Origin of the sequence: Kerstersia gyiorum, assembly GCF_048595715.1 — a bacterium.
Taxonomy (GTDB): Bacteria; Pseudomonadota; Gammaproteobacteria; order Burkholderiales; family Burkholderiaceae_B; genus Kerstersia; species Kerstersia gyiorum.
In genome coordinates this window covers 1,092,220-1,148,719 of record NZ_CP169556.1, presented here as the reverse complement: position 1 = coordinate 1,148,719, position 56,500 = coordinate 1,092,220, and the positions used below count along the sequence as shown (strand labels likewise).

The following is a 56,500-nucleotide window of genomic DNA, read 5'->3' as shown; positions in this document are numbered from 1 at the left end:
ACCGCTGCCGCGCATCGGCCTGCTGGGCGGCAGTTTCGACCCCATCCACCTGGCCCACATTGCCCTGGCGCAGGCGGCCTTGTCGCACCTGCAGCTGACCGGCGTACAGTTCATTCCGGCGGCGCAGCCCTGGCAGCGCCGGCCGCTCCAGGCCAGCGCCGACCAGCGGCTGGACATGCTGCGGCTGGCCCTGGCAGGCCAGGAACGGCTCTCCATCAATACCGCCGAGCTGGATCGCGGCGGCCCGACCTACACCATAGATACCGTGCGGCAGTTGCCGCAGGACAGCCGCTACGTGTGGCTGTTGGGCACCGATCAGCTTGCCAACTTCTGCACCTGGCACGACTGGCAGGAGATCGTCGCCCGCGTCGATCTTGCCGTAGCCCAGCGCCCCGGCTCCAGCCTCCAGGCACCGCCAGCGTTGGCCGAATGGCTGACCGCACATGGCCGCCAGCTGGAAGAAATCCCCTTCGAACCCCGCCAGGTATCGGCTTCCGATATCCGGGCACGCCAGGCACACGGCGACTCGCTGCACGGTCTGGTCGCACCTGCCGTGGCGAGCTACATCGACGCCCACGGGCTGTACCGGGACGCCGGTTCCGCCTGAAGCGCCGGCGCTCCGCACGCAGGCAGGCGCAGCTTCCCGGCATAATTCCCGTAAAACGCCTCTTTCCCGCAGCCACGCTGCATCTGATCGCGCTATATTTCCCGCATGGATATACAAAAACTGCAACGCGCCGTGCTTGACGCGCTGGAAGACGTCAAGGCACAGGACATCAAGGTATTCAATACCACCCACCTGACCGGCCTGTTCGACCGTGTCATCATCACCTCCGCCTCCTCCAACCGCCAAACCCGTGCGCTGGCCAAGAGCGTCGGCGACTGCGCCCGGGAACTCGGCATTCCCGTCCTGGCCGAAGAAGGCCTGGAAACGGGCGAATGGGTGCTGGTGGACCTGGGCGACATCGTCGTCCACATCATGCAACCCGCAATCCGCCAGTACTACAACCTGGAAGAAATCTGGGGCGACAAGCCGGTGCAGGTCAAACTGCTGCCGGAATCCACGCGTCCGGTACCCATCGCTCCCATCCAGCAGCGCCCGGGCCTGGACCAGGACGCCTGAGCCCTTCCCTGCCACCAGCGCCGTTCCGGGATAATCCGCGAATGGCGCCCCTCTTTTCGCGCAGCGCCCGCGCCGCTGCGACGCCATCGCCGTGAAACTACACATCCTCGCCGTAGGCCAGCGCATGCCGGACTGGATAGAAACCGGCTGGAACGAATATGCCAAGCGCATGCCGGCGGACTTTCCGCTGGTGCTGCGGGAAATCAAGCCTGAGCCGCGCAGCGGCGGCAAGACGCCGGCACAAATGATGGAAGCAGAAGCGCGCCGCATCGAGGCCGCCCTGCCGCCGCAATGCACACTGGTCATCCTGGATGAGCACGGCCGCGACTACACCACGATGAAGCTGTCCCAGGCCATGCAGGACTGGCGCCAGGAAGGCCGTGACGTCGCCTTCATCATCGGCGGGCCGGATGGCCTGGATGCCAGCCTCAAGCAGCGCGGCCACCTGGCCCTGAGACTGTCGTCGCTGACCTTGCCGCATCCATTCGTGCGGGTCATGCTGGCCGAACAGCTCTACCGTGCCTGGACCATCCTGCAGAACCACCCCTATCACCGCAGCTGAAATCCAGCTCCAGGCCATCGCCATGACCGCCACACCCTCAGCCTCCCGCCTGCCACTCTACCTGGCCTCCGCCAGCCCCAGGCGCGCCGAACTGCTGGGCCAGATCGGCCTGGCCCACAGCGTGCTGCGCGTGCCGTCGCCACCTGGCGAAGACGAACCCCGGCTCGCCAATGAAAGCGCGCGCGAGTACGCCCGGCGTACCACGCTGGAAAAAACCCGGCGTGCGGTGGACTGGGTGCAGCAGCAAAGCCTGCCCCCAGGCCTGATCCTGTGCGCCGACACGTCTGTCGCGCTGGGTGAAGAGATACTCGGCAAGCCAGCCGACGCCGACGATGCCGCACGCATCCTGCACCGCCTGTCCGGCACGCGCCATGAGGTGCGTACCTGGGTGGCGCTGTACGACCCAGCCAACGGCCAGACACATGAACGCGAATCCGTATCGCTGGTCTGGATGAAGTCCCTGAGCGATACCGAAATCCAGGCCTATTGCCGCAGCGGCGAACCACAAGGCAAGGCGGGTGCCTATGGCATCCAGGGCCTGGCATCGGTTTTCATCGAACGGCTGGACGGCAGCTACAGCGGCGTCATGGGTCTGCCGCTGCATGAGACGGCGGAACTGCTGCGTCTCACAGGCCACCCGGTGCTGGGCTGAACGCCCCCGGCCATGTTCGAATTCATCACCCTGCCGCCGGAAGTCACGCACGCCTTTGCCATCGTGCTCGTCATCGCCAGTTTTTTCACTTCGGCGCTGACTTCCGCCATGGGACTGGGCGGTGGCGTGGCAATGCTGGCCATCATGGCCGCAGGCCTGCCCGTCAGCAGCGTACTGCCGGCACACGGCATCGTCCAGATGGGCTCCAACCTGGGCCGCACAGTCATCCAGCGCCAGTACGTTATCTGGCCGCTGGTGCTCTGGTTTTCGATCGGCAGTGTCATCGGCATCGCGTTGGGCAGCCCTGTCGCTGCGTATATTCCTGAACGCGGCGCCAAGCTGCTGCTGGCCGTGTTCATCCTGTGGGCCGTGTTCGGCAAGAAACCGCCGCCCAGCCCGCCCGGCAAGCCCTATCTGATCGCTGGCGGGGCCCTGACGAGCTTCGCCACCATGATCGTCGGCGCCACCGGGCCGCTAGTCGCCGCGCTCCTGGCCGCAATCGGCTTGACCAAGCAACGCCTGGTTGCCACCCATGCCACCTGCCTGAGCATCCAGCACGGACTGAAAATCCTGGCGTTCGGCGTCCTCGGCTTCGCCTATGCCCAGTGGGCCTTCCTGCTGGCCTGCATGATTGCCAGCGGGGTGCTGGGAACCTATGCCGGCACGCGCCTGCTCGACAACATGCCGGAGCGCTATTTCCGGCTGGGCTTTCGCATCACCATGGCCTTGCTGTGCGCGCAGATGCTCTGGCAAGCCCTGGCGCCCTGAGACACTCAAGCTCTGCTGCCCCTTTAGTCCCTGACGCAGCGCCCAGATACCCATCCCACCAGAAGGCCTGCGCCGCTCATGCCACCACGCTGCGTTCATCGACACTGCCGGGCAACACGATGCTGCCATCGCGCAGCGCACGGATCAGCGAATACGGCGTCGCGCAGATATGGGCTTCCAGCGCCAACGCGGCTCGCGCGTCCTCGCCGGCCATTGCCAGTTCGAAAATCCCCTTGTGTTCCAGGTGCACGTCGCGCGTCATGCCCGGCAATTGCATGGCAAAGCAGCGATAGCGCTCGCCATGGCGCGTCAGCAGGCGCAACACGCGGCGCGTCCAGGGAGACTCATGGCCGGCCAGCAAGGCATCGTGAAAGCGCGCATTCAGCACTTCCCACTGGCGTCGGCGCGCCATGGTCAGGGGTTGCTCGAATTCCGACATGGCCTCGAAACTGGCTTCCAGCGCCTTGCGCCAGGCCATATCGCCGTGACGGATGGCCAGCCGCAAGGCATGGGTTTCGATATGAACACGCAAGCGGGTCAGATCTTCCAGGTCTTCCAGCGCGATGGGCGACACGCGAAAGCCGCGCTGCCCTTCCGCCGTCACCAGCGCATCGCTGACCAGGCGAGTCAGGGCTTCGCGCAGCGTGCCGGCGCTGACGCCATACTGGCCGCGCAGGTGGTCAATGCGCAGCTTGCTGCCCGGCTGCAGGTGCCCTTCGATGATATCGGCGCGCAGCCTGGCATAGGTCTGTTCCGTCAGGGTGCGCAGCTCATCGTCCCCTTCACCGCATTCCAGCGCAGCGGACAGTTGCGCCATGAACGATCGCTTCGACATGGCTATTCCTCTCCCTTGCCGCGAATGCGGGACAGACGGTAGCTGAGCTGCGGCCGCGTCATTTTCAGCGCCCGCGCCGCAGCTGCCATATTGCCGCCTGCCTGCGCCAATGCCTCCTGCAGCAGCAGGCTTTCCAGATCATCCAGGCCCAGGCCCTGCTTCTGCAACAGGTAGTACACGCCGCTGGCGCTCTGCAGGCTGCCCGGCTGCGACAGCGTCGCAGCGTCACCCTCGCTGGTTTCATCGTCGGCCGAAGCCAGTTGGCCCGACGCCGCCAAATGATCCGTCAGCGGCATATCTAGCGACGGGAACAGCGTACCGGCGTCGATAGGCTGTTCCGGCGGCGTCAGGATGACGCCGCGCTCTATCAGGTTGGACAGCTCCCGCACATTGCCTGGCCAGTCGTGGTTGCACAGGGCCGCCATGGCTGGGCCGGTAAAGCCCGCCACGCGCTTGCCGTGCAAGGTACAGTACTGCTCCAGCATATGCCGCGCCAGCAGGGGAATGTCGTCCAGGCGTTCGCACAGCGAAGGTATCTGTATCGGGTAGATATTCAGGCGATACAGCAGATCCCGGCGGAATGTGCCAGTCTCCACCGCCTTTTCCAGGTCCACGTTGGTGGCCGCAACCACGCGCACGTTGACCTTGCGCACTTCCGTGCCTCCCAGTTTCTCGATTTCACCCTGCTGCAACACGCGCAGCAGCTTGGCCTGGGCCGCCAGGGGCAGTTCCCCGAGTTCATCCAGGAACAAGGTGCCGCCATCGGCCCGCTCGAAACGCCCGAGCCGGGTCTGCACGGCGCCGGTATAGGCCCCCTTTTCAACACCGAACAGTTCGCTTTCGATCAGATCGGCAGGCAAGGCGGCGCAATTGATGGCCACGAATGGCTGCTCGGCACGGTCGCTCATGGCGTGCAGCGCGCGGGCAAACTGTTCCTTGCCCACGCCTGTCGGCCCGGTCAGCAGCACCGTCACCTGGGTCGGCGCAGCCCGTTGCAGCAACATGAAAGCGCGCTCGAACGCCGGCGACTGGCCGACCAGCTGGCTGCGATGGCGGTTCTGGTCCAGCTGACCCCGCAAGGCCTCGACCTCCTGGCGCAGGGCCGTCACGGTTTCCTGAACCGATACCGGCCCGGCATCGGGTTCGTCGCGCTGCGCTGCTGGCCATTCATGCAGGAAACGGCCTTCGATCTGGCAATGCGCATGCCCGCAGGCCGTACATCGAACCTCCTTGAACAGCACGGGCTGCTGGAAAAACGCCGTCGAGTATCCCGAGGCATACCCCAGTTGCATCCAACAGGCCGGGTCATCTTGCTGCCCATATTCCTGCATGTGCGCTTCAGCTTCCCAGCTGTACGACCAATTGAACACAGCATGGAAATGGCGCCGCACCGGATCGGCATGCGGTTGGTAATCGAATACCAGGGGTTCGACCTGCACCGCACCTTCCAGCATGTGCAATTGCGGGCCGATGGCAAAGGCCTCGAACACGCTCTGGTCGGGGCGCACCTGGCGGGCGAGCAAGCCGTCCTGCTCGCCCGCCGAATACCCGGCGCGCGTCAACAGGGTCCTGGCCTGCTCCAGCCCGAAACTCTGGATGATTTCCTTGCGCATCGCACGCAGGGTATTCACATGCATCAACAGCATGCGCTGGCCGGCCAGCCAGATCCGGCCATCCATGCGGGAAAAGCGCAGCAACCTGCGCAGGTCCCGGTCGGATGGGAAAACAGGGGTGTTGGATTCGGGCATGTCTCGTTTTTTATCGATATTTATGCGCCTGATTATCGGGTTTTGATGATCCCGTGCATCCTGCTGTTTTCCCTGATGCGGAATTCGTTCATTGCCGCCGGATGAATTCATCATCTCATCATGATGCAGTGCAATGAGCCGAAAATCAGCGACGATCAAATAAATATGATTCTCTTTACGCCCCCTGAAAACAGGGGGTCGGCTCTGTTTTTTTAAGGGCTTTCCCTGGTTTTATCGATATTCCTGCGAGCTGGCACGCTTATTGCAAGTAGGCCTGTACAGACAGCCGAAAAGGAAAAATCGCCATGAGTGCCCTGACGACAGACGACACCTCCATCCCGTTGCCCGCCGTTGACCTGAGCAAACGCTATGTCAGGGTCACTGGCCAGCGTGACAACGGGTTCATCGAATTCGAATTTTCCGTGGGCTGGCAGGAACTGGTCGTCGAACTGATCCTGATGCCCCCCGACTTCAAGGCCTTCTGCGAAGCCAACCACGTGGAGATGCTGCCGCCGCACGAAGAAGGGCACGAGGACGGACACGAAGACTGAAGCATCCATGCAGCCATACCGACAACAACAGGAGACTAGGCATGAACATTGATTTACAGGCACGGGAAATACAGCCCCTGCGCCAGACCTTCGACCGCGTGCAAGCCTATACCGGCGACAAGCCCGCGTCGCGTTACCTGGAAGCCATCCTGAGCACGCAGCCCACGGAGAACTTCCACTACCGCGCCACCTGGGAGCCCGAGTACGAACTGTTCGACCAGCGCCGCACGGCGATCCGCATGGCGGACTGGAATTCGCTGCGCGACCCCCGGCAGTTCTACTACGCCACCTGGACCATGGCGCGCGCCCGCCAGCAGGAAGCCATGGATGCCAACTACCAGTTCGTGGAATCGCGCGAGCTGCTCGACATGATGCCTGATGCCCTGCGCGCCAACGTGGCCGCCACGCTGATGCCGCTGCGCCACGTCGCCTGGGGCGGCAACATGAACAATTGCAGCATCTGTAGCCGCAGCTATGGCACAGCGTTTTCCGCGCCGGTGCTGATGCACGCCATGGACCACCTGGGCGCCGCGCAATACCTGACGCGCCTGGGCCTGCTGATGGGTGCGGAAACGACGCTGCTGGACGCAGGCAAGGCCGACTGGCTGGATGCCCCGGCCTGGCAGCCGCTGCGCCGCTTCCTGGAGGATTCCTTCGTCGTCATGGACCCGGTCGAGCTGTTCGTACTGCAGAACGTCGTCCTCGACGGCCTGCTCTACCCGCTCATCTACGGCCAGTACATCGACGGCTATGTGTCCCAGCGCGGCGGTACGCCGCTGGCCATGCTGACGGTCTTCATGCCCGAATGGCACAAGGAATCGGCCCGCTGGACCGACGCCCTGCTCAAGGTCATGGCGGCGGAATCCCCCGAAAACAAGGCACAGCTGCAGGAATGGCTGGCCCGCCACGGTGCCCGTGCCCAGGAAGTCCTGGCGCCGGTTGCCCAGCTTGCCATGCAGGACGATGGAGCCGCCGCCTTGCGCGCCGCCAGTGAAGAACTGCATACCCGCATGGCCAAGATCGGCCTCGCCCTGAACTGACCCGGGATCACCGCCATGACCAGCACGACCTCCAATGTATTCATCGCCTTCCAGGCCAATGAAGAATCCCGCCCGGTGGTGGATGCCATCCTGCAGGACAACCCCCAAGCCAGTGCCGTCTACTCGCCCGGCCTGGTGAAGATCGACGCCCCGGGCCGCCTGAGCATCCAGCGCGCCACGATCGAAGAGCATACGGGCCAGCCGTACGACCTGCAGCAGCTGCACGTCAACCTCGTCACCCTGTCGGGCAACATCGACGAGGACGACGACCAATTGACCCTGAGCTGGGGCGCCTGAGCCTCCCTGCCAAGAACAGACAGAAACGGAGACAAGATATGGATACCAGAGTCACACGCAAGAAGCTCGGCCTGAAAGAGCGCTACGCCACCATGACCCGCGGCCTGGGCTGGGAAACCAGCTACCAGCCCATGGACAAGGTGTTTCCCTATGACAAGTTCGAAGGCATCAAGATCCACGACTGGGACAAATGGGAAGACCCCTTCCGCCTGACCATGGACGCCTACTGGAAATACCAGGGCGAAAAGGAAAAGAAGCTCTATGCCGTGATCGAGGCCTTTGCCCAGAACAACGGCCAGCTGAGCGTCTCTGACGCCCGCTACATCAATGCGCTCAAGCTGTTCATCCAGGGCGTGACGCCGCTGGAGTACTACGCTTATCGCGGCTTTGCCCACCTGGGCCGCCACTTCACCGGCGAAGGCGCGCGCGTGGCCACGCAGATGCAGGCCATTGACGAACTGCGCCACTTCCAGACCGAAACGCACGCGCTGTCGCACTACAACAAGTACTTCAACGGCATGCACAACTCGAACCAGTGGTTCGACCGTGTCTGGTACCTGTCCGTGCCCAAGTCTTTCTTCGAGGATGCGCTGACTTCCGGCCCCTTCGAGTTCCTGACCGCCATCAGCTTCTCGTTCGAGTATGTGCTGACCAATCTGCTGTTCGTGCCCTTCATGTCCGGCGCGGCGCACAACGGCGACCTGTCCACCGTGACCTTCGGCTTCTCGGCGCAATCGGATGAATCCCGCCACATGACGCTGGGCATCGAGTGCATCAAGTTCATGCTGGAGCAGGACCCGGCCAACGTGCCCATCGTGCAGGGCTGGATCGACAAATGGTTCTGGCGCGGCTACCGCGTGCTGACGCTGGTCGCCATGATGCAGGACTACATGCTGCCCAAGCGCGTCATGAGCTGGAAGGAAGCCTGGGAAATGTACGGCGAAGCCAACGGCGGCGCGCTGTTCCGCGACCTGGCGCGCTATGGCATCCGCGAACCGCTGGGCTGGAAGCAGGCCATGGAGGAGAAGGACCACCTGAGCCACCAGGCATGGAATATCTTCTACAACTACTGCGGCGCCGCAGCCATGCACACCTGGGTGCCCGAAGACGAGGAACTGGACTGGCTGTCGCAGAAGTACCCCGATACTTTCGACAAGCTCTACCGTCCGCGCCTGCTGCATTACCGCAAGCTGCAACAGGAAGGCAAGCGCTTCTACAACAACGCGCTGCCCATGCTGTGCAATACCTGCCAGATTCCGATGGCCTTCACCGAACCCGGCGACCCGACGGCAATCTGCTATCGCGAAAGCACCTATCTGGGCCAGAAGTTCCACTTCTGCAGCGACGGCTGCAAGCAGGTCTTCGACCACGAACCGCAGAAATTCATCCAGTCCTGGCTGCCGGTGCACCAGATCTACCAGGGCAATTGCTTCAAGCCCGATGTCGATCCAACCGCCGAAGGCTTCGATCCGCTGGCCGCCGTGCTGGATTGGTACGGCATCCAGCCGGGCGTGGACAACATGGAATTCGACGGTTCGCCCGACCAGAAGAACTTTGCCAGCTGGACTGGCCGCAGCGTTTGAACAGGAGACACGCCATGACTTTGCGCACGCTCGCCCCGTATGACTTCCCGGCACGAGACACGGAGGACCGCTTCCCGGCGCCACTGCTGTACATCGGCTGGGATGGCCACCTGTCCTTCTGCTCGCCGGTCTGCCTGCCGGTGCCGCCCGACACGCCGTTCGCGGCGCTGCGCGACAGCATTCTGCCAACCATTTACAGCCAGCACCCGGACTTCGCCCTGATCGACTGGGACAAGGTCGAGTGGCTGAAATCCGGCCAGCCCTGGCAGCCGGACGCCGCGCGCAGCCTGGCCGACAACGGCATCGGCCACAAGGATGTGATCCGCTTTCGCACACCTGGGCTGACGGGGATCGCCGGCAGCCACAGCTAAGCGACGCGCAGACAGTACAGGAGAAGCAAACATGAGCTATCAGCTGACGATAGAACCCCTGGGCGCCACCATCGACGTGGAGGAAGGCCAGACCTTGCTGGATGCCGCTTTACGCCAGGGCATCTACATCCCGCATGCGTGCGGACACGGTCTGTGCGGAACCTGCAAGGTCGAAGTCGCCGAAGGGGACATAGATCATGGCAACGCCAACCCGTTCGCACTGATGGACTTCGAGCGCGACGAAGGCAAAACCCTGGCCTGCTGCGCGACCCTGGAATCCGACGCCGTGATCGAGGCGGACATCGACGAAGACCCGGACGCGCGCATCATCCCGGTACGCGACTTCGCCGGCACGGTGACCCGCATCGAAACCCTCACGCCCACCATCAAGGCCATTCACCTGAAACTCGATACACCGATCGAGTTCCAGGCTGGCCAGTATGTCCAGGTTCACATCCCCGGCATCGAGGGCACCCGCGCCTTCTCGATCGCCAATCCGCCCGGCGCCGATGGCCAGGCCACGGAAATCGAGCTCAACGTGCGTCGTATTCCCGGCGGCGCCGGCACCACCTGGCTGCACGAAAGCCTGGAGGAAGGCCAGCAGCTCGATGTCAGCGGCCCCTACGGACGTTTCTTCGTGCGCCGCTCGGCCGCCATGCCGATGCTGTTCATGGCGGGCGGATCCGGCCTGTCCAGCCCGCGCTCCATGATTCTGGAGTTGCTGGAAAGCGGCTGCGACCATCCCATCACCCTGGTCTATGGCCAGCGCAACCGGGCCGAGCTGTACTACGACCAGGAATTCCGGGAACTGGCGCAGCGCTATCCCAACTTCGAATATGTGGCCGCGCTGTCCGACGAACCGGAGGACTCCGGCTGGGACGGCCCGCGCGGCTTCGTGCACGACGTTGCGCAGCATCACCTGGCCGGTGATTTTTCCGGACGCAAGGCCTATCTGTGCGGCCCGCCGCCCATGATAGAAGCCTGTATCGGCACCCTGATGAAAGGCCGGCTGTTCGAACGCGACATCTATACCGAGAAATTCCTCTCGGCGGCGGACGCCAACAACGTCCGCAGCGCGCTGTTCAAACGCATCTAGGCCGATATCGAATCTTGGGATGCATGGAAACGCGGAACATACCGCGCCATGCAGCAACGGAAGGAGACACGCATATGTTGCCGCTGACACCCTGCCAGAAAGTGCCGGTCCGCGTCGTGCAATCGGACGAGACCTACCAATGCTCGCTGGAAGAAAGCCTGCTCAAGGGCATGCTGAAGCTCGGCCGCAAGGGCATTCCGGTGGGCTGCGTCAGCGGCGGCTGCGGCGTCTGCAAGGTCAGGATCATAGAAGGCAGCGTGCGGGCACTGGGCCCGGTCAGCCGGGCGCATGTCAGCCAGGAAGAAGAAGCCCAGGGCTACACGCTGGCCTGCCGCGTGGCGCCGCTGGAAGCCGTGGTGCTGGAAGTCAGCCCGCTGCTGCGCAAGCCCTTCTGCCGCCCGCCATGCCAGACGCCGGGAACGTGCCCCCCTGCGGACGGCGGTCCCGCTCCCACGACGCCCGCCACGGCCGGCCAGCCCCAGGTGACAGCTCCCCCCGTTATTGAATCGCAGGACCGCGCCGCTTTGGCGTTGTCCTGACATGGCCGTGAACGGCCAGACCAGGCAGTGAACCGGGGCCCGGCCCCGGACCCAACCAGAAAGACAAGGAGACAGACTATGAGCAGCCCCGTATTACGCATCGGCCACGCCAGCCTGAAAGTCATGGATATGCAGGCGGCCATCCACCACTACCAGGACGTACTGGGCCTGCAAGTGGTGCACCAGGACGACGCCGGCCACGTGTACCTGAAATGCTGGGACGAGTGGGACAAGTTCTCGCTGATCCTCACCCAGGCGGACCAGGGCGGCCTCAACCACCTGGCCTACAAAGTCCGCAATGACGCCGTACTCGACGAACTGCAGGCCCGCATCGAGAACTGGGGCCTGAGCACGACCATGATTCCGGCAGGCGCCTTGCCCTTCACCGGCCGCCAGCTGCAATTCCACCTGCCCAGCGGCCACGACCTGCGCCTGTACGCCGACAAGGAATTCGCCGGCACGGGCGTAGGCTCGCTGAACCCCGACCCCTGGCCCGATGGCCTGAAGGGCTGCGGCGTGCACTGGCTGGACCACTGTTTGCTGATGTGCGAGCTGAACCCGGAGGCAGGCATCAACACGGTGGAAGCCAATACGCGCTTCATGCAGGAAGTCCTGGGCTTCTTCACGACCGAACAGGTACTGGCCGGCCCGGACAACAGCATCCAGGCCGCGACCTGGATGGCCTGCACCACGACGCCGCACGACATCGCCTTCGTGGGCGGCCCGACCAGCGGCCTGCACCATATCGCCTACTTCCTGGATTCCTGGCATGACGTGCTGAAGTCGGCCGACATCATGGCCAAGAACAAGGTGCGTATCGACGTGGCGCCCACGCGTCATGGCATCACGCGCGGCGAGACGATCTATTTCTTCGACCCCAGCGGCAACCGCAATGAAACCTTTGCGGGCCTGGGCTACCTGGCCCAGCCAGATCGTCCGGTGACCACCTGGACCGAAGACATGCTCGGCAGCGGGATTTTCTACCACACCGGCGACCTCGTGCCTTCGTTCACCGACGTCTATACCTGATCTGCCGGGCCGTATCCCGCCCCCGGCCACACGCCTGGCTGCGGGACGCTGCCCGTAGCCAGGCAGCTTTTCCTACCGCCTGCCGCTGTACGGCAGGCTGATTGACACCCCAGCAAGGAGACTGGCATGAGCACGCCCCCCATTGCGGGCCTCGCAACTGAAGCCGCCGCCCGCGCCGGCCTCACCGTGGCGCGCACCGCGCTGAGCGCCCGCGCCATCTGGGTGATGACCGATGCCGCCCTGCGGCAAGCCGAGGCCCTGGGCATAGAGGTCAATATCGCGGTCGCCGATGCGGCTGGCCTGCTGGTCGGCTTCATCCGCCAGCCCGGCGCTCCCCTGCACTCCATCGACATCGCCATTGACAAGGCCTATACCTCTGCCAGCTTCGGGCTGGCCACCGGGCAGTGGCCCGAAGCCCTGCAATCGCATTCACCTGCCGTGCGCGACGGCCTGCTGCGCCGGCCGCGCTTCGTGGCCTTCGGCGGCGGCCTGCCCATCGAGATCGACAGCCAGCGCCTGGGCGGCATCGGCGTCTCTGGCGGCAGCGAAGCCCAGGACGAAATCATCGCCGGGGCCGGGCTCGCAGCACTGGCCCAGGAATACTAACCCCGCCTGCGGCGCGGCCGCAGCAACTCGGCAACAGGAACATCAGCCATGACCCAGAAACAGATTCTCAACTTCATTGACGGCCAGTACGTGGCGACACAGAAACACTTCGCCAAACATTCGCCCCTGGACCACAGCGTCATTGCCCAAGTGCACGAAGCCGGCAAGGCCGAAGTCGACCGCGCCGTGGCCGCTGCCCGCGCCGCGCTGGACGGCCCCTGGGCAAGGATGACGGTGGCCGAGCGCGTCGAGCGCCTGTATGCCGTGGCCGATGGCATCAACCGCCGCTTCGACGAGTTCCTGGCGGCCGAGTGCGCCGATACCGGCAAGCCGCGCAGCATCGCCAGCCACATCGACATCCCTCGTGGCGCGGCCAACTTCAAGATCTTCGCCGACGTCATCAAGAATGTGCCGACCGAGTTCTTTGAAATGCAGACGCCGGACGGCCGTGGCGCGATCAACTACGGCTACCGTGGTCCGGTGGGCGTGGTCGGTGTGATCTGTCCGTGGAACCTGCCGCTGCTGCTGATGACCTGGAAAGTCGGCCCGGCGCTGGCCTGCGGCAACACCGTCGTGGTCAAGCCCTCGGAAGAAACCCCGCAAACCGCCGCGCTGCTGGGCGAAGTCATGAACGAAGCCGGCATCCCCCCGGGCGTCTATAACGTGGTGCACGGCTTCGGCCCGGATTCAGCGGGCGAATTCCTGACGACCCACCCACATGTGGATGCCATTACCTTCACCGGCGAAACCCGCACGGGCGAAGTCATCATGAAGGCCGCCGCCAAGGGCGCCCGTCCGGTCAGCATGGAAATGGGCGGCAAGAACGCCGCCATCGTGTTTGCCGACAGCGACTTCGACGCCGCCATCGAGGGCACGCTGCGCTCGGCTTTCGTCAATAGCGGCCAGGTCTGCCTGGGCACCGAGCGCGTGTACGTGGAGCGCCCCCTGTTCGAGCGCTTCGTCGCCGAACTCAAGCGTCAGATTGAAGGCTGGAAGATCGGCCTGCCCGAAGACCCGGACACCAAACTGGGGCCGCTCGTCAGCCGCGAACACCAGCAGAAGGTGTTGTCCTACTATCAGTTGGCGGCCGAAGAAGGCGCAACGGTCGTGACTGGCGGTGGCAAACCGGCCATGGCGGGCGCACTGGCCGACGGCGCCTGGGTGCAGCCGACGATCTGGACCGGGCTGCCGGAAACGGCCCGGGTCATCAAGGAAGAAATTTTCGGTCCGTGCTGCCATATCGCCCCCTTCGACACTGAAGAAGAAGCCCTCAGGCTGGCCAACGACAACGAGTACGGCCTGGCCGCTGCCATCTGGACGCGCGACGTAGCGCGCGCGCACCGCGTGGCGCAACGTATGAAGGTTGGCATTTCCTGGGTCAACAGCTGGTTCCTGCGCGACCTGCGCACGCCGTTTGGCGGCGCCAAGCATTCCGGCATCGGCCGCGAAGGCGGCGTGCATTCGCTGGAGTTCTACACGGAGTTGAAAAATGTCTGCATCAAGCTCTGATACCAATCCGGAGATCGGCCGCAGCGTCATGGCCAGCGGCCTGCGCACCAATGTTCATGACATGGGCTCGGGTGCGCCGGTACTGTTGATCCACGGCTCCGGCCCCGGCGTGTCGGCCTGGGCCAACTGGCGCACGGTCATGCCGACGCTGGCCCAACGTGCCCGCGTCATCGCGCCCGACATGGCCGGCTTCGGCTATAGCGAAGGGCTGGATCTGTCGCTGCCGGGCGTACGCCATGACCTGTTTTCCTGGGTCTGGGTACGACAGGCGCTGGGCGTGCTGGATGCCCTGGGCATCGAACAGGCCGATATCGTCGGCAACTCGTTTGGCGGCGCCCTGGCGCTGGCGCTGGCCATCCGCCACCCGGAGCGGGTACGCCGGCTGGTGCTAATGGGCAGCGTAGGCGTGCCCTTCGCCCTGACTCCCGGCCTGGATTCCGTCTGGGGTTACACGCCCTCGCCGCAAAGCATGCGCCAGGTACTGGATATCTTCGCCCACGACCGCAATCTGGTCAGCGATGAACTGGCCCAACTGCGCTACCAGGCCAGCATCCGCCCCGGCGTGCAGGAAGCCTTCGGTGCCATGTTCCCCGCCCCGCGCCAGCGTTGGGTCGATGCGCTGGCCAGCCACGAAGAGGACATTCGCACCCTGCAGCATGAAACCCTGATCATTCACGGCCGAGAAGACCAGGTCATTCCACTGCAGAACTCGCTCACGCTGTCGCAATGGATTCCACGGTCTCAACTGCATGTGTTCGGGCACTGCGGCCATTGGACCCAGATCGAACATGCAGCGCGCTTTTCCCGTCTGGTAGGAGATTTCCTCGCCGAAGCGGGACAGGCCGAGCCCAAGGCATTGGCAGACCGGCAAACCGCCACGCGCCAGGATACAAAAGAGGCCGCCTGAGCGGCCTGCATAACAGGGCTGTAAGCAACCCTGAATTACCCCGGGCTGGCTGTGCCGGCCCGGTTTTTACTCGCTGTGGCGGCAGAGCCATGAAGCAGCGCTTTGCGCAAACCGTTTCATTTTTTGCTCGCCCATGGCAAGGCCCTAGAAAAAATCCACCAAAACCATAATCAGGGATAACAACAATGATCCACCACAAACCCTACCTGATGCCGCGCCTGCTCGGCCTGGCGCTGGCTGCCTGTGCCATGGCGGCCAGCGCCGCCGACCAGCCGCAACGCCCCAATATCCTTTTGATCGTCGCCGACGACCTCGGTTATTCCGACATCGGTGCCTTCGGCGGGGAAATCGCCACGCCGAATCTCGATGCGCTGGTTCAGGATGGCGTGGCGCTGACCGACTTCTATGCGTCGCCCTTTTGTTCTCCCACCCGTGCCATGCTGATGTCTGGCGCGGATAATCACCAGGTCGGCTTTGGCAGCATGGCCGAACTGCTGACACCGCAACAGCGTAGCCTGCCAGGCTACGAAGGCTACCTGAGCGATCGCGCGCTGCCCTTTCCTGTCGTGCTGCAGGACGCCGGCTACCGCACCTACATGGCCGGTAAATGGCATTTGGGCGTCAAGGAAGAATTTTCACCGCCGCAACGCGGCTTTGATCAGTCCTATGCCCTGATGCACGGCGGCGCCAGCCACTACGACCAGAGCGGCATCATCACGTTTGACGCGGACAAGGCACCCGTCGCCCTGTACCGGGAGAACGGCAAGGAAGTCCAGCTGCCGGACGACTTCTATTCCAGCGAGTTCTTCGCATCGCGCCTGCTGTCCTATATCGACGCCGACCAGCGCAAGGACCAACCCTTCTTTGCCTACCTGGCCTTTACCGCACCGCACTGGCCGCTCCAGGCGCCGGACGAATACATCCGCAAATACGAAGGCCGCTACGACGCCGGCTATGACGTGCTGCGCGAGGAACGCCTGGCACGCATGAAAAAGCTGGGCCTCGTGCCCCAGGACATGCAAGGCTATGTCGGTAACCCGGCCTGGCCGCGCTGGAAAGACTTGAGCCCGGAGCAGCAACGCGTGGAAAGCCGGCGCATGGCCGTCTATGCCGCCATGGTCGAAGCCATGGATGCCCAGATCGGACGGGTCATCGACCATCTGAAGCAAACCGGCCAGTATGACAATACAGTCGTCATTTTCATGTCCGACAACGGTGCGGACGGGAATACCGTGCTGGACGAAGGCGCGACCCGCGCCTGGGCCCACAAGCATCGCGACAACAGCTACGAGAATACCGGCAGGCCGGGCTCTTTCGTGGAATACGGGCCAGGCTGGGCGCAGCTTGGTTCCACCCCGTTCAACCTCTACAAGGCGTTCATGTATGAAGGCGGCATTTCCGTGCCCAGCATCGTGCGCCTGCCTGGCGGCAAACGCCAAGGTGAATTCGTTCGCGCCCCTGCGCACGTGACCGACGTGGCGCCCACCATCCTGGCACTGGCGCAGGTCGAACAGCCCGGCGAGCAATATCGCGGCCGTGATATCGTCCCCATGCAAGGACGCTCCATGGTGGATATGCTGGCCGGCCGCAGCGACAGCGTGCACGATACCTTCCGCCAGGGCTGGGAGCTGAATGGCCGTCGCGCCATGCGCGTGGGCGACTGGAAAATCGTTTACGCCAATGCCCCCTGGGGCAAGGACCGCTGGGAACTGTTCAATATCGCCGCCGACCGCGCCGAACTGAAAGACCTGGCCGCCGAGCACCCGGACAAGCTCAAGGAAATGATTTCGGAGTATGAGCAATATGCCAACCGCAACGGCGTCATGGATTTCGAAGGGCTGGCGTCCCGCCCGGGCTACAGCAACAGCCTGAATTACTACAAGGACCTCGATGAAAGCCTCTGAGCGTCCGGGTAATGGCCTCACGCTGGCGCGCTGCGTACTGGCAGCCGGACTGCTGGCCGGGCTGGCCGGACTGGCCGCCCCTCCGCTGGCGGGGGCCGCCACGCCGCTGCCCGCCCCGGCGCCAGCGCATGATTGCCTGGCCTACAGCGGCATTCCCGACGGTTTCGGCCCTGCCACGGACAAAGCACCCAACCGTGCCGGCCTGGTTGCCATTCCCGGCGGCCGCTTCCTGATGGGTGCCGACGACGGCTACCCTGAAGAAAAACCGGTGCATCCGGTGGCCGTGGCCGGTTTTTTCATAGATCGCCATGAAGTGACCAATGCCCAGTTTGCCCGCTTCGTCGCCGCGACCGGCTATGTCACCCGTGCCGAACACGCTCCAGATCTCCCCCACGGCATCCAGGTGCCCGATGCCTACCGCCAACCGGGTTCAGCGGTTTTCGTCCCACCTGCCAGGCCATCAAGCGGGCATGCGGGCGCGGGCCACGACCATGACGACCATGGAACAACCGAGCAGCATGGCGCCTATCAATGGTGGGCCTGGGTTCCCGGTGCAAACTGGCGCCATCCCGGCGGTCCCGACACCGGCATCGAAGGGCTGGAAAACCATCCGGTGGTTCACATCGCCTACGAAGATGCGCAGGCCTATGCCCGCTGGCTGGGGCGCGATCTGCCGACCGAAGCGCAGTGGGAATATGCCGCGCGTGGCGGCCTGGAAGGCGCTACCTACCCCTGGGGAAATACGCCGGAACTGCAAGGCCGCCTGATGGCCAATACCTGGCAAGGCAATTTCCCGGCGCAGAACCTGGTACGTGACGGCTATGCCGGCAGCGCGCCCGTAGGCTGTTTTCCCGCCAACGGCCATGGCCTGTGGGATGCCGTCGGCAATGTCTGGGAATGGACCCGCGACCCCTGGCGCCCCTACCACGACCCGCAGGCTTCCTCAGAACCCCCGGCCCAAGCCCACCTCGCGCCTGGCCGCCAGGCTGCCACACGCGTCATCAAGGGCGGCTCCTTCCTCTGCGCCCCGAATTTTTGCATGCGTTACCGCCCAGCCTCGCGCCAGCCCCAGGAGGCCGCCATGTCCACCATGCACGTGGGCTTTCGCACTGTCCTCAATCTCGAACCTTGACAGCAACAACAGGAACTTAGCCATGGACCAGCAGCAGATCCAGACTCTCGGCGCCGAACTCTACCAGGCCTTGCGCCAGCGCCAGGTCATCGCCCCCTTGACCGAACATCATCCGGACATGAGCATCGAAGATGCCTACGCCGTCCAGCAGGCCATGCAGGCCCTGCGCCTGGCCAGCGGCGAGCGCGTGGTCGGCAAGAAAATCGGCGTAACCAGCCAGGCCGTGATGAACATGCTGGGCGTCTACCAGCCGGACTTCGGTTGGTTGACCGATGGCATGGTCTACAACGAAGGCGAACCCATTGCTGCCGCCAGCCTGATCCAGCCCAAGGCGGAAGGTGAAATCGCCTTTGTGCTGAAGAAAACCCTAAAGGGGCCGGGTATTACCGCTGCCGACGTGCTGGCTGCGACCGAAGGCGTCATGGCCTGCTTCGAAATTGTCGATTCCCGTATCCGCGACTGGAAGATCAAGATCCAGGACACAGTGGCCGACAACGCGTCCTGCGGCGTATTCGTGCTGGGCGACCGCCTGGTCGATGTGCGCGACGTGGATCTATATACCTGCGGCATGGTCCTGGAGAAAAACGGCGAGATCGTGGCAACTGGCGCAGGCGCAGCGGCCCTGGGCCATCCAGCCAATGCCGTGGCCTGGCTGGCCAATACGCTGGGACGCCTGGGCATCGCCCTGGAGGCCGGCGAGGTCATCCTGTCCGGTTCACTGGCAGCCATGGTGCCGGTCCAGGCGGGCGACAACCTGCGCGTCACCATCGGCGGCATCGGCGGTTGCTCGGTCCGTTTCGTTTGAACACCCCATACTGCCGCCCCCTTTTTCCCTGCCTTGCATTACGGCTGCCTGCCGGATCTCCGGCAGGCCATCACTCTGAACATAGAAGGAAGACGACATGGCCCTGAACCCCGAAACCATCGCCCAACTGGCCGAGCACCTGGAAACCTGCCAGCTGGAAGCCCGCGACACGCCAAAGATCACCAATGACCACCCTGACATGGACTGGGATGACGCCTACGCCATCCAGGATGAAATCCTGCGCCGCAAGCTGGCCCGGGGTGCGCGAGTGGTCGGCCTGAAAGCCGGCCTGACCTCTCATGCGAAGATGAAGCAGATGGGCGTGGAAACCCCGGTATTCGGCTTCCTGGTGGACGAGTACAGCGTGCCGGAAGGCGCCGAAATCAAGACCAGCGACCTGATCCACCCGAAGGTCGAGCCGGAAATCGCTTTCGTGCTCAAGCATGCGCTCAAGGGGCCGGGCTGCCATATCGGCGCCGTACTGGCCGCCACCGAATTCGTCCTGCCCGGCATTGAAGTCATAGACAGCCGCTACCGCGATTTCAAGTTCGACCTCAAGAGCGTGGTGGCCGACAACACCTCGGCAGCACGCTTCGTCGTGGGCGGCCAGGCGCTGCGGCCGGACCAGACCGACCTGCGCACGGTCGGCATCGTGCTCGAAAAAAATGGCGAACCGGTCGCGCTGGGCGCAGGCGCAGCAGTGCTGGGCCACCCGGCAGCCGCCATCGCCATGCTGGCCAATCACCTGGGCAAGAAGGGCCAGGAAATCCCTGCGGGCAGCCTGATCCTGTCCGGTGGCGTCACGGAAGCCGTCGCCGTCGCCGCCGGCGATCACGTCTGCCTGCGTGTGCACGGCATGGGCAGCGTCTCGCTGCGCTTTGCCTAAGGCTTCCCGCCCCCTTTCCCCAGTCCGGGGCCGGCCTGCGCCCGCCCCGGGGCTACCGGCCTCAGATGATCTTTCACTCTGACAGGAGATGCCATGCCATTTGCACAAATCCATATTCTCGAAGGCCGCACCGAAGCACAGAAAAAGGCGGTGATCGAGAAAGTCACCCAGGCACTGGTGGAGGCACTCGACGCCCCTGTCGCCAATGTGCGTGTCTGGATTCAGGAAGTCCCCAAGGAAAACTGGGGCATCGCAGGCGTCAGCGCGAAAGAGCTAGGACGCTGATACGCCCCCCGTCCAGTCTGGATTCGGCAAGGACCATCCGGTCCCTGCCTGCGCGACAGGCACACAACCCCGTTCCCTCAGCCTGCAGGAAGCGTCGGCCTTCGAGCAAACATTATTGGCCAGAGCGCCCGCGACGCCTGTCCACCCGCCCCCCACCTTTGTTCAGCCCATTAACAAGCAGGAACGGAAGCTATACGCCCAGATACCGGCTCGCCAGCCCCGCTTCCTGCTGCAGCGCGGCCGGGCTGCCTGACCACACCACCGTGCCCTTCTCTACGATGTAGTGGCGGTCGACCAGCGTAGCCATTTCCGGCAGGTTCTTGTCTATCACCAGAATCGTCTGCCCCTCCGTCTTGAGCTGACGCAGGCATGACCAGATTTCCTGCCGGATCAGCGGTGCCAGGCCTTCGGTCGCCTCATCGAGAATCAGCAAATGCGGGTTGGTCATCAGAGCCCGCCCTACCACCAGCATCTGCTGTTCACCGCCCGACAACGTACGGGCCGACTGCTTGCGCCGTTCCAGCAGGCGAGGAAACAGCGCATAGACCCGCTTCAGATCCCAGCTATCACGCCCCGGTTCGCGCCTGGCCGTCGCCAGCAGGTTTTCTTCCACCGTCAGCGATCCGAACACGCGCCTGCCTTCGGGAACCAGCCCGACGCCCAGACGCGCCACCACGCTGGGTGCCAGGCGCTCCAGTGGTTTGCCACGAAAACTGACCTGGCCGCCACGCGCAGGCAGCATGCCCATCACTGTCTTGACGGTAGTCGTCTTGCCCATGCCGTTGCGGCCGATCAGGGCGATCACCTCGCCCTCGCCAGCCTCGAAAGACATGCCGAACAACACCTGGCTGCCGCCATATCCCCCTGCGAGATCCTGAACCGTCAGCATGTTTCTTCTCCCAGATAAGCAGCGCGAACATCCGGATGCTGGCGCACGGACACTGGATCACCCGTATGGATGATGCGGCCGTAGACCAGCACGCTGACGCGATCAGCCAGCGCAAATACGGCATCCATGTCGTGCTCGACCAGCAGAATGCCGTAATCCTGCTTGATTTCCGCCAGCAGCCGGGTCATGCGCGCCGACTCATCCCCGCCCATGCCAGCCATGGGTTCGTCCAGCAGCAGCAGGCGCGGCTCACGCGCCAGGGCCACGGCCAGTTCCAGCTGACGTTTCTCACCATGCGCCAGGTCGGCGGTACGTGCCAGGGCGCGGTCCGCCAGGCCGACTTTTTCCAGCCAGTGCATGGCACGCTCGTGCATGGCGCCATCGTTACGCGGATTGCGCCACATGCCGAAGCCGCGCGACTTGAGCAGCATGACGGACAGAATCACGTTTTCCAGCGCATTGAACTCCTGACACAGCTCGGTGATCTGGAATGAGCGCCCCAAGCCCTGACGCGCCCTGAGATAAGGCGGCAGGCGCGTGACATCACGCCCCTCGAGTTCGATCACCCCGGCGTCGGGCAGAATTTCGCCGCAGATCTGCGTGATCAGCGTTGATTTTCCCGCTCCGTTGGGGCCGATAATGGCGTGGATCTCCCCCTTGAAGACAGTCAGGTCCACGCCGTTGGTTGCCTTCACGGCATGAAAAGCCTTGTGCAAGCCTGCAATGCACAGCAAGGGGGCGGCGCCATCCTGCCGCTGGTGGTTGTTCTGCTCATTGGCCATTGCGCTTCTCCAGCAGTCGTCCGAACAGCCCGCGCTGCGCCAACAGCACTACCAGTACCAGCAGCGGCCCCATATAGAGCAACCAGTGTTCGGTCACTGCCGACAATGCCTGCTCCAGCCCCAGGAAAACAGCCGCGCCGCCAATCGGCCCCAACAAGGTGCCTACGCCCCCGAGGATCACGATGGCCATGAATTCGCCGGATTTGGTCCAGGCCGCCATATCCGGCGTGACCAGCCCGGAGTAATTGGCCCACAGCACGCCTGCCAGCCCGGTGCCCACCGCCGACAGCACGAACGCCGTCAGCCGATGCGGTACCGGCGCCACGCCGAGGTTCACCGCGCGCCGTTCACTCTGGCGCAGCGCCTGCAGCACCATGCCGAAACGCGAATTGACGATACGTATGCACAGCAGCGTCCAAAGCGCCAACAGGACCAGGCAGACGTAATAGAGTTGCGTGTCGCTGGACAGATCCACGCCCGGCAGATGGTTGCGCTCGTTGAGCAGCAAGCCATCGTCACCGCCATAGACTTGCAGCGACACCAGGATGAAGTAGAACATCTGGCCAAAGGCCAGGGTGATCATGATGAACTGCACGCCCCGCGTACGCAGCGCCAGGTAGCCTGTCACCAGGCCCAGCAATGCGCTGCAGGCCAGGGCCAGCGGCCACACCAGCAAGGCCTCATTGCTGCCCGCCCAACCAAACAGCGGACCGGCCTCGAAGGTATGAAAGGAAATGATGCCGACGACGTAGCCGCCCATGGCAAAGAACATGGCATGGCCGAAACTGATCATGGCGCCATAACCGATGACCAGATCCAGACTGACGGCCACCAGACCGTAGATCAGAAAGCGCGTTGCCAGGTTGACCCAATACGGCGAGCCTATGGTTTCAGCCAGCAGCGGCAACAGGGCCAGGACCAGCAGACCGCCCCAGCCAAACAGGGCCCGCCTGGCGTTGAAGGAATTTTGAATCATGTTTCAGCTCCGCGCCGGGAACAGGCCAGCAGGCTTGATGATGAGAACAATGGCCATCAGCACGTAGATGCTGGCCGAGGCAAAGCCTGCCGCCAGCGGATCAGCGATCGTCGGGGGAAACAGATGCCCCAGCAAGGTCGGCAGATAGGCGCGTCCCAGGCTGTCCACCATGCCTACCAGCAGCGCGCCGGCCAGCGCGCCGCGCACAGAACCGACCCCACCGATCACGATGACCACGAAAGTCGTAATCAGGATGCGCTCGCCCATGCCGATTTCCACTGCCAGCAAGGGCGCGGCCATGACGCCGGCCAGGCCGCACAGCAATGCGCCCAGACCGAACACCAGCGTATAGAGGCGGCGGATATCCACGCCCAGCGCTTCCACCATGCCGTGGTCATCAGCACCGCCCCGGATCAACATGCCGATCCGGGTGCGGTTGACCAGCAGCCATAGTCCCAGGGCCACCAGCGCCCCCACCAGGATGAAGGCCAGGCGGATGACCGGATACTGGAAGCCCGGGCCCAGCGTCACGTATCCCTGCAGGATGTCAGGGATATTCACCAGCGGCGGGCGGCGCCCGAAAATCAGGCTGACCGCCTCGTTGGTGAACAACAGCAACCCGAACGTTGCCAGCACCTGGTACAGGTGGTCACGCTGGTACAGCCTGCGTATCACCAGCACTTCGACGACCAGCCCGTAGATTCCCGCCCCCAGCAGTGCCGCCAGGATGCCGGCAAGGAAAGAGCCGGTATTGGCAATGGCGTAGGCCGCGCAATAGGCCCCCACCATATAGAACGAGCCGTGCGTCAGGTTAACGACCCCCATGATGCCGAAGATCAGGGTCAGCCCGGCTGCCAGCAGGAATAGCATGGCGCCGAACTGCAAGCCGTTGAGCAACTGTTCGAGGAAAAAAGTCATGATGGCATCTTGCAGAGTTTGGCGTAGCTATCCTCGTGATCGGTCATCAGCTTGCGCACGGTACGCGGCGCGAGCTCACCCGAATCCTGGCGGACGATCTGCATCAGGTAGTAGTCCTCGATAGGGTGCTGGTTCACGTTCATGCGGAAGTTGCCGCGCAGTGATTCGAAATCCGCCTTGCGCATGGCTTCGCGGAATTCATCCTTGCGCGACATGTCGCCGTCGACGGCCTTGAGCGCGGTACCCATCAGCTGCGCCGTGTCGTAGGCCTGCATGGCGTAATCGGTCGGCACGCGGCCATATTTTTTCTGGAAGGCTTCGACAAAAGCGCGAGATTGCGGCGTGTCGGTATCCAGCGACCAGATGCCAGTGGTATAGACCCCTTCTGCCGCATCACCCGTCGCCTTGAGCATGTGTGCATCCATGGAGAAGCTGGGAATGATCATCGGGATACTCTTGTTCAACCCTGCCGCCGCATACTGCTTGGCAAAGTTGATGCCGGTGCCGCCGGGATGGAACTGGTAGACGGCGTCCGGCGCAATGGAGCGGATACGCGCCAGTTCGACAGAGAAATCGGACTGGTCGAGCTTGGTGTAGATTTCCGCGGCGATTTCGCCCTGGAAATTTTCCTTGAAGCCGGCGATGGCATCGCGGCCGGCCTGGTAGTTGGGCGCCAGCACCGCCACCTTTTTGTAGCCCAGTTCGTTGGCCGCCACGCCGCCTGCCGAATAGAAGGCATCATTCTGGTAGGACACGACGAAGTAATTGGGGTCGCAGCGCTGGCCAGCGAAGTTCGACGGGCCGGGATTAAGGCTGATGTAGAAGTCGTCGGCCTTGGTCACGCTGGGCACCACGGCCGCCAGCACATTGGAAAAGATGACGCCAGTGAAGATGGGGACGCCGGACTGCACCATGCGGTCGGCCGCCTGCTTGGCATTGGCAGGCTTGAGCGCATCGTCCTCCACCACCAGTTCTACCGGAACGCCGCCCAGCTTGCCGCCGCCTTCTTCTATCGCCAGATTGAAGGCATCGCGCAGGTCTTCGCCGATGTAGCCGGCCGGTGTGGAGAGCGTGGTGATGAAACCGATGCGTACCGGATCCTGGGCCTGCGCCACGGCGCAAGCCCCTGCCAGCAGCGCGCCGACAGTGAGGGTTTTCCTGATCATGTGTTGTCTCCAGTATGGTTATGAAACCGGCCTTTTTTCGTGCTGGCCGGCTGGCACTGCTTGATACTACGCTGTCCTGATTTGCCCTCGGCGGCGCGCGGCTCGCCTCCCGGGTAAACACCGAGGCACCGCCGCCTGCCGCCGGCTAGCGGGCTTCCTGGCGCAGCGCGAAACGGCGCAACTTGCCGGTTTCGGTACGCGGCAGGCTATCGACGAATTCGACCAGGCGCGGATACTTGTAGGGTGCAACACTGTCCTTAACAAAGCGTTGCAGCGTTTCCACCATGGCTTCGTCCGGCGCGTTTCCGGCCTTGAGCACGACATAGGCTTTGACAACCTGGCCCCGTAAATCATCCGGCCAGCCAACCACTCCGCATTCCGCAACGGCCGGATGACGCAGCAGCGCATCCTCAACTTCCGGGCCGGCGATGTTGTAGCCAGCAGAAACGATCATGTCGTCGTTGCGCGCCTGGTAGAAGAAATAGCCATCGCTATCACGTACAAAGACATCGCCAGGCAGATTCCAGCCTTGCTGCACGAAGACCTTCTGGCGTTCGTCCGCCAAATAGCGGCAACCGGTAGGGCCACGCAGCGCCAGGCGCCCCGGCGTACCATCGGGCACAGGCTGCATGTCCTTATCCACAACGCAGGCCTCGTATCCCGGCACTACCTGACCGATGGCGCCACGCCTCACGTTTTCCGGACGACTGGAGATGAAGACGTGGATCATTTCAGTGCCGCCAATGCCATCTACCATTTCAATGCCGCTGGCATCCTTCCACAGCTGGCGCGTGGCGTCAGGCAACGCTTCGCCGGCCGACACGCAGCGGCGCAGGCTGGACAGGTCATATTGGGTCGCCAGCGCAGCCATTTGCCGGTAGAAGGTCGGCGCAGTAAAGACGATGGAGACGCGAAAATCCTGCACCGCTTGCAGCAGGCTCGCTGGCGTGAGTTTTTCGGCCAGCACCACGCTTGCGCCAACGCGCAGCGGGAAGCACAGCAGGCCGCCCAGGCCGAAGGTGAACGCCAGCGGCGGCGTGCCGCAGAATATGTCATCCGGGCCGGGCTGCAATATATGGCGCGAGAACAAGTCGCACATGGCCAGCACGTCACGATGAAAATGCATGCATCCCTTAGGCATGCCCGTGGTACCGCTGGTGAAGGCAATCAGGCAAATATCATCGGCTGCGGTGTCGCACGCCGTGAACTTGTCGTCCGGCTGCGCGGCGGCACGCGCTTCCAGGGATGCGCTGCCCGGCTGGTTGAAGTAACGGATCTGCTGCAGGTCGCTGCAGAAGTGTTCATGACCCGGGGTGCGGCAGAATTCGGCTTCTTCGGCCAGGCGCGAATCACACAGCATGGCGCTGATCTGCGCTTTTTCGATAACCTGTTTGAGTTCCTTGGCACGCAGCAGCGGCATGGTCGGTACAGTGACCATGCCAGCCTTGATCGCCGCCAGCCAGGCCGCCGCCATGAGCGGGTGGTTGGCGCCGCGCAGCAAGACGCGGTTGCCCGGTACCAGGCCCATTTCTTCGGTCAGCACCCGGGCCATGCGATTGGTCAATGCCTGCAGTTCGCGATAGCTCAACGTTGCCTCGGCACCGTCTTCCCCCGGCCAGCGTAGCGCGATCCGCTCACCCCGGCCTTCACTGACGTGGCGATCCACCAGTTCCGCCGCGCAGTTCAGGCGGGCGGCATAGTCGGTGTCAGGGGAATCCAGCATGACAGGCCAGGTGTCCTGCGGCGGCAGGTTATCGCGAGCGAAGGTATCGACGTGTGCGGAAACTTCCATGATTACCTCGGATTGAGCACCCGCCAGGACAGGCCCGGCCGGAAATTATTTTATAAATACATATTTTACTTTTAAAGCAATGTAGCCAAATTCAGGCACTGGAACTATCTAGGAATTACCCTCAGGCAAGCCGCCAAGGGCCGCGTCAGGACTGGCGTTGCCCGGTTTGACTGGGTTGCGCGGTTTGCTTGCCGCTTCATGTATTGCTGGTGCGCGGTTGGGCGGGCTCGATCACCAAGCCGCAATATCGGGCCGCGCCGTTCCCGGCGTTCGATGGTCTTGCCGAGCATCAGGAACAGCAGCGCCCCCCCCAACTCAAGGACTGGGACCTCGCTCCAGGTAGGTGGACAAGGCCACGATGCAATGGGTGCCATCTATGCCTTCGAACCCCTGGATACGCGCCAGGATTTCTTCCAGCGCCTGGGTGTCGCGGGTACGTACCTTGAGCAGCACGTCGCTCTGCCCGGTAATGGTATGCACTTCCTCGATATCCGGCAGGCCGGTGAAGTCATTCTGTTCCAGTGTCGTCGCCCAGTTGCGGGTCTTGACCTGAATGAATGCCAGCAGCGGACGGCCAATCGCGGGGCCGTCCAACACCGCGACGGTTCCCTTGATCACACCATCCTGCTTCAGCCGTTTCACGCGCTCATGCACGGCTGGCGCCGACAGGTGCAGGGCCTCACCGAGGGCAGCATAACTACGTGTCGCATCGGCGGCAATCAGGCTTAACAATCTTCGGTCGACATCATCCAAGGCCGCACCGCCCCCCGCGCCTTTCCTAATGCGATTCGTTTTTTCTTCCACAGCCTTTACCCCCCTTCAAACAACAGAACGATATAAGTTAAATTAGATGAAACGCTGAATATTTTAAGTCATCACCCATGTTTTCCGCGATCCACGTCTTGTCCAGCATCCAGGCCCATCCCGGGCAGGGCGGACCGCCGCGAGCGAACCGCAACTCCTTTCTCTATTGATTCACGGCAACTGCCGTGCCCACTATCTGTTTTGATTCGCTGCGCATCATGGAATTGGCTACGTTCTATTCATTCCTGGTCTATTCACTGGTCACCGCCATCACGCCGGGGCCCAACAACATCATGCTGACTGCCTCCGGCCTGAACTTCGGTTTCCGCCGCAGCATTCCCCATATCCTGGGCGTGGCCATGGGCTTCGGCGTCATGGTGGCCGTGGTCGGGCTGGGCATAGGCAACCTGCTGAAAAGCTCTCCTGCCCTGTTCGAGACCATCCGCGTGCTGGGCATTTTCTACCTGCTCTATCTGTCCTGGCGCATCGCCACGGCCGGCGCGTCCTCGTCTTCCAGCAATACCAGAGGCCGGCCGCTGGGCTTCGTTGGCGCCGCGCTGTTCCAATGGGTCAACCCGAAATCCTGGATCATCACGCTGAGCGCCGTAACGTCCTACACCAGCAATACCAATGGCAGCCTGACGCTGTTTCTGACGCTCGGCCTGATCTACACCATCGTCAGCCTGCCCGCCGTCAGTGCCTGGGCCTACATGGGCTCACGCCTCCAGGACCTGGCTGCGGACGCACGGCGCATGCGCTGGTTCAACTGGAGCATGGCCCTGCTGCTGGCCAGTTCCGTGCTGCCTTCCATCCAGGCTTCATTGCAGTACTTCTCGCTCTGAACACCCGCCGCCAGCCTGTCTAGCACGCCGCACCCGCCCGGGTTGCGGCGTTTTTTCTGCCTAGCCTGACGTCACCTCCAGCCAACCCTGCAGCGGCAAAGCCCCTATACTTGAGCCACACCTCAATAAGAGGCAATAGCTCGTCGTTCCAATTCATAGTAGGTTGCCTATCCCGCTTTAAGGAAGCCTGTCATGCCTCAGCGCCGTCGCCCCGCCCTCGCCACTTCCATTCCCTCCGGCTGGCGCTGGGTACTGCGACAGCTTTCACGCCGGCTCTGGGTGCACACCACCCTCATTGGCCTGCTTGGCGTCGTGGCGGCCATGCTTGCCGCATTGGTGGAGCGCTACGTCCCTCCCTGGGAAGTGCCATCCAATATCGGCGACAACTCCGTCTTCACCCTGCTGCAGATCATGGCATCCAGCATGCTGGCCGTCACCACGTTCTCATTGAGCATCATGAACGCGGCCTACGATGCCTCGACCAATAATGTCACCCCACGAGCCACGCGCCTGCTCATGGAAGACCGAATTACCCAGAACGCCCTGTCAGCATTCATCGGCTCTTTCATTTTCAGCATCGTCGGCATCATTGTCCTGCAAACCGGCGCTTACGGCGAACGCGGCCGGTTCGTGATGTTCGTCGTCACCATTGCCGTCATCGCCCTGGTCGTGATTTCGTTGTTGCGCTGGATCGACCACCTTACCCGCCTCGGACGCGTAACCGATACCTCCAGCCGCATTGAAGACACGGCCAGGCAAGCCCTGGACGCCCGGCTCGTGCATCCCTACCTGGGCGGCCTGCCGCTCCATGCTCCCAAAACGGAGGTTCCTGCTACTGCCGTGCCGGTCATGGCAGCTGCCATCGGCAATGTACAGTTCCTCGATATGGTTGCCCTGGCGCGTTGCTGCGAACAGCACGATTGCGATGCCTACGTACCGGCCATTCCTGGCACCTTTGCCTACACCGACACGCCCCTGGCCTGGCTCCATCGCGCCGACGGGCAGCCCTTGCCAGAATCCGCCCTGACAACCTGCCACGCCTGCTTCACCCTGGGCGCGGAGCGCGCCTTCGACCAGGACCCGCGCTTCTGCCTGGCCGTCATCGGCGAAATCGGGGCTCGCGCCGTCAATGACCCTGGTACCGCGATAGATATCATTGGCCGCATGGCCCGGCTATTGCAACGCTGGGCCGACGGCTGTGCCAGCCCAGTTGCCGAGCCCACGCTCTATCCCCGCATCCGCGTCGCCCCGCTGACAGCAGCAGAACTCTTTGCCGACGCCTTTACGCTGATTTCGCGCAACAGCGCCGGCATGATAGAAGTGCAGGTGCGCCTGCAACGCACCCTGCACGCCTTGGCCCGCACAGGCAATGCCGACTTCCACGCCGCAGCGCGGGAACAGGCGCAACTGGCCCTGGAACGGGCGGAAAGCGCGCTGGTGCTGGAGCAGGAAAAGCTGCAGCTCCGGCGCGCTGCGCATGATGCAGCCTGAGATGCCCGCTGGCGCCTGCAACGGTAGCGTCACGCAGGCCTAACATGGTCAAATACCCTATTCCGCCGCAAACGCCCGCATGGTGTTCCAGGCGCTGCCACCCCCGGCGCATCCCTGCACCGGGGCACCGGCCGCCATGGCAGCCTTGTGCAGGCGCCGGCTGACCATTTCCAAAGTTTCGATGCAAAAGAACGATCTTTCCGCCCATACCCCCATGATGCGGCAATACCTGGAACTCAAACAGGAAGCCGGCCCGTTGCTGCTGCTTTACCGCATGGGGGATTTCTATGAGATGTTCTACGAGGACGCCGAGCGCGGCGCGCGACTGCTCAACCTGACGCTGACCAAGCGCGGCAATTCAGCAGGGGCGCCGATTCCCATGGCCGGCATTCCGGTGCACGCGGTAGACCAGTACATCGCCAAACTCGTCGCGCAGAATATTTCCGTAGCCATTTGCGAACAGATCGGCGACCCTGCCACCAGCAAGGGGCCCGTGGAACGCAAGATCGTCCGCATTGTGACGCCCGGCACGCTGACCGACGATGCCCTGCTGCCCAGCAAATCCGACCGTATCCTGGCCGCCCTGTCGACGACCGGCAAGGCGCCCCGCAAGCTGCGCCATGGGCTGGCGTGGCTGAACCTCGCCAGCGGCGATTTCCGTGTGTCGGAGTGCGATCCTGCCGAACTCGAAGCCGAGCTGCACCGGATCGCCCCGGCGGAACTCATCATCGCCGACCAGGCTGAATTGCCGGTCGCCTTCGACGGTGCCATTGCCCGCACGCCGGACTGGCATTTCGAGTACGAAGGTGCGCGCAGCCATCTGCTGGCCCATTTCCGCACGGACTCCCTGGCCGGTTTCGATGCCGAAGACCTGGAAGCCGCGCAATGCGCCGCGGGCGCCCTGCTGCGCTATGCCACTCGCACCCAGGCGCAGACGCTGACGCACGTGCAGACGCTTAAAGTGGACCGCAGTGGCCAGTACGTGGTGCTGGACCCCTATACCCGCCGCAATCTTGAACTGACGCGTACGCTTTCCGGCGAGGAAACCCCCACGCTGTTCTCGCTGCTGGACCACTGCCACACGCCCATGGGCAGCCGCCTGCTCAAGCGCTGGCTGCATCACCCCCTGCGCGACAATGCACCGGTGCTGGCCCGCCAGCAATCCATCGAAGCCCTGCTGGCAGCGTCTCCCGGCGCCTCGGCCTGGCAGACGGAAGCCTTGCTCAACGGACTGCAACGCGCCTTGCGCCCGATTCCCGACCTGGAACGCATTGCAACGCGCCTGGCGCTGCGCACCTTGCGGCCACGAGAGCTCGCCAGCCTGCGCGAGGCGCTGCTGGCACTGCCCGGCGTCCTCCAGGCCCTGGCATTACCTCAGGACAGTGCCGTCCCGCACCTGCACTATTTGGCCGCCAGCCTGGAAATCGACCCAGGGCTGGGGGAACTGCTGGCACGCGCCATTGCCGCTGAACCCGCAGCTGCCATCCGTGATGGCGGCGTGATCGCCACCGGCTACGACAGCGAACTGGACGAACTGCGCAGCCTTGCCAGCGACAACGGCGAATTCCTGATGCGGCTGGAAACCCGCGAGCGTGAACGCACCGGCATTTCCAACCTCAAGGTTGAGTACAACCGCGTGCATGGCTTCTACATCGAAGTGTCGCGCCTGCATGCGGAGAAAGTCCCGACGGAATACCGCCGCCGCCAGACCCTGAAGAATGCCGAGCGCTACATTACGCCTGAGCTGAAAAGCTGGGAAGACAAGATCCTCTCGTCCAAGGACCGCTCCCTGGCCCGGGAAAAATGGTTGTACGAACAATTGCTGGATGCCCTGGCGCCACACGCACCGGCGTTGTCGGCGTGCGCCGCCGCGCTGGCTGAGCTCGATAGCCTGGGTGCCCTGGCCCACCATGCTCGCACGCATGCCTGGGTACGCCCGGAATTGTCTGACCAGGCAGAAATCAGCATCGAAGCCGGCCGCCACCCGGTGGTGGAGAACGCCATAGAGCGCTTCACCCCCAATGACTGCCAGCTGGACTCCACCCGCCTGATGCTGTTGGTCACCGGCCCGAACATGGGGGGTAAATCCACCTATATGCGGCAGGTCGCGCTCATCGCCCTGCTGGCCCGCATCGGCAGCTTCGTGCCCGCCACACAGGCGCGCATCGGCAGCCTGGACCGCATTTTCACCCGCATCGGAGCCGCCGACGACCTCGCTGGCGGCCGCTCCACCTTCATGATGGAGATGACCGAAGCCGCCACCATCCTGTCTGCCAGTACCAGCCACAGCCTGGTTCTGATGGACGAGATCGGGCGCGGCACCTCAACTTACGACGGCCTGGCGCTAGCCTGGGCCATCGCTCACCGCCTGCTCACCCACAATCATGCGCTGACCTTGTTCGCCACCCACTATTTCGAACTGACGCGCATGCCATCGGAGTTTCCGCAAGCTGCCAACGTGCATCTGGCAGCGGCGGAATCTGCCAGCGGCATCGTGTTCCTGCATGAAGTGCGAGAAGGCCCCGCCAGCCGCAGCTATGGCATCCAGGTCGCGCAACGTGCAGGCATTCCAGCGGCCGTCATCCGCCATGCCAGCCGCGAACTGGAACGCCTGGAAAGCCAGGGCCAACCCACGCCGCAACTTGGCTTGTTCAGCCAGGGCCTCGACGCCCCCGCCCCCGCCCCTGCTGCCGAGGCCGAAGCCCATCCCGCCGTCACCGCGCTGTCCGATATCGACCCGGACAGCCTCACGCCCAGGGAAGCCCTGGATGCCCTCTACCGCTTGAAAGGCCTGCTGCAATGAACCTGGATACTCCGCTGACCCTGCTGGGCGGCATCAGCCCCGCAGAATTCATGCGCACCTACTGGCAGCGCAAGCCCTTGCTGATCCGCCAGGCCGTTCCTGGCATCAAGCCTCCCGTGAAAATCCCAGGACTGCGCAAGCTGGCACGCGAGGATGATGTCGAATCACGGCTGATCTGGAAAGAGGACGGCGAATGGCAGATGGAAAACGGGCCGTTCGCACGCCTACCCAAGCGCGATGAACGTGAATGGACGCTGCTGGTTCAGAGCCTGGACCAGCACGACGATGCTGCCGCGCACCTGATGCAGCAGTTCCGCTTCATTCCCGACGCTCGCCTGGACGATGTCATGGTCAGCGTTGCCAGCGACGGTGGCGGCGTTGGCCCCCACTTCGACAGCTACGACGTTTTCCTGCTGCAGGCCCAGGGTACCCGCCACTGGCGCATCGGCCAGCAGCGCGACCTTGATCTGGTCCCGGACCTGCCTCTGAAGATACTCAGCAACTTCCAGCCGGACGCCGAATACTACCTAGAGCCCGGCGATATGCTGTACCTGCCCCCCCAGGCCGCGCACGACGGCATTGCGGTCGGCAATGACTGCATGACGATTTCCATCGGTTTTCGCTCGCCGGACCGGGCGACGCTGGCGCGCGGCATGCTGGAAGCGGCCATGGATCAGGTCATGGAACGCGCCACTTGCAGCGGCGGCACCTATGCCCAGCCGCTCCTGCCCGGCCCCGACCTGTCCGCGCGCTATCGCGATCCGGGCCAGCCGGCCACCGCCACACCAGCGGAAATCCCCGGCAAGCTGGTCAAGCATGCACTGGATAGCGTTGCCAAGGTGCGTTTCGACGAAGCGCTGGCGACACGATTCCTGGGCTGCTGGCTCAGCGAACCGCACCCGAACGCCGTATTCGAATCCAGTCTGGAAGACAGCGACGATACCGCCGACAGCCTGCCCGATAGCCTGCCTTCCCATGGCCGGCTGGTGCTGGACCGGCGCACCCGGATGCTCTACCGCGAGCGCCAGTGCTTCATCAACGGGGAATGCCTGGAATGCCCGCCAGACGCATTGCTGCGCGCACTGGCCGACGCCAGGGAACTGCATTGCACCGACTGGCGCAAGCGCCGTATCGGGCTGGCCGTGCGTGAATACCTGACAGATTGGCTGGATGCCGGCTGGCTGCACTGGCGCGAATAAATAGCCAAGCTGCCATCCTGGCAGTGCCCGGATGGCAGCTGCCTCCTCCGGGCACTGCCAATAAAAAAGCGGCCTGATGAAGACATCAGCCGCTTTTTCACTTCCTGCCTGCGGAACAGGCAGAAGTAAAGTACTACTCAGGCCTTCGGCGTGGCGAAGACGTTGATGGTGTACTCGGACAGGGTGTAACCCATTTCCTCGGCAATCTTGTGCAAGCGCTTCTCGATCTGGGGATCGTGAAACTCCTTGACCTCGCCGGTCTTGCTGCACACCAGGTGACCGTGGTGGCGCTCGCCGTCATTCAACTCGTACACAGCCTTGTTGCTGCCGAGCTGGTTGCGCTTGAGCAGGCCAGCCTGTTCAAACTGGGTCAACACACGGTACACCGTCGCCAGGCCGATTTCGATGTTATCAGCCATCAACAGGCGATAGACATCTTCAGCAGTCAGGTGACGTTGTTCGCTGTTGCGAAACACATCCAGAATTTTCAGGCGGGGAAAGGTTACCTTAAGCCCACTATCCTTGAGTTCAATCTTATCCGATGCCACTTGTTCTCTCCAGATAGAACGCGGTTAACTCGGGTTTTACGGCAACGGACACCACGCCCAGCCACCGAAACCATTCGACCGCACACTGCCGACGCGCTTCCTAAGTGCCAAGAAACGCACGACTACCCCGTCGCCGAAACTTTATGATGCACCCAGGCACGCGACACGTACCCGGAACTCGAACAGCCATGGACAGCCGGCAGAAACTCCCGACTATTGAAGTTTAGCGGTTCTGCAGCCCAGAGCAAGCCTGGGCAGGCAAATTACTTCTGGCGTGCTTTGAAACGGGGATTGGTTTTGCAGATCACGTAGATCTTGCCGCGACGGCGCACGACTTGACAGTCACGATGACGCTCTTTCGCGTTCTTGAGCGAAGCAACCACTTTCATGGGATTTTCCTTGTTGAACTGGCGACAGACCGCTTACAGAGTGTGCTCGACCGCGCCGCTGATAATCGAAACCGTACGGGCCATGAAAACCTGAACCCATAGCCCGGAAAAACCTGTCTGGCAAAAGCCATACAGGCATAGTTAGCCCTAAAGGATAACACAAGCCCAAGCATCGAGACAAGAAATGCCTGGAATATCGCTGGACTATCGGCTTCTGCACCACAGCAGGATCATGACCGACAGTGTAGCGCCGCCAGCACTTTGCTGAAACGATAACGATGTGTCCCTTCGTTTCCTAGATTTCAGTCAGTCACAGTCCAGACGCCCCGACAGCGTAAAATGATGTTTTGCGTTTTCTTTCCGGTTGCCCGCACTATGTTCAATCCGTCACGCGATCAGGTGCGCCAGTTCTTCATCGAAGCATGGCGCAAGCACCGGGCCGGCGAAGTCCAGACCCCGCTGGAAGCCATGGCCGTGGAATGGATGGCCGAGCATCCCGAATACCATCAGGATCTCGAAAGCGAAGAAGCGCTGGCCACTGACTATTCCGTGGAACAAGGCCGCACCAACCCCTTCCTGCATCTCTCCATGCACCTTGCGATCGAGGAGCAGTTGTCCATCGACCATCCACGCGGCATACGCGCCGCTTTCGAACGCATGGCCAACCGCAGCGACCGCCACCACGCCATCCATGAAATCATGGAATGCCTGGGCCAGGTGGTCTGGGAATCGCAGCGCCTGGGAACGCCGTTGGACAGCGACACATATATCGAACTGATCCGCCAACGCGCCAGCAAGTAGGCCCGGCCCGGCGACAAAAAAGGGCCCCCACGCGGCGCCTTCGGCTTGCTGCCCCCCAAGGGGGCGTTTTTGTCTTGGGGCGGCCCGGCGACAAAAAAGGGCCCCCACGCGGCGCCTTCGGCTTGCTGCCCCCCAAGGGGGCGTTTTTGTCTTGGGGCGGCCCGGCGACAAAAAAGGGCCCCCACGCGGCGCCTTCGGCTTGCTGCCCCCCAAGGGGGCGTTTTTGTCTTGGGGCGGCCCGGCGACAAAAAAGGGCCCCCACGCGGCGCCTTCGGCTTGCTGCCCCCCAAGGGGGCGTTTTTGTCTTGGGGCGGCCCGGCGACAAAAAAGGCCCCTGCCCGGCAACCCTCGAAAGGATTGCCCGGACAGGGGCCTTCGTGTTTCCTGCGCGCCTGGGCAAGCCGGGCGCGGGAACCCTTAGGCCAGTTGCTTCAGGGTTTCATTGAAGGTGGTGCTCGGGCGCATGGCCTGGCTCACCAGCGACAGGTCGGGACGGTAGTAGCCCTTGATATCGACCGGCTTGCCTTGCACTGCGGCCAGCTCGGCCACGATCTTGGCTTCATTTGCCGTCAGCGCCTTGGCCAGCGGTGCGAATTGCGCCTGCAAGCCTGCGTCTTCGGTCTGCTCGGCCAGCGCCTGGGCCCAGTACAACGCCAGGTAGAAGTGGCTGCCACGATTATCCAGGCCACCGACCTTGCGGGCCGGCGAACGGTTTTCGTCGAGGAAGCGGCCGGTGGCCTGATCCAGCGTCTTGGCCAGGACCTTGGCCTTGGCGTTGCCGTAGGTGTCGCCCAGGTGTTCCAGCGAAGCGGCCAGCGCCAGGAACTCGCCCAGCGAATCCCAGCGCAGGAAACCCTCTTCCAGGAATTGCTGGACGTGCTTGGGTGCGGAACCGCCAGCACCCGTTTCGAACATGCCGCCACCGGCCATCAGCGGCACGATGGACAGCATCTTGGCGCTGGTTCCCAATTCCATGATGGGGAACAGGTCGGTCAGGTAGTCGCGCAGCACGTTGCCGGTGACAGAGATGGTGTCCTTGCCGGCGCGGATGCGCTCCAGCGACAGGCGGGTTGCCTCTTCGGGCGGCAGCACGCGGATATCCAGGCCGGTGGTGTCGTGATCCTTCAGGTAGCGCTCGACCTTGGCGATCAGCTGCGCGTCGTGGGCACGCTTGGGGTCCAGCCAGAACACGGCGGGTGCACCGCTGGCGCGGGCACGCGTCACAGCCAGCTTGACCCAGTCGCGCACGGCGGCATCCTTGGCCTGGCAGGCGCGCCAGATATCACCGGCTTCCACGTTCTGTTCCATCAGCACGTTGCCGGCATCGTCCGTCACGCGAACCACGCCCGCGAATGGGATCTGGAAAGTCTTGTCGTGCGAACCGTACTCTTCGGCAGCCTGGGCCATCAGGCCGACGTTGGGCACGCTGCCCATCGTGACCGGATCGAACGCGCCGTTGCGCTTGCAATCCTCGATGACGACCTGGTACACGCCGGCGTAGCAGCGGTCCGGGATGACGGCCTTGGCATCGTGCAGGCCGCCATCGGCGCCCCACATTTTGCCGGACTCGCGAATCATGGCGGGCATGGAGGCGTCAACGATCACATCGCTGGGCACGTGCAGATTGGTAATGCCCTTGTCGGAGTTCACCATGGCCAGCGCCGGACGCTTGGCATATTCGGCCTTGATGTCGGCTTCGATCTCGGCACGCTTGTCAGCCGGCAGCGAGGCCAGGCGGGCGTACAGGTCGCCAATACCGTTATTGGGATTGAAACCGGCTTCCTTCAGGACGTCGGCGTGCTTGGCCAGCACGTCGCTGTAGAAGGCTTCGACGACCTGGCCGAACATGATCGGGTCGGACACCTTCATCATGGTGGCCTTCAGGTGCACCGAGAACAGCACGCCCTTTTGCTTGGCGTCTTCGATCTGCGCATCCAGGAAACGACGCAAGGCAGCCTTGCTCATGACGGCGCTGTCGAGGATTTCATCAGCCTTGACCGGCGTCTTTTCCTTCAGCACCTTGACGCTGCCGTCAGCGCCATGCAGGGTGATCTTCACATTGCCGTCGGCGGCGATCAGCACGGACTTTTCGCTGCCGTAGAAGTCGCCATCTTCCATGTGCGAAACATGCGACTTGGAATCGGCCGACCAGGCACCCATCTTGTGCGGATGCTTGCGGGCATAGTTCTTGACCGACAGCGGAGCGCGGCGGTCAGAGTTGCCTTCACGCAGCACCGGGTTCACGGCGCTGCCCTTGATTTTGTCGTAACGGGCCTTGATCGCCTTCTGTTCGTCGCTGACGGCCTCTTCCGGGTAATCCGGCAGGGCGTAGCCTTGCTGCTGCAATTCCTTGATCGCAGCCTTCAGCTGCGGAATCGAGGCGCTGATGTTCGGCAGCTTGATGATGTTGGCTTCCGGGCGGGTCGCAAGCTGGCCCAGTTCGGACAGATCGTCCGACGCTTTCTGCGCGTCCGTCAGGAATTCGGGGAAGGTGGCGATGATGCGACCGGCCAGCGAAATGTCCCGGGTCTCGACCGCGATGCCCGCGGACCGGGTGTAGGCCTGAATGATGGGCAGCAGCGACTGGGTAGCCAGCGCGGGTGCTTCGTCAGTATGGGTGTAGAGGATCTTCGACGTGTTAGACATTTTTTCTCGTTAACTTGCTCAATCACGGAAACCGCGGATACTTCGCGCAGCACAGCATCGGCCGGTCAAGGCACGATGCATGCAGCGCCGTTCACCGTGGGGACGAACGGCACCCTGGCACTATTGCGGGCCTGTATCAGCTTCGACGACAAGAAAGGGATCTTGGCTTGCGCCGTGGGGAAAAGCACGCAAGGCCGGCATCGGTTCTGGAGCCGAAGACGCCGAAAAAAGGCGCCCTGAGGGCGCCAACGAGTATAGCAAGAAAAGCTCTCATCTTCGGCCAAACCGAGGACAAGCCAAGGGAAACAGCGCAATAGGGGTCTGCACCGGGTAGCGCCGCGCCGGAACCCGCGACCGGTTTCCCGGCTGGCACGGATTCCAGCGCACCGGCAGATGCCGGCCGCGCCCCATTCCCATCCTTTTTCCGGCTATGGCTTCTTGGAAAAGTCACCGGCAATGGCACGGCTCCAGTCGTCCGGATGCATGTACTTGCGCAGCACGCGGTTGACTTCCGCTGCGTCAAGCTGGCGCAGTTTCTGCTCGAATGCCTCGACCCAGGCAAAGCTGCGGCCGGTTTCCTGGTAGTTGGACCAGCGCTGCGCCAGATTTTCATCCACCGTCCGCGACAGGCGCTGGTAATTCAACAACGCCTCTATGCCCTCTGCCACTTCCTTGTCCGTAAAGCCTTTCTCCAGCGCCTCGCTCAAGGTCTCATTGATCAGGGTTTCCAGGCGTTCGCGGTTGGACGGTGCGAAGATGGCATAGACACGCCAGCGTGCCGCCGGTTCGAAGGCCGATACCGTGGCATGGCTGCGCACGCTATAGGACAGGCCCGCTTCTTCCCGGATCTTCATCCAGAGGCGCGAGGTTTCCGAAGCGCCCAGCAAGAAGTTGGACAGCATCAACGCCGGGTAATCCGGATTGTCGTCCTGCATCTCGAAGCTACCGCCAGCCAGATAGAATGCGTTGGCCTTGTCGGGCGTTTCAATTTCGAACTGCTGGGCGTCGACCTTGCGATAACCGTTATCCACGCGGGTATAGCTGGGCGCCTTGCGCCAACCGGCAACACCTTCCACCAATGCCTGTTCAGCGGCTTCGGCATCGAAATCGCCCACCGCAGAGAACGTCAGCTGGCCGGCGCCATAGAACGCCTCGTGAAAAGCCTTGAGCTTTTCCCGCTTGACCGCCTTGAGGTCATCGAGTTCTTCCTGGAAGGTCGGCTGATAGCGCACGTCATCCTTGGCCCAGGGGTTGTCATGGCGCGCCAGTGCCTTGCCCGCCAGCCCCATGGGATCGCTCATGGCATTGCGCAGCCGGTTGCTTTCCTGGCCCAGGTAGGTTTTCAGCTCGTCCTGCGGAAACACCGGATTGCGCAATAGGTCGAACACCAGCGCAATCATCCTGGGCAGGTTCTCACGCGGCGCGGACAACGTTACCTCCACCTGCCCCTTGCCGCCAGAAATTCCCAGGGTACCGCGCAGGCTGTCGATCTCGTCATTGATCTCCTGGCGCGAACGGGTCTTGGTGCCCATGCCCAGCATATCGGCCACGATCTCTTCTTCGACACGGTGGCCCTTGAGAGTCTCCGCATCACCGAAGTACAGCTTCAAGACTGCTTCGGCACGCTGGCTGCGGGTACTCTTGGGCAACATGGCGATGCCGATGCTGCCGTTGGGCAGCGTCAAGGTCTTGCGCATGGTGGCCGCGTCAATGGCGGCGGGACTGGTATCAAAGACTTCTGCGGGAGGCGCCTGGCCATCCCCGGCGTAATCAGCCACCAGTTGCGCCACATCGGGTGCCGCCAGTTCGGGCGCACGCACCGGCTTGTCCGTGGGTACGTACCGGCCCGAGGTACGGTTGCTGCGCACCAGATAACTGCGCGACACCGATTCCACTTCGTCCAGCCCGGCATTGCGCACCCAGTCGCGCTGCAGGAAGAACAGGCGCCAGTCGCCGGCGGCAATGGCTTCCGTCAGCGCAATGCCCAGGCTTTGCGCATCGCCGAAGGTTCGTTCCCAATCGGTCAGCCACTGGTTGCGGGCACGGTCCAGGTCCTGTTGCGACATCACCCGCTTGCCCTGCGACTCCAGCACGTCGGTCAGCGCTTCCAGAGCCTTGTCTTCGCTCATGCCTGGCTGCAACTGCGCGCCGAACATGGCCACGCCGGCATCGCGCCGCGCCATGGCGAAACCGAACACGCCGGTTGCGAGATTGTTCTGCACCAGGTCCCGGTACAACTGCCCCGACGGCGTATCGGACAGCATCATGGTCGCCAGGTTGAAATAGACATAGTCCGGCGCTGCGGCGGAAGGCACGTGATACAGGGCCGCCACCATGGGGGTTCCGCCAACGCGCCTGACGGTGACGCTGCGTTCGCCATCCTGCACGGGCTCCACGGTATATTCACGCGGCAACTCGCGCTGCGGACGGGGAATCTTGCCGAAGGCATCGGCAATCATGGCCAGCGTCGCCTCTTCATCGAAAGCACCGCTCAGGACCAGCACGGCATTATCCGGCTGGTAATAGACACGGTAGAAATTACGCAGCTGGGCAATATCCACATTCTCGACGTCGCTGCGCGCGCCTATGGTGCTCTTGCCATAGCTGTGCCATAGATAGGCGGCTGACTGCATGCGCTGCATCAACACCCGGAAAGGGCTGTTTTCGCCACTTTCCATTTCATTGCGCACCACTGTCATTTCCGAGGCCAGGTCTTCGCTGGCAATCGTGGAGTTCACCATGGCGTCGGCCTGCCAGCGCAGATACCACTCCAGGTTTTCCGGGCTGGCGGCGAAACTGGCGTAGTAATTGGTGCGATCGGTAGAAGTCGTACCGTTGGCCTGCAAGCCACGCCGCGAAAATTCTCCCAGTGCATTGGGCGTGGTGGGAGTCCCCTTGAACAGCATGTGCTCCAGCAGGTGGGCCATGCCGGTCTGACCGTAGTTTTCGTGACGAGACCCCACGAGATAGGTCATGTTGACCGTGGTCACCGGTGTGGATGCATCAGGAGCAAGCACTACTTTCAGCCCATTGGCCAGCCGATACTCGCTGACGCCTTCGACTGTCGCAACCTTGGACACCCCTGCAGGCAGGGTTGCTGCAACCAGTACGGGCGGTGCGACCAGTCCCAACGCCATGGCCATCAAACCCTTGACCACTCTATTAAGATTGAAAGACATAGCCCTCCCAGAAATCAGTTGATATGACTGCGGCTGCTCCGCGATGCCCATGGCGCCATGCCATGGTGCCACGTATGCAGAGTGGCGGCCCAATGCCGCACATGCCATGCCCAATGCTGACAAAAACATTAGATATAAACAATAAATTAGACACGGCAGGCCGGCCAGTTTAGACCGATGTTCCTGCGTGCCGCCAGCGGAGTTTGTAAAGCTTTTTCATTTCGCTTCACTGCAGCTGGGCAACAGCGTCCCACCCTGCTCCGCCTCACCCTCCCTCACAGGGCCGGACAAAAAAATGCCGGCCACGCGGGCCGGCATCATGGACAGGACACACCTGCCGCGGAAATCAGCCCGAAGGCCCGGGATCAGGAAAAGAATTCACGGACCCGGTCCGTCCAGGATTTGCTCTGCGGGGAATGCCTGTCGCTGCCGCCCTGGTTGAGTGAAGTCTCGAACTGCCGCAGCAGGGATTTCTGCTCGTCACTCAGGCGGACGGGGGTCTCCACGACCAAGTGGCAGTAGAGATCGCCGGGGTAATTGGAGCGCACGCCACGGATGCCCTTGCCGCGCAAACGGAAGGTCTTGCCCGACTGTGTGCCTTCCGGAATGGTGATTTCCGCCTTGCCATTGAGCGTGGGAACCTGGATATCGCCCCCCAGCGCCGCCGTCGTAAACGGAATGGTCAGCTCGGCATGCAAGTCGTCGCCATCGCGCTGGAAAATATCGTGTTCGCGAATATGCACTTCCACGTACAGATCGCCCGGAGGCCCGCCATTCAGGCCGGGTTCACCGTTGCCACTGGAACGGATGCGCATGCCGTCGTCAATGCCGGCCGGAATACTGACCTGCAGCGTCTTGTTGCGGCGCAGGCGTCCCGCACCGCCGCATTTGTCGCAAGGATCGGTGATTTCCTCGCCCGAACCATGGCACGTCGGGCAGGTTTGCTGAACGCTGAAAAAGCCCTGTTGCATGCGCACGGCGCCAGCGCCGCCGCAAGTGCGACAAGTACTCTTGCTGGAGCCCTTTTTGGCACCGCTGCCATGACAGCTGTCACACTCATCCCAGCCCGGAATGCGGATTTCCGTATCGAAGCCATTGGCGGCCTGTTCCAGGGAGATTTCCAGGCTGTACTGCATATCCGCGCCACGATACACCTGCGGGCCGCGTCGGCCACCAGCCGCCGCACCGAAGATATCGCCGAAAATATCGCCGAAAGCTTCGGCAAAACCGCCCATGCCGCCCTGCCCGCCGCCCATGCCACCATTCTGATCGACACTCGCATGGCCGTAACGGTCATAGGCCGCGCGCTTGTCCGCCTCGGACAGCACTTCGTAGGCGGCTTTGACTTCCTTGAATTTTTCTTCGGCTTCCTTGTTCCCCGGATTGCGATCCGGGTGGTACTTCATTGCCAGCTTGCGATAAGCCTTTTTGATATCGTCATCCGAGGCGCTTTTGGACACCCCGAGCGTTTCGTAAAAATCGCGTTTTGCCATGATTGGATCCGTCACGCAGCCCACACAGGATGCGTCAACCCCATAAAGCCATACCCGGCCACCGCCAAACAAGGGCAGCGCCGGGCATGACGGGAGCCGCAGCCCCCGTTGAAATCACCTGGAACCAGGAGCCGGCGCGCCCTGCCACTGCAGGGCGTACCGGACTGCCGGTGCTTACTGGTCGCGCTTGACTTCCTTGAAGTCGGCATCCACGACGTTGTCGTCAGCCGGCTTCGCTTCTTCCTGCGCACCACCGGCCTGGGCCTGCTGCGCCTGCATGTCGGCGTAGATCTTCTCACCCAGCTTTTGCGAGGCAGTCGTCAGCGCTTCGACCTTGGCTTCCAGTTCGGCCTTGTCGGCGTTGTCCTTCAGCGCAGTCTCGACGTCAGCCACGGCCTTCTCAATGGCTTCCTTCTCGGACGCCTCCAGCTTGTCGCCATGCTCGCCCAGAGACTTGCGGGTGGCGTGCACCAGGGCATCCGCCTGGTTGCGAACCTGGGCCAGCTCGGCGACCTTGCGGTCTTCCTCGGCATTGGCCTCGGCGTCCTGCACCATGCGCTGGATTTCCTCTTCCGTCAGGCCGGAGTTGGCCTTGATGGTGATCTTGTTTTCCTTGCCGGTGCCCTTGTCCTTGGCCGACACATGCAGAATGCCGTTGGCGTCGATGTCGAACGTGACTTCGATCTGCGGCAGGCCGCGCGGAGCCGGTGCAATGCCTTCCAGGTTGAACTCGCCCAGCATCTTGTTGCCGACGGCGATTTCACGTTCGCCCTGGAACACCTTGATGGTCACGGCCGGCTGGTTGTCATCAGCCGTGGAGAACACCTGCGCATGTCGCGTCGGAATCGTGGTGTTCTTCTGGATCATCTTGGTCATCACGCCACCCAGTGTCTCGATACCGAGAGACAGCGGGGTCACGTCGAGCAGCAGCACGTCCTTGCGGTCGCCGGACAGCACGGAACCCTGGATGGCAGCACCTGCAGCAACGGCTTCGTCAGGGTTGACGTCCTTGCGCGGCTCCTTGCCGAAGAATTCCTTCACGGCTTCCTGCACCTTGGGCATGCGGGTCATACCGCCGACCAGGATCACGTCGTCAATCTCGGAAACCTTGACGCCGGCGTCCTTGATGGCCACGCGGCAGGGTTCGATGCTGCGTGCGATCAGGTCTTCGACCAGGGCTTCCAGCTTGGCGCGGGTGATCTTCAGGTTCAAGTGCTTGGGACCGGAAGCATCTGCCGTGATGTACGGCAGGTTGATTTCGGTCTGTTGGCTGGACGACAGCTCGATCTTGGCCTTTTCAGCGGCTTCCTTCAGGCGTTGCAGCGCCAGGACGTCCTTGGACAGATCAACGCCTTGTTCCTTCTTGAACTCGTCGATGATGTAGCCAATGATGCGCTGGTCGAAATCTTCACCACCCAGGAAGGTGTCGCCGTTGGTGGACAGCACTTCGAATTGCTTTTCACCGTCGACATCGGCGATCTCGATGATGGAAACGTCGAAAGTACCGCCGCCCAGGTCATAGACGGCAATCTTGCGGTCACCGGCTTCGCTCTTGTCCAGGCCAAAAGCCAGGGCAGCAGCCGTCGGCTCGTTGATGATGCGCTTGACGTCCAGGCCAGCAATACGGCCGGCGTCCTTGGTTGCCTGACGCTGGCTGTCGTTGAAGTAAGCCGGCACCGTGATCACGGCCTCGGTCACTTCTTCGCCCAGGTAGTCTTCGGCAGTCTTTTTCATCTTGCGCAGAACTTCCGCCGATACCTGGGGAGGCGCCAGTTTCTTGCCGCGCACTTCCACCCAGGCGTCCCCGTTGTCGGCCTTGATAATGGAGTAAGGCATCAGGTCGATGTCTTTCTGCACGGCCTTTTCGTCGAACTTGCGGCCGATCAGGCGCTTCACCGCGAACAGGGTGTTCTGCGGGTTGGTCACGGCCTGGCGCTTGGCCGGCGCGCCGACCAGCGTTTCGCCATCGTCCATGTAGGCGACGATAGAAGGCGTGGTACGCGTACCTTCTGCGTTTTCGATAATGCGGACCTGGCCGCCCTCCAGAACTGCCACGCAGCTGTTGGTCGTGCCCAGGTCAATACCAATGATTTTGCTCATGTCTAGAGTACCTTGCTCAAATAGTCAGATTCGTTGCTTGCCGGGCATCACGCCCTCATGCTGGACTATCTGGGGACGATCGACGCAATTTCAAGCGTCCCCGCTGAAAATATGCAGCCAGTTGCTGCGTCCCATGGCTTTCCGTTACGACTGCCCGGCCGAAACCATCACCAGCGCCGGGCGCAGCACGCGCTCGGAAATCAGGTAACCAACCTGCAGCGTATTCGCCACGGTGTTGGCCGGTTGCTCCGACGGCACGCTGGAAATGGCCTGATGCAGGTTGGGATCGAAACGCTCGCCTGGCGCCGGGGCGATCTGCTTGAGCTGATGGCGGTCGAAAGCGGCCGACAACTGCTTGAGTGTCACATCCACGCCTTCGCGCAGGGCTTCGGCGGTCTGGTTTTCCAGGGCCAGCGCAGCCTCCAGGCTGTCGCGCACCGGCACCAGGCTTTCAGCGAACGACTCGATACCGAACTTGCGGGCCTTGGCTACGTCTTCCTGCGACCGGCGGCGCACGTTTTCCGCCTCGGCATGGGCACGCAGCACCTGGTCCTTCAATTCGGCGATCTGGGCCAGCGCTTCATCCAGCTGCGCCTGGAGGTCCGTTTGCGTCTCTGCGCCAGCGGCCTGCTGCTCCGCCTGGTCTTCCGGGTGCACCTGTTCGGGCGAATTGCTATCCGTCATGTCGATTATCTCCGCGAAATTCATAAGAAATGGCTGGGCCCGTCAGCACAGGCCGGCGCTGAACCGGCACTGCGCATCCACGCGCCTAGCCTTGTAACACCAATGCGCCAGGCCACCGGCCTGCGGTTTCTGGAACCACCGGCCAGCCCTGCCCTGAACTGGCAAAGCAGTCACACGCGCATTGGCCTGCACACTGCAGGCACCGCATCCGCTATCGCGGGAATGGTACCTCCGCGCCTATAACTGGGGGCAGTCCCGCCGGTTTCAAGCCCAAATGCCACAGAAAGCCCAGCCGCCGCCCTGCTGGGCCGGCCGGGCCACCATCATTCAGCCGGCCACACCGCCTGCCGGGGCGGCATCCAGCCGCTGCGCGATCAGGTCCGTCAAGGCCGCCAGCCAGGCGGGCGCATCATTCATGACGGGAATGTAGCGGAACTGGCGTCCGCCCGCTTCGAGGAAGGCATCCCGTCCTTCCATGGCGATTTCTTCCAGCGTTTCCAGGCAATCCGAGGTAAAGCCGGGACACACCACATCCACACTGCCGACGCCAGCCCGGCCCCAGGCTTTCAACGTACCCTCGGTATCCGGCTCCAGCCACTTGGCCGGGCCGAAGCGGCTCTGGAAGGTCACGGCATAGCGTTCCGGCGACAAGCCCAGGCGTGCCACCAGCGCCAGCGCCGTCTGCATGCAATCCCGATAGTAGGGGTCGCCCTGCTCGACGCAGGCACGCGGCAGGCCATGGAAGCTCAACAGCAGCCGGTCCGGTTCGCCCTCAGCCTTCCAGCGATGGTTGATGGCAGACGCCATCGCCGCGATATAGCCTGCATCGACATGAAAGCGCTTGATAAAGGACAGTTCCGGCTGGTCGCGCATGCGGGCGGCCGTCCGCATGACCTGATCCACGGCCGTGGCCGTGGTGCTGGCGGCGTACTGCGGATAAAGCGGCACACACAAGATGCGCTCACAACCCGCTTCCTTGAGCGACTGCAAGGCCTGCTGCGCCGAAGGTTGCCCATAGCGCATGCCCACGGCCACTGTCGCATCCAGCCCCTTGGCCGCCAGCCCGGCCTGCACAGCCTGTGCCTGGCGCTGGGTATAGACCAGCAGTGGCGAGCCGCCATCCATCCAGATACTGGCATAGCGCGGCGCCAGCCGTGACGGGCGCCGCGTGAGAATGGCGCCATAGAGCACCGGCTTCCATAGCCAACCGGGCAGCTCGATAACACGCGTATCCGAGAGAAACTCCGCCAGATAGCGCCGGATCGCCGCCGGGGTGGGCGCATCCGGCGTCCCCAGGTTGAGCAACAGCACGCCCTGCCGGCCATACGCACCCGCCCCGTCGGGCGCTGGCTTGATTTCAAAAAGGTCGGAGCGCCGGGGTTCTGACAGGTATTTCATGGCCTAGTCTCAAGAGTTGGGCTGACTGAGCGCGTTCGACAACAGCCTGGCAGTGATATCCACGATGGGAATCACTTTGTCGTACGCCATGCGCGACGGCCCGACCACGCCCAGCGTGCCCACGACCTTGCCGTCCACACCATAGGGCGCTGTCACGACGCTGATATCCTCGAAGGGCATCAACTGCGATTCGCCGCCGATGTAGATCTGCACTCCCTGTGCGCGGCTGGATACATCCAGCAACTGCAGGAGTTCGGTACGCTTTTCGAACAACGAGAACATGCGGCGCAGGCGATCCATGTCGGACGTGATGTCTTCGACCTCGAGCAATTTGCGCTCGCCGGAAATCAGCACGGCATCGCCTTCGTTCTCGACATCGACACTGGTTTCCACCGCCGCCATCATCAAGCGCGAAATATCTTCGCGCAGCTGGTCCAGTTCCGACGCCAGCGTACGCTTGACGACATCGAAGGATTTGCCAGCAAAATGCATGTTGAAGTAATTGGCCGCTTCCAGCAGTTCGGATTCGTTGTAATCGCGCGGCGTAAAGAGGATGCGGTTCTGCACATCGCCATCCGGCGTAATAATGATCAGCAGAACCTTGCGTTCCGACAGCCGGATGAATTCGATCTGGCGGAATACCTGCGAGCGCTTGGGCGTGAGCACCACTCCGGCGAACTGAGTCAGATTGGACAGCATGCTGGCAGCCGCCGAAACCGTACGTACCGGATCGGCCACAGGCAAGCGGGTTTCGAAGCTGACCCCGTCGGGTTCAAAAGGACGCGCAGCCAGCAGGGTATCGACGAAAACGCGATAGCCGCGCGGCGTCGGCACCCGGCCGGCAGACGTGTGCGGGCTGTGGATCAGCCCGAATTCCTCGAGGTCCGCCATGATATTGCGTATGGAGGCCGGTGACAGATCGAACACTTTGGACAGCGTGCGCGAACCGACAGGCTGTCCATCGGCGATGTACCGTTCTATCAGGGCCTTCAGCAGAGAGCGTGCGCGATCATCCATCATGGGTTCATTTTAGGATGCTTTTCAGTACCTATGAAGACATGGCGGTCGATATAATCGCGCCAGTAACGTCAGCCCCGCGTCCGTCAGGCCGCTTGGTCCTGGCGCGGGCACCTTGCCGCGCCTTGCCGGACCACGCGCCAGAGCGCAGCCTCTGCCGGCAACGGCAGGGCCCAGCGAGGCATGTTTAATTCGGGGATGAAGGATTCCCCCAAGGGCAGCGCAGCTGCGCCAACCCTCGGACGGAGTACTTTGCCACCACAAACCTTGCCAGGATTTCATGCATTTCTCCACCGTCGCGCTGATTGGCCGCTATCAGGATACCCACCTGGATGCCCTGCTGGGCAGCCTGGGGGATCTACTGGCCGATGCCGGCCGTCAGGTGCTGGTCGAGGCGGAGACGGCCCGTTACACGGGCCTGAAGCGTTTTCCGCTGGCCACCTACGATGAAATCGGCCGCCAGGCGGAACTGGCCATCGTCGTCGGCGGGGATGGCACCATGCTGGGCGCCGCCCGCCAACTGGCGCCCTACAACGTACCGGTCGCCGGCATCAACCATGGCAGGCTGGGATTCATCACCGATATCCCGCTGCCTCAGGCCCATGACGCGCTGCGCGACCTGCTGGCCGGACGCTACAACGCCGAAGACCGCATGATGCTGACCGGACGCGTACTGCGCAATGGCGAAATTCTGTGCCAGGCCTGTGCCCTCAACGACGTCGTCCTGAGCCGCGCCGGGCGCGGCGGCATGATTGAAATGCGGCTGGAAGTCGATGGGGTCTACATGAACACCCAGCGCGCCGACGGCATCATCGTCGCCACTCCCACCGGGTCGACCGCCTACGCGCTGGCAGCCAGCGGTCCCATCGTCCATCCGGGCATCGAGGCCATGGTGCTGGTACCGGTATCACCCCAGACACTGTCCAACCGTCCCATCGTCCTACCGCCCAGCGGCGTACTCAGCATCACCCTGACCTCCATGAGCCGGGTAGAAGCTGGCGCCAGCATCCACTTCGACATGCAATCCTGGTCGGAACTTCAGCCAGGCGACCGCATCGAAGTGCTGCGAGCCCCCAATACCATCCGCTTCCTACACCCGCCGGGCTATAGTTTTTTTTCCACCTTGCGCCACAAGCTGCACTGGAATGTCATGCCCCGCATGGATGACCAGGACGAGTGAACCATCATGCTGCTTTCGCTGCACATCCGCGATTTCGTCATCGTCGACGAAGCTGAAATCAGCTTCGGCCAGGGCTTTACCGTGTTTTCCGGGGAAACCGGCGCGGGCAAGTCCATCCTGATCGACGCCCTGGCCCTCTGCCTGGGCGCACGCGGCGACGCCAGCGTGCTGCGCGAAGGCGCCAGCCGTGCCGACATCCATGCCAGCTTCGCACCGACGGCGGAACTGAATGCCTGGCTGCAGGCGCACGACCTGGACGCAGGCGAAGAACTGGTCCTGCGCCGCGTCATCGACGCCCAGGGCCGCAGCCGCGCCTATATCAACGGTGCTCCCTCGCCACTGGCGCAGTTGCGCGAACTGGGCGAACAACTGGTCGACATCCATGGCCAGCATGCGCACCAGAGCCTCATGCGCAACGATGCGCAGCGCGACCTGCTCGATACCCACGGCGAACTCATGCCGCTGGCACGCCAGACCGAACAGGCCTGGAAACAGTGGCACGCGCTGACCCGCCAGATCGAACGGCTGGAGCGCGATGCCGTTGCCCGCCAGGAACGTGCCGAGCAAATCCAATGGCAGCTGGACATGCTTCATGGCGTCAACCTGCAGCCCGGCGAATGGCCACGCCTGCAGGCAGAACACGACAGGCTGGCGCATGCGCAGGCCCTGCAGGACGGCAGCGCCCAAGCGCTGGGCCTGCTGGACGACGACCAGGGCGCGCTGCACCTGTTGTCCGGCGCCATCGGCAAGCTGAATCACCTGCTGCGCTACGATGCCGGCCTCACCGCCATCCGCGACACGCTGGAATCGGCGCGCATCGCTGCCAGCGATGCCAGTTCCGAACTGCGCGACTACCTGGAACGCGTGGACCTGGACCCGGAAAACCTGGCGCGCGCGGAATCGCGCCTGAGCGCCGTCTTCGAACTGGCGCGCAAGCTCAAGACAGACCCCGAAACATTGCCAGAACTGCAGGAACGGCTGGAGCAGGAAGCCGAATCCCTGCGCGTTTCCGGCGATGCGGAACACCTGCAACAGGAAGAAGCCGCCGCCCGCCAGGCCTATGAGGCCCTGTCCGCCCGGCTCTCCGAAGGCCGCAGCCAGGCCGCGCTCGACCTTTCCAGACGTGTCACTGCCGCCATGCAGACCCTGGCCATGGATGGCGGCCGCTTCGACATCCAGCTGGAAAACACCAGCCCCGGCGCCCACGGCAACGAAAACATCGTCTTTCTGGTGGCCGGCCATGCCGGCGTTGCCGCCAGGCCGCTGGCCAAAGTGGCATCCGGCGGCGAACTGGCGCGCATTTCCCTGGCGCTATCGGTAATCGCCAGCCGCGCCGCACGCGTGCCCACGCTGATCTTCGATGAAGTGGACACCGGCATCGGCGGCGCCGTCGCCGAAGTGGTCGGCCGGTTGCTGCAGGAATTGGGCGCTCGCCACCAGGTTCTGTGCGTAACCCACCTGCCTCAGGTCGCTGCCTGCGGCGAACGCCACTTCCAGGTTAGCAAAAGCTCGGACGGCGAACTCACACGCTCGGAAATTGTCCCACTCGACAATCCAGGACGGATCGAGGAAATCGCCCGTATGCTGGGCGGCATTACCCTGACCGAAACCACGCGCCAGCACGCGAAAGAAATGCTCTCCCGCTCCGGCACCCTGGACCCGGCCTGACCGGCGGCACCATCCCCGGCTACACTTATGAAAGATTTCATCACGCAACCGACACGAGCCCATTCCATGGATCGCAGCATGCCTCAAGCTTATGCATCGTTTTCTCGCGCCCGACTCAGCGCCCTTCTCATCGCGCTGGCCATAGGCGCCACAGGCTGCACTTCGGGCAAATGGGGCTTCCCCTACCGCGCCAGCGTCCAACAAGGCAACTGGATCACCGCCAGCCAGGTCGCCCTGCTGCAACCCGGCATGAGCCGCGACCAGGTGCAGTTCGCCCTGGGCAGCCCGATGCTCACCAGCATCCTGCACTCCAACCGCTGGGATTACACCTACTACTACCAGCCCGGCCGCGGCAAACCGCAACATCGCCTGTTCACTGTCTGGTTCGACAATGACAGGCTGGTGCGCTGGGAAGGCGATGCCGTTCCGGAAGTGCAGCCATTCCAGAAAGGCGCCCAGGATGGCCAGATCGACCTGATCGAAGTCGACAAGATCGCGGAAACCGCGCCTGCTGCTCCCGCCACCCCGGCAAGCGGGCAACAGGAAGGTATCACCGACAACCTGAATATCGACGGCGACCCGGTGCCACTGCATATCGAATTGCAGCCCACCCCCATCACCGAGCCAGGCGCCGCCAGCCCGGCCCCCATGCCGCTGTAAGGTTCGCGCGAGGCTGCCAGAAGGCAGCCACGCCCCCATTTCAAGGAATATACACATGCGCATCGCCATTGCAGGCGCCAGCGGCCGCATGGGCCGCATGCTGATCGACGCCGTTCTCGCCGCCAAGGACCTGACCCTGGCCGTTGCCCTGGACCGCCCAGGTTCCGCCGCCATCGGCCAGGATGCCGGCGCCCCGTCGGGTATCAGTACGGGCGTCCTGATCAGCGACAACATCGAAGAGCTGGCCCAGGCCGACTGCCTAATCGACTTCACTCGCCCTGAGGGCACCCTGGCCCACCTGGATGCCTGCGTGCGCCACGGCACCAAAATCGTAATCGGCACCACCGGCTTCGATGCTGCCGGCCACGCTGCCATCCATGCCGCCAGCGAAAAAATTGCCGTCGTCTTCGCGCCCAACATGAGCGTGGGCGTCAACGCCACGCTGCGCCTGCTGGAAATGGCCGCCAAGCTGCTTAACGAAGGCTACGACACCGAAATCTTCGAAGCCCACCACCGCCACAAGGTGGATGCCCCCTCGGGCACTGCCATCGGCATGGGCCGCGTCATTGCCGAAGCCCGCGGCCAGAAACTGGAGGATGTCGCGGTCTGGACCCGCTATGGCGAAACCGGCCCGCGCCAGGACGGCACCATCGGCTTTTCCGTCGTGCGCGGCGGCGACATCGTCGGCGACCACACCGTCTACTTCTGCGGCACCGGCGAGCGCATCGAAATCAGCCACCGCTCCAGCAGCCGCGCAGGCTACGCCGAAGGCAGCGTACGCGCGGCGCGCTTCCTGGGCCAGCACGAACACGGCCTATTCAACATGCAGGATGTGCTGGCGATTTGAAAACCGGCGGCAAGCCTGCCGTCACCACCGACACGCCATCCATCGAGACAACCACCCCGCCGCAACAGGCAGGGGTGGTTTTTTTATGTCTGCTTCGGTCCGCCCGGAAACAGGCGACCTGCGGCGCCTGAGGCAAGCAGACGCCGGATCAGGGGCAAGCAAGCGGCGGCAGGCAGACTGTAGACAGTCCACAATCAGACGGACTGGACTGGACTGGACTGGACTGGACTGGACTGGACTGGACTGGACTGGACTGGACTGGACTGGACTGGACTGGACTGGACTGGCAGCAGGATAACTCGACCCTGATCGTCAATCACGCCCAGGCGCCAGAATGGGCTCACGCTCCAGCGCCACACCAAAATGCATCTGGACGTCCGCACGCACCACCGCCTCCAGCCGCAAGACATCTGCCGCACGCGCACCGCCACGATTCACCATCACCAATGCTTGCCTCTCATGCATGGCAACCGGACCCAACGCCCGTCCCTTCCAGCCACAACGGTCAATCAACCAGCCGGCTGCCAGCTTGCTGCGACCGTCCGCCACCCGATAACGCGGCATATCCGGGAAACGCTGCTGCAGGGCATCCGCCTGTTCATCGCTGACGACAGGATTCTTGAAGAAACTCCCGGCATTTCCCAGCACAGCCGGATCCGGCAACTTGGCACGGCGTACGGCGCACACCGCATCAAACACATCCTGCGGGCGAATCCCGGCTGCGGGCTTATCCTTCAACCCGACATAGCGCTGCAAATCCGGATACTCCATACGCGGCGCCCAGACCTTGGGCAAAGCCAGCACCACCGACATAATCAACCAGCGCCCTTGCCCAGCCTGCTTGAACCGGCTATCACGGTAAGCAAAGCCGCACTCGCTGGCAGGCAGCACCACCCGTTCAGCAGCCACGATATCCCAGGCATGCACCTGCACCAGCCGCTCGGCCACTTCCAGCCCATAGGCGCCGATATTCTGCACTGGCGCCGCGCCCACCGTACCGGGAATCAAAGCCAGATTCTCCAGGCCGCCCAGCCCTTGGGCCACACACCACTGCACCAGACCATGCCAACTCTCGCCGGCGGCAGCTTCAACCAGTATCGCCGTATCCGTCTCGCCCACATGGCGCACACCGGGCAACCGCACCGCCACCACCAGCCCATCCACCTCGTCCGGCAACACCAGATTACTGCCGCCCCCCAACACCAGCGTCGACGCGTACTCACGCACCAAGCGGCTCAAAGCGGGCAACTGAGCGGCATCAGTCACCGACACAAACGCAGCGGCCCGGGCCGGCAGGCCCAGGGTATTCAACGCGCGCAAATCCTGCGCAGCGGCGACAAGCACAGGCATATCCGAAGCAGCTGGGTCCATGGAGAAAAGGGGGGCTGGAGCATTTGACATAGTGCCGTAATCTTATGCTATAGTTGCGTTCTTCGCTTGTTGCTCAGGCATTACCTGGGCAAGCCTTCGGGGAAATCTTTCGAAAGAAGATTCCAGCAACGATAGCAAACAAGCCATGCGGGAGTAGCTCAGTTGGTAGAGCGCAACCTTGCCAAGGTTGAGGTCGCGAGTTCGAGACTCGTCTCCCGCTCCAGATTCTAAAAAGCCCAGACTGCGGTCTGGGCTTTTTTTCGTCTGCGTAATTCTCGGTTCATCGAAAGTCGATTGATTCGAAAGCGTTTTCGGTCTACGAATCGTCCAGCGGAGCCTATCGGTCTCCACTGTCAACCACCCAACAGTCGTACACGTTTTAGTACACGCAAATACGGGGGGCGTGCGACGTTTGCAAACCGAGCTGCTGGGCACGCATGCGCAACGCGATAGGCATCTGCCTCAACAAGCTTGAGTCGGAGACAACTTCCGTGAGAACACTCAGGGCAATCTGGCGCACAGCGGCGCTGGCATGGGCAAAGGATTGCTCCAGCAAATCTGCCCACGTCAGGCCCAGTTCGCTGGCGGTTCGGATGGGCAACGGTCCCAAGTGAACGGCGTAGTGATTAGTGGAAAGATGGCCGGTCAGCGGGTTGCGAACATGGGCATCAATGTGAATCCAGCGAGTCAGGCGCAACACCGTCAAGGTACGTGCCACCGTCTCACGGGAAGCCTGTGGGTTATCGGGCACGCAGGCCAAGAACTGGCGCAGTTGCATATAGCTGATTCCCGTGACATTTCCGTCCGCATTCGCACTGGCGTGAAGCACCATCCAGGCGTTACGCTCCAGGGGCATCAGCCGTTTGTCGAGCAACAAAGCAGTGGGAACGGCAGGCAACAAAGGAATATCGTCAGGGGTGTTGCTCCTGGCAGCAACTTGGGTACGGGAAATCATCATGGCGTTGCCTTTCAGAGATTGCAGCCCATGGCCGGACAAATTCATGACAACCGATCCAGCACTGCGCAGCAACAAACCATCCAAACTTCGACGCAACCGTATTCATGGGTACACCGTTTCAGGTAACAACTCGATTGGTGCGAAAGGTGTGTTGTTTTCCCAATGCGATGGCTCGTATTTTTGACATTTGGAAGGTAGATGGAACCCCATATCGACAAAGTAAGGATATTTCCTTACAATACAGACATCCTTACCAGGAGTGCCACCATGCCTGCCATTCTCGAAGTTGCCACATTGACCTCCAAAGGTCAGATCACACTGCCCAAGTCCATCCGGCAAGCCTTGGGGGCCGATACTGGGAGCAAACTCTCGTTCGAGCTTCGAGGTACTGAGGTGGTGGTCACTCGTGCCGATGCCGAACATGAAGATCCGGCCATCGGTGCGTTCTTGACTCTGTTAGCACGAGATATAGAAGCGGGTCGCAACGTTCGTGGCCTGCCCGACGATCTGGCTCGCACGATGCTGGAACACGCAGGCCACAAGGTGAAGTTGAACGAAGACTTCGACGAGGACGTGGAAATCTGATGCGGCAGCATGGCTGGACACTGCTGTTCCACGACAACCTGATCGAACAGATGGTGAAGTTGCGCGCAGCGGTACTGCGCGCACAGGAGAAGGACCCGGAGAACTTCGAGTCCAACGCCAACGTCAAGTTCTTCCGGGCCTTGGTCCAGTTGCTCTTGGATGTGGTGCCAAGCGACCCGGCACGCGACGAATACCGCCAAGGCAATACCATGGGGCCAGCCTACCGCCATTGGCGGCGGGCCAAGCTCGGCAAGCGGTACCGGCTGTTCTTCCGGTATGACTCCAAGGCGCGGATCATCGTGTACGCCTGGATCAATGATGAACAAACCCTACGGTCGTCAGGCAGCAAGTCCGACCCGTACGCCGTATTCGAGAAGATGCTTGGACGGGGAAATCCGCCGGATGGATGGGATGACTTGGTTAAAGCAAGCAAGATCGAGTGGGGCAAACTGGGGTAGGCCTTTGAAGATAGCGTTACGGGCCAAAATCCGTTTATTGATCATAGATCGCGGCTTTTACGCAATCATAGGAAACATACGGAAGGTAAGAGCAGGCCCTGTATGACCAGCGTCCCACCAACGCTTTGATTCATCATTCCAACAGCGCATCAGCCGGGCCCTGGACTACAACCTGAAACGCTGGGTGGCGCTGACGCGCTACCTGGAGGATGGGCGCTTGCCGATAGACAACAACTGGATCGAGAACCAGATCCGGCCGGAGGCGCTGGGGCGCAAGAACTGGTTGTTCGCGGGTTCGCTGCGGGCAGGACGGCGGGCGGCTGCGGTGATGAGCCTGATCCAGTCGACCAGGCTCAACGGGCATGATCCGTATGCCTATCTGAAGGACGTGCTTACTCGGTTGCCGACGCTGCCCAATAGCCGCATTGAAGAACTACTGCCGCATCGCTGGCATCCGGAGAGAACTGACTGAAAGACAACGGCCGCTAATGCGGCCGTTCGTCAAGGTGGGTTCGCCGGACGGTTACGAACGTATAACCATCAACACCTGCTGACGCGAGCATTGCGGCAGACTGTCAAGGGTTGACTCGCCGGCATGACTCATGCAGTTTTGTTTTATTAGCAATCG

Annotated in this window: 52 protein-coding genes, 1 tRNA gene and 2 pseudogenes; 35 read left to right on the top strand and 20 right to left on the bottom strand. The window is 62.6% G+C overall.

What is annotated here, in order from left to right:
- Nucleotides 1–4: 4 nt before the first annotated feature.
- The 5 genes from nadD to ACEW7X_RS05040 all read left to right on the top strand — a co-directional run bounded on the left by nadD (nucleotide 5) and on the right by ACEW7X_RS05040 (nucleotide 3,105).
- On the top strand, nucleotides 5–607 hold the full coding sequence (gene nadD, locus ACEW7X_RS05060) for a nicotinate (nicotinamide) nucleotide adenylyltransferase (RefSeq protein ID WP_068374160.1): 603 nt from the start codon (nucleotides 5–7) through the stop codon (nucleotides 605–607).
- Nucleotides 608–712: 105 nt separating this feature from the next.
- On the top strand, nucleotides 713–1,123 hold the full coding sequence (gene rsfS / locus ACEW7X_RS05055; protein ID WP_068373930.1) for a ribosome silencing factor: 411 nt from the start codon (nucleotides 713–715) through the stop codon (nucleotides 1,121–1,123).
- A 91-nt stretch (nucleotides 1,124–1,214) separates the two neighbouring features.
- Complete coding sequence (gene rlmH, locus ACEW7X_RS05050; RefSeq protein WP_068373932.1) at nucleotides 1,215–1,685, top strand: 23S rRNA (pseudouridine(1915)-N(3))-methyltransferase RlmH; 471 nt, start codon at nucleotides 1,215–1,217, stop codon at nucleotides 1,683–1,685.
- 22 nt (nucleotides 1,686–1,707) lie between these two features.
- The gene (locus ACEW7X_RS05045) at nucleotides 1,708–2,337 is read left to right on the top strand and encodes a Maf family protein (RefSeq protein WP_068373935.1); all 630 of its coding nucleotides are present in this window, start codon (nucleotides 1,708–1,710) and stop codon (nucleotides 2,335–2,337) included.
- Between the two features lie 12 nt (nucleotides 2,338–2,349).
- Entirely contained in the window at nucleotides 2,350–3,105 is a 756-nt protein-coding gene (locus ACEW7X_RS05040) for a sulfite exporter TauE/SafE family protein (protein WP_068373938.1), read from the top strand.
- 76 nt (nucleotides 3,106–3,181) lie between these two features.
- On the opposite strand, the gene ACEW7X_RS05035 is transcribed toward ACEW7X_RS05040, so the two are convergent.
- Nucleotides 3,182–3,940, bottom strand: a complete 759-nt coding sequence (locus ACEW7X_RS05035; RefSeq protein WP_068373940.1) for a GntR family transcriptional regulator — start codon at nucleotides 3,938–3,940, stop codon at nucleotides 3,182–3,184.
- 2 nt (nucleotides 3,941–3,942) lie between these two features.
- On the bottom strand, nucleotides 3,943–5,619 hold the full coding sequence (locus ACEW7X_RS05030; RefSeq protein WP_420177911.1) for a sigma 54-interacting transcriptional regulator: 1,677 nt from the start codon (nucleotides 5,617–5,619) through the stop codon (nucleotides 3,943–3,945).
- On the opposite strand from ACEW7X_RS05030, the gene ACEW7X_RS05025 reads away from it, so the two are divergent.
- The 17 genes and pseudogenes from ACEW7X_RS05025 (at nucleotide 5,572) to ACEW7X_RS04945 (ending at nucleotide 20,228) form a co-directional block, all read left to right on the top strand.
- The gene (locus tag ACEW7X_RS05025; protein ID WP_240733365.1) at nucleotides 5,572–5,793 is read left to right on the top strand and encodes a hypothetical protein; all 222 of its coding nucleotides are present in this window, start codon (nucleotides 5,572–5,574) and stop codon (nucleotides 5,791–5,793) included. The genes ACEW7X_RS05030 and ACEW7X_RS05025 overlap by 48 nt on opposite strands.
- A gap of 200 nt (nucleotides 5,794–5,993) precedes the next feature.
- The gene (locus tag ACEW7X_RS05020; RefSeq protein ID WP_068373946.1) at nucleotides 5,994–6,239 is read left to right on the top strand and encodes a phenol hydroxylase subunit; all 246 of its coding nucleotides are present in this window, start codon (nucleotides 5,994–5,996) and stop codon (nucleotides 6,237–6,239) included.
- A gap of 41 nt (nucleotides 6,240–6,280) precedes the next feature.
- Entirely contained in the window at nucleotides 6,281–7,279 is a 999-nt protein-coding gene (locus ACEW7X_RS05015) for a phenol hydroxylase (protein ID WP_068373947.1), read from the top strand.
- Between the two features lie 15 nt (nucleotides 7,280–7,294).
- Nucleotides 7,295–7,576, top strand: a complete 282-nt coding sequence (locus ACEW7X_RS05010) for an MmoB/DmpM family protein (protein WP_068373950.1) — start codon at nucleotides 7,295–7,297, stop codon at nucleotides 7,574–7,576.
- Between the two features lie 38 nt (nucleotides 7,577–7,614).
- Complete coding sequence (locus tag ACEW7X_RS05005) at nucleotides 7,615–9,159, top strand: aromatic/alkene/methane monooxygenase hydroxylase/oxygenase subunit alpha (RefSeq protein ID WP_068373953.1); 1,545 nt, start codon at nucleotides 7,615–7,617, stop codon at nucleotides 9,157–9,159.
- 14 nt (nucleotides 9,160–9,173) lie between these two features.
- Nucleotides 9,174–9,530, top strand: coding sequence for a phenol hydroxylase subunit P4 (locus ACEW7X_RS05000; RefSeq protein WP_130487139.1), 357 nt, complete (start codon nucleotides 9,174–9,176; stop codon nucleotides 9,528–9,530).
- 31 nt (nucleotides 9,531–9,561) lie between these two features.
- On the top strand, nucleotides 9,562–10,626 hold the full coding sequence (locus ACEW7X_RS04995; protein ID WP_068373974.1) for an NADH:ubiquinone reductase (Na(+)-transporting) subunit F: 1,065 nt from the start codon (nucleotides 9,562–9,564) through the stop codon (nucleotides 10,624–10,626).
- A gap of 74 nt (nucleotides 10,627–10,700) precedes the next feature.
- Nucleotides 10,701–11,030, top strand: a pseudogene (locus ACEW7X_RS04990) (2Fe-2S iron-sulfur cluster-binding protein); the annotation flags it as partial.
- A gap of 213 nt (nucleotides 11,031–11,243) precedes the next feature.
- The gene (locus ACEW7X_RS04985) at nucleotides 11,244–12,194 is read left to right on the top strand and encodes a catechol 2,3-dioxygenase (RefSeq protein ID WP_068373977.1); all 951 of its coding nucleotides are present in this window, start codon (nucleotides 11,244–11,246) and stop codon (nucleotides 12,192–12,194) included.
- Nucleotides 12,195–12,419: 225 nt separating this feature from the next.
- Entirely contained in the window at nucleotides 12,420–12,800 is a 381-nt protein-coding gene (locus ACEW7X_RS04980) for a GlcG/HbpS family heme-binding protein (protein WP_068374163.1), read from the top strand.
- Nucleotides 12,801–12,848: 48 nt separating this feature from the next.
- Complete coding sequence (locus ACEW7X_RS04975) at nucleotides 12,849–14,309, top strand: 2-hydroxymuconic semialdehyde dehydrogenase (RefSeq protein WP_068373980.1); 1,461 nt, start codon at nucleotides 12,849–12,851, stop codon at nucleotides 14,307–14,309.
- Nucleotides 14,290–15,216: an alpha/beta fold hydrolase gene (locus ACEW7X_RS04970; protein WP_420177698.1), complete on the top strand. Its 927-nt coding sequence runs from the start codon at nucleotides 14,290–14,292 to the stop codon at nucleotides 15,214–15,216. The genes ACEW7X_RS04975 and ACEW7X_RS04970 overlap by 20 nt, the downstream gene beginning before the upstream one ends.
- A gap of 185 nt (nucleotides 15,217–15,401) precedes the next feature.
- Nucleotides 15,402–17,120: an arylsulfatase gene (locus tag ACEW7X_RS04965; protein ID WP_130487140.1), complete on the top strand. Its 1,719-nt coding sequence runs from the start codon at nucleotides 15,402–15,404 to the stop codon at nucleotides 17,118–17,120.
- A complete protein-coding gene (locus ACEW7X_RS04960; RefSeq protein ID WP_134838193.1) occupies nucleotides 17,107–18,252 on the top strand; it encodes a formylglycine-generating enzyme family protein in 1,146 nt (381 codons plus the stop codon). Before ACEW7X_RS04965 ends, ACEW7X_RS04960 begins: the two co-directional genes overlap by 14 nt.
- 22 nt (nucleotides 18,253–18,274) lie before the next feature.
- Entirely contained in the window at nucleotides 18,275–19,057 is a 783-nt protein-coding gene (gene dmpE / locus ACEW7X_RS04955; protein WP_134838192.1) for a 2-oxopent-4-enoate hydratase, read from the top strand.
- Between the two features lie 97 nt (nucleotides 19,058–19,154).
- The gene (dmpH, locus tag ACEW7X_RS04950; protein ID WP_127773438.1) at nucleotides 19,155–19,943 is read left to right on the top strand and encodes a 2-oxo-3-hexenedioate decarboxylase; all 789 of its coding nucleotides are present in this window, start codon (nucleotides 19,155–19,157) and stop codon (nucleotides 19,941–19,943) included.
- A 93-nt stretch (nucleotides 19,944–20,036) separates the two neighbouring features.
- Nucleotides 20,037–20,228, top strand: coding sequence for a 2-hydroxymuconate tautomerase (locus tag ACEW7X_RS04945; RefSeq protein ID WP_068373988.1), 192 nt, complete (start codon nucleotides 20,037–20,039; stop codon nucleotides 20,226–20,228).
- A gap of 190 nt (nucleotides 20,229–20,418) precedes the next feature.
- On the opposite strand, the gene ACEW7X_RS04940 is transcribed toward ACEW7X_RS04945, so the two are convergent.
- From ACEW7X_RS04940 to ACEW7X_RS04910, 7 genes are all read right to left on the bottom strand, one after another.
- On the bottom strand, nucleotides 20,419–21,117 hold the full coding sequence (locus ACEW7X_RS04940; protein WP_068373991.1) for an ABC transporter ATP-binding protein: 699 nt from the start codon (nucleotides 21,115–21,117) through the stop codon (nucleotides 20,419–20,421).
- The gene (locus tag ACEW7X_RS04935; RefSeq protein WP_257740693.1) at nucleotides 21,111–21,899 is read right to left on the bottom strand and encodes an ABC transporter ATP-binding protein; all 789 of its coding nucleotides are present in this window, start codon (nucleotides 21,897–21,899) and stop codon (nucleotides 21,111–21,113) included. The genes ACEW7X_RS04940 and ACEW7X_RS04935 overlap by 7 nt, the downstream gene beginning before the upstream one ends.
- Nucleotides 21,889–22,875: a branched-chain amino acid ABC transporter permease gene (locus tag ACEW7X_RS04930; RefSeq protein WP_253100911.1), complete on the bottom strand. Its 987-nt coding sequence runs from the start codon at nucleotides 22,873–22,875 to the stop codon at nucleotides 21,889–21,891. The genes ACEW7X_RS04935 and ACEW7X_RS04930 overlap by 11 nt, the downstream gene beginning before the upstream one ends.
- A 3-nt stretch (nucleotides 22,876–22,878) precedes the next feature.
- Nucleotides 22,879–23,793 (bottom strand): branched-chain amino acid ABC transporter permease, encoded by a 915-nt coding sequence (locus ACEW7X_RS04925; RefSeq protein ID WP_068373998.1) that lies wholly within the window; start codon nucleotides 23,791–23,793, stop codon nucleotides 22,879–22,881.
- The gene (locus ACEW7X_RS04920) at nucleotides 23,790–24,959 is read right to left on the bottom strand and encodes an ABC transporter substrate-binding protein (RefSeq protein WP_127773436.1); all 1,170 of its coding nucleotides are present in this window, start codon (nucleotides 24,957–24,959) and stop codon (nucleotides 23,790–23,792) included. Before ACEW7X_RS04920 ends, ACEW7X_RS04925 begins: the two co-directional genes overlap by 4 nt.
- 145 nt (nucleotides 24,960–25,104) lie before the next feature.
- Nucleotides 25,105–26,751 (bottom strand): AMP-binding protein, encoded by a 1,647-nt coding sequence (locus tag ACEW7X_RS04915; protein WP_420177697.1) that lies wholly within the window; start codon nucleotides 26,749–26,751, stop codon nucleotides 25,105–25,107.
- A gap of 315 nt (nucleotides 26,752–27,066) precedes the next feature.
- The gene (locus ACEW7X_RS04910; RefSeq protein ID WP_134838189.1) at nucleotides 27,067–27,504 is read right to left on the bottom strand and encodes an Lrp/AsnC family transcriptional regulator; all 438 of its coding nucleotides are present in this window, start codon (nucleotides 27,502–27,504) and stop codon (nucleotides 27,067–27,069) included.
- 236 nt (nucleotides 27,505–27,740) lie between these two features.
- On the opposite strand from ACEW7X_RS04910, the gene ACEW7X_RS04905 reads away from it, so the two are divergent.
- From ACEW7X_RS04905 to ACEW7X_RS04890, 4 genes are all read left to right on the top strand, one after another.
- A complete protein-coding gene (locus ACEW7X_RS04905) occupies nucleotides 27,741–28,397 on the top strand; it encodes a LysE family translocator (protein WP_205704141.1) in 657 nt (218 codons plus the stop codon).
- A 192-nt stretch (nucleotides 28,398–28,589) separates the two neighbouring features.
- Nucleotides 28,590–29,888: a DUF2254 domain-containing protein gene (locus tag ACEW7X_RS04900; protein ID WP_420177696.1), complete on the top strand. Its 1,299-nt coding sequence runs from the start codon at nucleotides 28,590–28,592 to the stop codon at nucleotides 29,886–29,888.
- Nucleotides 29,889–30,069: 181 nt separating this feature from the next.
- Complete coding sequence (gene mutS / locus ACEW7X_RS04895) at nucleotides 30,070–32,691, top strand: DNA mismatch repair protein MutS (protein WP_420177695.1); 2,622 nt, start codon at nucleotides 30,070–30,072, stop codon at nucleotides 32,689–32,691.
- On the top strand, nucleotides 32,688–33,890 hold the full coding sequence (locus tag ACEW7X_RS04890) for a cupin domain-containing protein (protein ID WP_253100899.1): 1,203 nt from the start codon (nucleotides 32,688–32,690) through the stop codon (nucleotides 33,888–33,890). The genes mutS and ACEW7X_RS04890 overlap by 4 nt, the downstream gene beginning before the upstream one ends.
- 137 nt (nucleotides 33,891–34,027) lie before the next feature.
- On the opposite strand, the gene ACEW7X_RS04885 is transcribed toward ACEW7X_RS04890, so the two are convergent.
- Entirely contained in the window at nucleotides 34,028–34,438 is a 411-nt protein-coding gene (locus ACEW7X_RS04885; RefSeq protein ID WP_068374011.1) for a transcriptional repressor, read from the bottom strand.
- 263 nt (nucleotides 34,439–34,701) lie between these two features.
- A complete protein-coding gene (ykgO, locus tag ACEW7X_RS04880; protein ID WP_068374019.1) occupies nucleotides 34,702–34,827 on the bottom strand; it encodes a type B 50S ribosomal protein L36 in 126 nt (41 codons plus the stop codon).
- 375 nt (nucleotides 34,828–35,202) lie between these two features.
- Between ykgO and ACEW7X_RS04875 the strand changes: the two genes are divergently transcribed.
- On the top strand, nucleotides 35,203–35,628 hold the full coding sequence (locus ACEW7X_RS04875) for a DUF1841 family protein (protein ID WP_068374022.1): 426 nt from the start codon (nucleotides 35,203–35,205) through the stop codon (nucleotides 35,626–35,628).
- Between the two features lie 417 nt (nucleotides 35,629–36,045).
- Here the strand turns inward: ACEW7X_RS04875 and ACEW7X_RS04870 are convergent, their stop codons facing one another.
- The 7 genes from ACEW7X_RS04870 to hrcA form a co-directional block, all read right to left on the bottom strand.
- A complete protein-coding gene (locus tag ACEW7X_RS04870) occupies nucleotides 36,046–38,274 on the bottom strand; it encodes an NADP-dependent isocitrate dehydrogenase (RefSeq protein ID WP_068374025.1) in 2,229 nt (742 codons plus the stop codon).
- Nucleotides 38,275–38,702: 428 nt separating this feature from the next.
- Nucleotides 38,703–41,417, bottom strand: coding sequence for a M16 family metallopeptidase (locus ACEW7X_RS04865; protein ID WP_130487330.1), 2,715 nt, complete (start codon nucleotides 41,415–41,417; stop codon nucleotides 38,703–38,705).
- 401 nt (nucleotides 41,418–41,818) lie between these two features.
- A complete protein-coding gene (dnaJ, locus tag ACEW7X_RS04860) occupies nucleotides 41,819–42,946 on the bottom strand; it encodes a molecular chaperone DnaJ (RefSeq protein WP_415359076.1) in 1,128 nt (375 codons plus the stop codon).
- A 174-nt stretch (nucleotides 42,947–43,120) separates the two neighbouring features.
- On the bottom strand, nucleotides 43,121–45,046 hold the full coding sequence (gene dnaK, locus ACEW7X_RS04855) for a molecular chaperone DnaK (protein WP_068374031.1): 1,926 nt from the start codon (nucleotides 45,044–45,046) through the stop codon (nucleotides 43,121–43,123).
- A 144-nt stretch (nucleotides 45,047–45,190) separates the two neighbouring features.
- On the bottom strand, nucleotides 45,191–45,730 hold the full coding sequence (gene grpE / locus ACEW7X_RS04850; protein ID WP_415359075.1) for a nucleotide exchange factor GrpE: 540 nt from the start codon (nucleotides 45,728–45,730) through the stop codon (nucleotides 45,191–45,193).
- 327 nt (nucleotides 45,731–46,057) lie between these two features.
- Nucleotides 46,058–47,128: a ferrochelatase gene (gene hemH, locus ACEW7X_RS04845; protein WP_068374032.1), complete on the bottom strand. Its 1,071-nt coding sequence runs from the start codon at nucleotides 47,126–47,128 to the stop codon at nucleotides 46,058–46,060.
- A 9-nt stretch (nucleotides 47,129–47,137) separates the two neighbouring features.
- A complete protein-coding gene (hrcA, locus tag ACEW7X_RS04840; protein ID WP_068374035.1) occupies nucleotides 47,138–48,145 on the bottom strand; it encodes a heat-inducible transcriptional repressor HrcA in 1,008 nt (335 codons plus the stop codon).
- Nucleotides 48,146–48,425: 280 nt separating this feature from the next.
- Here hrcA and ACEW7X_RS04835 point away from each other — a divergent pair, with 280 nt between their 5' ends.
- From ACEW7X_RS04835 to dapB, 4 genes are all read left to right on the top strand, one after another.
- On the top strand, nucleotides 48,426–49,325 hold the full coding sequence (locus ACEW7X_RS04835) for an NAD kinase (RefSeq protein ID WP_068374037.1): 900 nt from the start codon (nucleotides 48,426–48,428) through the stop codon (nucleotides 49,323–49,325).
- Nucleotides 49,326–49,331: 6 nt separating this feature from the next.
- Nucleotides 49,332–50,993: a DNA repair protein RecN gene (gene recN / locus ACEW7X_RS04830; RefSeq protein ID WP_420177694.1), complete on the top strand. Its 1,662-nt coding sequence runs from the start codon at nucleotides 49,332–49,334 to the stop codon at nucleotides 50,991–50,993.
- Nucleotides 50,994–51,071: 78 nt separating this feature from the next.
- The gene (locus ACEW7X_RS04825) at nucleotides 51,072–51,653 is read left to right on the top strand and encodes an outer membrane protein assembly factor BamE (RefSeq protein ID WP_068374187.1); all 582 of its coding nucleotides are present in this window, start codon (nucleotides 51,072–51,074) and stop codon (nucleotides 51,651–51,653) included.
- Between the two features lie 55 nt (nucleotides 51,654–51,708).
- A complete protein-coding gene (dapB, locus tag ACEW7X_RS04820) occupies nucleotides 51,709–52,500 on the top strand; it encodes a 4-hydroxy-tetrahydrodipicolinate reductase (protein WP_127773425.1) in 792 nt (263 codons plus the stop codon).
- Nucleotides 52,501–52,812: 312 nt separating this feature from the next.
- Here dapB and murB read toward each other — a convergent pair whose 3' ends face one another.
- Nucleotides 52,813–53,901 carry a UDP-N-acetylmuramate dehydrogenase gene (gene murB, locus ACEW7X_RS04815; protein WP_068374044.1) on the bottom strand — a complete coding sequence of 363 codons (1,089 nt, stop codon included), beginning with the start codon at nucleotides 53,899–53,901 and terminating at the stop codon, nucleotides 52,813–52,815.
- 117 nt (nucleotides 53,902–54,018) lie between these two features.
- Between murB and ACEW7X_RS04810 the strand changes: the two genes are divergently transcribed.
- Nucleotides 54,019–54,094: transfer RNA gene (locus tag ACEW7X_RS04810), tRNA-Gly, on the top strand.
- Nucleotides 54,095–54,250: 156 nt separating this feature from the next.
- Here ACEW7X_RS04810 and ACEW7X_RS04805 read toward each other — a convergent pair.
- Nucleotides 54,251–54,874 carry an STY4528 family pathogenicity island replication protein gene (locus ACEW7X_RS04805; protein WP_420177693.1) on the bottom strand — a complete coding sequence of 208 codons (624 nt, stop codon included), beginning with the start codon at nucleotides 54,872–54,874 and terminating at the stop codon, nucleotides 54,251–54,253.
- A gap of 222 nt (nucleotides 54,875–55,096) precedes the next feature.
- Between ACEW7X_RS04805 and ACEW7X_RS04800 the strand changes: the two genes are divergently transcribed.
- From ACEW7X_RS04800 to ACEW7X_RS04790, 3 genes and pseudogenes are all read left to right on the top strand, one after another.
- Nucleotides 55,097–55,414 (top strand): type II toxin-antitoxin system PrlF family antitoxin, encoded by a 318-nt coding sequence (locus ACEW7X_RS04800; protein WP_068374053.1) that lies wholly within the window; start codon nucleotides 55,097–55,099, stop codon nucleotides 55,412–55,414.
- Complete coding sequence (locus tag ACEW7X_RS04795; protein ID WP_127773416.1) at nucleotides 55,414–55,872, top strand: type II toxin-antitoxin system YhaV family toxin; 459 nt, start codon at nucleotides 55,414–55,416, stop codon at nucleotides 55,870–55,872. Before ACEW7X_RS04800 ends, ACEW7X_RS04795 begins: the two co-directional genes overlap by 1 nt.
- 151 nt (nucleotides 55,873–56,023) lie before the next feature.
- A pseudogene (locus ACEW7X_RS04790) lies at nucleotides 56,024–56,344 on the top strand (IS66 family transposase); the annotation flags it as partial.
- Nucleotides 56,345–56,500 lie beyond the last annotated feature (156 nt).

Bases quoted from the DNA above. Each gene is read 5' to 3' on its own strand.
- rsfS (WP_068373930.1), top strand. From the start codon at position 713: ATGGATATACAAAAACTGCAACGCGCCGTGCTTGACGCGCTGGAAGAC.
- ACEW7X_RS05045 (WP_068373935.1), top strand. From the start codon at position 1,708: ATGACCGCCACACCCTCAGCCTCCCGCCTGCCACTCTACCTGGCCTCC.
- ACEW7X_RS05040 (WP_068373938.1), top strand. From the start codon at position 2,350: ATGTTCGAATTCATCACCCTGCCGCCGGAAGTCACGCACGCCTTTGCC.
- ACEW7X_RS05035 (WP_068373940.1), bottom strand. From the start codon at position 3,940: ATGTCGAAGCGATCGTTCATGGCGCAACTGTCCGCTGCGCTGGAATGC.
- ACEW7X_RS05025 (WP_240733365.1), top strand. From the start codon at position 5,572: ATGCATCAACAGCATGCGCTGGCCGGCCAGCCAGATCCGGCCATCCAT.
- ACEW7X_RS05030 (WP_420177911.1), bottom strand. From the start codon at position 5,619: ATGGATGGCCGGATCTGGCTGGCCGGCCAGCGCATGCTGTTGATGCAT.
- ACEW7X_RS05020 (WP_068373946.1), top strand. From the start codon at position 5,994: ATGAGTGCCCTGACGACAGACGACACCTCCATCCCGTTGCCCGCCGTT.
- ACEW7X_RS05015 (WP_068373947.1), top strand. From the start codon at position 6,281: ATGAACATTGATTTACAGGCACGGGAAATACAGCCCCTGCGCCAGACC.
- ACEW7X_RS05010 (WP_068373950.1), top strand. From the start codon at position 7,295: ATGACCAGCACGACCTCCAATGTATTCATCGCCTTCCAGGCCAATGAA.
- ACEW7X_RS05005 (WP_068373953.1), top strand. From the start codon at position 7,615: ATGGATACCAGAGTCACACGCAAGAAGCTCGGCCTGAAAGAGCGCTAC.
- ACEW7X_RS05000 (WP_130487139.1), top strand. From the start codon at position 9,174: ATGACTTTGCGCACGCTCGCCCCGTATGACTTCCCGGCACGAGACACG.
- ACEW7X_RS04995 (WP_068373974.1), top strand. From the start codon at position 9,562: ATGAGCTATCAGCTGACGATAGAACCCCTGGGCGCCACCATCGACGTG.
- ACEW7X_RS04985 (WP_068373977.1), top strand. From the start codon at position 11,244: ATGAGCAGCCCCGTATTACGCATCGGCCACGCCAGCCTGAAAGTCATG.
- ACEW7X_RS04980 (WP_068374163.1), top strand. From the start codon at position 12,420: ATGACCGATGCCGCCCTGCGGCAAGCCGAGGCCCTGGGCATAGAGGTC.
- ACEW7X_RS04975 (WP_068373980.1), top strand. From the start codon at position 12,849: ATGACCCAGAAACAGATTCTCAACTTCATTGACGGCCAGTACGTGGCG.
- ACEW7X_RS04970 (WP_420177698.1), top strand. From the start codon at position 14,290: ATGTCTGCATCAAGCTCTGATACCAATCCGGAGATCGGCCGCAGCGTC.
- ACEW7X_RS04965 (WP_130487140.1), top strand. From the start codon at position 15,402: ATGATCCACCACAAACCCTACCTGATGCCGCGCCTGCTCGGCCTGGCG.
- ACEW7X_RS04960 (WP_134838193.1), top strand. From the start codon at position 17,107: ATGAAAGCCTCTGAGCGTCCGGGTAATGGCCTCACGCTGGCGCGCTGC.
- dmpE (WP_134838192.1), top strand. From the start codon at position 18,275: ATGGACCAGCAGCAGATCCAGACTCTCGGCGCCGAACTCTACCAGGCC.
- dmpH (WP_127773438.1), top strand. From the start codon at position 19,155: ATGGCCCTGAACCCCGAAACCATCGCCCAACTGGCCGAGCACCTGGAA.
- ACEW7X_RS04945 (WP_068373988.1), top strand. From the start codon at position 20,037: ATGCCATTTGCACAAATCCATATTCTCGAAGGCCGCACCGAAGCACAG.
- ACEW7X_RS04940 (WP_068373991.1), bottom strand. From the start codon at position 21,117: ATGCTGACGGTTCAGGATCTCGCAGGGGGATATGGCGGCAGCCAGGTG.
- ACEW7X_RS04935 (WP_257740693.1), bottom strand. From the start codon at position 21,899: ATGGCCAATGAGCAGAACAACCACCAGCGGCAGGATGGCGCCGCCCCC.
- ACEW7X_RS04930 (WP_253100911.1), bottom strand. From the start codon at position 22,875: ATGATTCAAAATTCCTTCAACGCCAGGCGGGCCCTGTTTGGCTGGGGC.
- ACEW7X_RS04925 (WP_068373998.1), bottom strand. From the start codon at position 23,793: ATGACTTTTTTCCTCGAACAGTTGCTCAACGGCTTGCAGTTCGGCGCC.
- ACEW7X_RS04920 (WP_127773436.1), bottom strand. From the start codon at position 24,959: ATGATCAGGAAAACCCTCACTGTCGGCGCGCTGCTGGCAGGGGCTTGC.
- ACEW7X_RS04915 (WP_420177697.1), bottom strand. From the start codon at position 26,751: ATGGAAGTTTCCGCACACGTCGATACCTTCGCTCGCGATAACCTGCCG.
- ACEW7X_RS04900 (WP_420177696.1), top strand. From the start codon at position 28,590: ATGCCTCAGCGCCGTCGCCCCGCCCTCGCCACTTCCATTCCCTCCGGC.
- mutS (WP_420177695.1), top strand. From the start codon at position 30,070: ATGCAAAAGAACGATCTTTCCGCCCATACCCCCATGATGCGGCAATAC.
- ACEW7X_RS04890 (WP_253100899.1), top strand. From the start codon at position 32,688: ATGAACCTGGATACTCCGCTGACCCTGCTGGGCGGCATCAGCCCCGCA.
- ykgO (WP_068374019.1), bottom strand. From the start codon at position 34,827: ATGAAAGTGGTTGCTTCGCTCAAGAACGCGAAAGAGCGTCATCGTGAC.
- ACEW7X_RS04875 (WP_068374022.1), top strand. From the start codon at position 35,203: ATGTTCAATCCGTCACGCGATCAGGTGCGCCAGTTCTTCATCGAAGCA.
- ACEW7X_RS04870 (WP_068374025.1), bottom strand. From the start codon at position 38,274: ATGTCTAACACGTCGAAGATCCTCTACACCCATACTGACGAAGCACCC.
- ACEW7X_RS04865 (WP_130487330.1), bottom strand. From the start codon at position 41,417: ATGGCCATGGCGTTGGGACTGGTCGCACCGCCCGTACTGGTTGCAGCA.
- dnaJ (WP_415359076.1), bottom strand. From the start codon at position 42,946: ATGGCAAAACGCGATTTTTACGAAACGCTCGGGGTGTCCAAAAGCGCC.
- dnaK (WP_068374031.1), bottom strand. From the start codon at position 45,046: ATGAGCAAAATCATTGGTATTGACCTGGGCACGACCAACAGCTGCGTG.
- grpE (WP_415359075.1), bottom strand. From the start codon at position 45,730: ATGACGGATAGCAATTCGCCCGAACAGGTGCACCCGGAAGACCAGGCG.
- hemH (WP_068374032.1), bottom strand. From the start codon at position 47,128: ATGAAATACCTGTCAGAACCCCGGCGCTCCGACCTTTTTGAAATCAAG.
- hrcA (WP_068374035.1), bottom strand. From the start codon at position 48,145: ATGGATGATCGCGCACGCTCTCTGCTGAAGGCCCTGATAGAACGGTAC.
- ACEW7X_RS04835 (WP_068374037.1), top strand. From the start codon at position 48,426: ATGCATTTCTCCACCGTCGCGCTGATTGGCCGCTATCAGGATACCCAC.
- recN (WP_420177694.1), top strand. From the start codon at position 49,332: ATGCTGCTTTCGCTGCACATCCGCGATTTCGTCATCGTCGACGAAGCT.
- ACEW7X_RS04825 (WP_068374187.1), top strand. From the start codon at position 51,072: ATGCCTCAAGCTTATGCATCGTTTTCTCGCGCCCGACTCAGCGCCCTT.
- dapB (WP_127773425.1), top strand. From the start codon at position 51,709: ATGCGCATCGCCATTGCAGGCGCCAGCGGCCGCATGGGCCGCATGCTG.
- murB (WP_068374044.1), bottom strand. From the start codon at position 53,901: ATGTCAAATGCTCCAGCCCCCCTTTTCTCCATGGACCCAGCTGCTTCG.
- ACEW7X_RS04805 (WP_420177693.1), bottom strand. From the start codon at position 54,874: ATGAATTTGTCCGGCCATGGGCTGCAATCTCTGAAAGGCAACGCCATG.
- ACEW7X_RS04800 (WP_068374053.1), top strand. From the start codon at position 55,097: ATGCCTGCCATTCTCGAAGTTGCCACATTGACCTCCAAAGGTCAGATC.
- ACEW7X_RS04795 (WP_127773416.1), top strand. From the start codon at position 55,414: ATGCGGCAGCATGGCTGGACACTGCTGTTCCACGACAACCTGATCGAA.